The organism is Streptomyces glaucus (assembly GCF_039533365.1).
GTDB lineage: Bacteria > Actinomycetota > Actinomycetes > Streptomycetales > Streptomycetaceae > Streptomyces > Streptomyces glaucus.
Window position 1 is genome coordinate 170843 of record NZ_BAAATK010000004.1, and the last position, 57671, is coordinate 228513.

General features: G+C 70.4%; 44 protein-coding genes and 5 pseudogenes (1 of these 49 cut by a window edge). 23 read left to right on the forward strand and 26 right to left on the reverse strand.

Annotated elements, in window-relative coordinates; genetic code table 11:
* Both ABD363_RS04790 and ABD363_RS04795 read left to right on the forward strand, forming a co-directional pair.
* Positions 1-3027, forward strand: the end of a protein-coding gene (locus ABD363_RS04790; protein ID WP_344600081.1) for an amino acid adenylation domain-containing protein. 5157 nt of this gene lie to the left of the window's left edge; 3027 of the gene's 8184 nt are visible here — the last part of the coding sequence; its start codon lies beyond the left edge, outside the window; the stop codon is at positions 3025-3027.
* On the forward strand, positions 3017-10291 hold the full coding sequence (locus ABD363_RS04795) for an amino acid adenylation domain-containing protein (protein ID WP_344600082.1): 7275 nt from the start codon (positions 3017-3019) through the stop codon (positions 10289-10291). The genes ABD363_RS04790 and ABD363_RS04795 overlap by 11 nt, the downstream gene beginning before the upstream one ends.
* A 49-nt stretch (positions 10292-10340) precedes the next feature.
* Here ABD363_RS04795 and ABD363_RS04800 read toward each other — a convergent pair whose 3' ends face one another.
* The 3 genes from ABD363_RS04800 to ABD363_RS04815 all read right to left on the reverse strand — a co-directional run bounded on the left by ABD363_RS04800 (position 10341) and on the right by ABD363_RS04815 (position 13101).
* Positions 10341-11084, reverse strand: coding sequence for a thioesterase II family protein (locus ABD363_RS04800; protein WP_344600083.1), 744 nt, complete (start codon positions 11082-11084; stop codon positions 10341-10343).
* 123 nt (positions 11085-11207) lie between these two features.
* Entirely contained in the window at positions 11208-11756 is a 549-nt protein-coding gene (locus tag ABD363_RS04805) for a hypothetical protein (protein ID WP_344600084.1), read from the reverse strand.
* A 433-nt stretch (positions 11757-12189) separates the two neighbouring features.
* On the reverse strand, positions 12190-13101 hold the full coding sequence (locus ABD363_RS04815) for an SDR family oxidoreductase (RefSeq protein WP_344600085.1): 912 nt from the start codon (positions 13099-13101) through the stop codon (positions 12190-12192).
* Between the two features lie 122 nt (positions 13102-13223).
* Between ABD363_RS04815 and ABD363_RS04820 the strand changes: the two genes are divergently transcribed.
* The 3 genes from ABD363_RS04820 (at position 13224) to ABD363_RS04830 (ending at position 15212) form a co-directional block, all read left to right on the forward strand.
* Entirely contained in the window at positions 13224-13814 is a 591-nt protein-coding gene (locus tag ABD363_RS04820; RefSeq protein ID WP_344600086.1) for a TetR family transcriptional regulator, read from the forward strand.
* Between the two features lie 265 nt (positions 13815-14079).
* The gene (locus ABD363_RS04825; protein WP_344600087.1) at positions 14080-14691 is read left to right on the forward strand and encodes a transposase; all 612 of its coding nucleotides are present in this window, start codon (positions 14080-14082) and stop codon (positions 14689-14691) included.
* A gap of 44 nt (positions 14692-14735) precedes the next feature.
* Positions 14736-15212, forward strand: coding sequence for a DUF6924 domain-containing protein (locus ABD363_RS04830; protein WP_344600088.1), 477 nt, complete (start codon positions 14736-14738; stop codon positions 15210-15212).
* A gap of 662 nt (positions 15213-15874) precedes the next feature.
* Here the strand turns inward: ABD363_RS04830 and ABD363_RS04835 are convergent.
* Positions 15875-16258: a winged helix-turn-helix transcriptional regulator gene (locus ABD363_RS04835; RefSeq protein WP_344600089.1), complete on the reverse strand. Its 384-nt coding sequence runs from the start codon at positions 16256-16258 to the stop codon at positions 15875-15877.
* 101 nt (positions 16259-16359) lie between these two features.
* On the opposite strand from ABD363_RS04835, the gene ABD363_RS04840 reads away from it, so the two are divergent.
* Both ABD363_RS04840 and ABD363_RS04845 read left to right on the forward strand, forming a co-directional pair.
* On the forward strand, positions 16360-16761 hold the full coding sequence (locus tag ABD363_RS04840; RefSeq protein ID WP_344600090.1) for a RidA family protein: 402 nt from the start codon (positions 16360-16362) through the stop codon (positions 16759-16761).
* A gap of 31 nt (positions 16762-16792) precedes the next feature.
* Positions 16793-17188, forward strand: a pseudogene (locus tag ABD363_RS04845) (transposase); the annotation flags it as partial.
* Between the two features lie 44 nt (positions 17189-17232).
* On the opposite strand, the gene fxlM reads toward ABD363_RS04845, so the two are convergent.
* A complete protein-coding gene (gene fxlM, locus ABD363_RS04850; RefSeq protein WP_344600154.1) occupies positions 17233-19602 on the reverse strand; it encodes a methyltransferase, FxLD system in 2370 nt (789 codons plus the stop codon).
* A 386-nt stretch (positions 19603-19988) separates the two neighbouring features.
* Between fxlM and ABD363_RS04855 the strand changes: the two genes are divergently transcribed.
* The gene (locus ABD363_RS04855; RefSeq protein ID WP_344600091.1) at positions 19989-20246 is read left to right on the forward strand and encodes a hypothetical protein; all 258 of its coding nucleotides are present in this window, start codon (positions 19989-19991) and stop codon (positions 20244-20246) included.
* Here the strand turns inward: ABD363_RS04855 and ABD363_RS04860 are convergent.
* Entirely contained in the window at positions 20219-20839 is a 621-nt protein-coding gene (locus ABD363_RS04860) for an NUDIX hydrolase (protein ID WP_344600092.1), read from the reverse strand. The genes ABD363_RS04855 and ABD363_RS04860 overlap by 28 nt on opposite strands.
* A 435-nt stretch (positions 20840-21274) precedes the next feature.
* The gene (locus ABD363_RS04865) at positions 21275-22423 is read right to left on the reverse strand and encodes a serine hydrolase domain-containing protein (RefSeq protein ID WP_344600093.1); all 1149 of its coding nucleotides are present in this window, start codon (positions 22421-22423) and stop codon (positions 21275-21277) included.
* Between the two features lie 970 nt (positions 22424-23393).
* Between ABD363_RS04865 and ABD363_RS04870 the strand changes: the two genes are divergently transcribed.
* The 3 genes and pseudogenes from ABD363_RS04870 (at position 23394) to ABD363_RS04880 (ending at position 28437) form a co-directional block, all read left to right on the forward strand.
* Positions 23394-26276 (forward strand): tetratricopeptide repeat protein, encoded by a 2883-nt coding sequence (locus ABD363_RS04870; RefSeq protein ID WP_344600094.1) that lies wholly within the window; start codon positions 23394-23396, stop codon positions 26274-26276.
* A gap of 855 nt (positions 26277-27131) precedes the next feature.
* Positions 27132-27391, forward strand: a pseudogene (locus ABD363_RS04875) (ATP-binding protein); the annotation flags it as partial.
* A gap of 56 nt (positions 27392-27447) precedes the next feature.
* Positions 27448-28437: a phosphotransferase family protein gene (locus tag ABD363_RS04880; protein WP_344600095.1), complete on the forward strand. Its 990-nt coding sequence runs from the start codon at positions 27448-27450 to the stop codon at positions 28435-28437.
* Positions 28438-28545: 108 nt separating this feature from the next.
* Here the strand turns inward: ABD363_RS04880 and ABD363_RS04885 are convergent, their stop codons facing one another.
* Positions 28546-29652 (reverse strand): transposase domain-containing protein, encoded by a 1107-nt coding sequence (locus ABD363_RS04885; protein ID WP_344600096.1) that lies wholly within the window; start codon positions 29650-29652, stop codon positions 28546-28548.
* A gap of 111 nt (positions 29653-29763) precedes the next feature.
* On the reverse strand, positions 29764-30804 hold the full coding sequence (locus ABD363_RS04890; protein WP_344600097.1) for a pentapeptide repeat-containing protein: 1041 nt from the start codon (positions 30802-30804) through the stop codon (positions 29764-29766).
* A 130-nt stretch (positions 30805-30934) separates the two neighbouring features.
* Here ABD363_RS04890 and ABD363_RS04895 point away from each other — a divergent pair, with 130 nt between their 5' ends.
* From ABD363_RS04895 to ABD363_RS04905, 3 genes and pseudogenes are all read left to right on the forward strand, one after another.
* Positions 30935-31282 (forward strand): hypothetical protein, encoded by a 348-nt coding sequence (locus tag ABD363_RS04895; protein ID WP_344600098.1) that lies wholly within the window; start codon positions 30935-30937, stop codon positions 31280-31282.
* A 452-nt stretch (positions 31283-31734) separates the two neighbouring features.
* A pseudogene (locus ABD363_RS32545) lies at positions 31735-31939 on the forward strand (IS5 family transposase); the annotation flags it as partial.
* 18 nt (positions 31940-31957) lie between these two features.
* Positions 31958-32311 (forward strand): transposase, encoded by a 354-nt coding sequence (locus ABD363_RS04905; RefSeq protein WP_425577939.1) that lies wholly within the window; start codon positions 31958-31960, stop codon positions 32309-32311.
* Between the two features lie 52 nt (positions 32312-32363).
* Here the strand turns inward: ABD363_RS04905 and ABD363_RS04910 are convergent, their stop codons facing one another.
* Both ABD363_RS04910 and ABD363_RS04915 read right to left on the reverse strand, forming a co-directional pair.
* A complete protein-coding gene (locus ABD363_RS04910) occupies positions 32364-33476 on the reverse strand; it encodes an ABC transporter substrate-binding protein (RefSeq protein WP_344600099.1) in 1113 nt (370 codons plus the stop codon).
* A gap of 236 nt (positions 33477-33712) precedes the next feature.
* Positions 33713-34708: an IS630 family transposase gene (locus tag ABD363_RS04915; protein ID WP_344600100.1), complete on the reverse strand. Its 996-nt coding sequence runs from the start codon at positions 34706-34708 to the stop codon at positions 33713-33715.
* Positions 34709-34913: 205 nt separating this feature from the next.
* Here ABD363_RS04915 and ABD363_RS04920 point away from each other — a divergent pair, with 205 nt between their 5' ends.
* On the forward strand, positions 34914-35570 hold the full coding sequence (locus tag ABD363_RS04920; RefSeq protein ID WP_344600101.1) for a class I SAM-dependent methyltransferase: 657 nt from the start codon (positions 34914-34916) through the stop codon (positions 35568-35570).
* A 262-nt stretch (positions 35571-35832) separates the two neighbouring features.
* A complete protein-coding gene (locus ABD363_RS04925; protein WP_344600102.1) occupies positions 35833-36645 on the forward strand; it encodes an IS5 family transposase in 813 nt (270 codons plus the stop codon).
* On the opposite strand, the gene ABD363_RS04930 is transcribed toward ABD363_RS04925, so the two are convergent.
* The 3 genes and pseudogenes from ABD363_RS04930 to ABD363_RS32750 all read right to left on the reverse strand — a co-directional run.
* The gene (locus ABD363_RS04930; protein ID WP_344600103.1) at positions 36587-37099 is read right to left on the reverse strand and encodes a hypothetical protein; all 513 of its coding nucleotides are present in this window, start codon (positions 37097-37099) and stop codon (positions 36587-36589) included. The two genes, ABD363_RS04925 and ABD363_RS04930, sit on opposite strands and share 59 nt — an antisense overlap.
* Before the next feature lie 304 nt (positions 37100-37403).
* On the reverse strand, positions 37404-38024 hold the full coding sequence (locus tag ABD363_RS04935) for a DUF8189 domain-containing protein (protein ID WP_344600104.1): 621 nt from the start codon (positions 38022-38024) through the stop codon (positions 37404-37406).
* A gap of 178 nt (positions 38025-38202) precedes the next feature.
* Positions 38203-38484: pseudogene (locus ABD363_RS32750) on the reverse strand (DUF8189 domain-containing protein); the annotation flags it as partial.
* Here ABD363_RS32750 and ABD363_RS04940 point away from each other — a divergent pair.
* Positions 38426-38557: a hypothetical protein gene (locus tag ABD363_RS04940; protein ID WP_344600105.1), complete on the forward strand. Its 132-nt coding sequence runs from the start codon at positions 38426-38428 to the stop codon at positions 38555-38557. The pseudogene ABD363_RS32750 and the gene ABD363_RS04940 sit on opposite strands and share 59 nt — an antisense overlap.
* 390 nt (positions 38558-38947) lie before the next feature.
* Positions 38948-39091 carry a hypothetical protein gene (locus ABD363_RS04945; RefSeq protein WP_344600106.1) on the forward strand — a complete coding sequence of 48 codons (144 nt, stop codon included), beginning with the start codon at positions 38948-38950 and terminating at the stop codon, positions 39089-39091.
* A 32-nt stretch (positions 39092-39123) separates the two neighbouring features.
* On the opposite strand, the gene ABD363_RS04950 is transcribed toward ABD363_RS04945, so the two are convergent.
* The 4 genes from ABD363_RS04950 to ABD363_RS04965 all read right to left on the reverse strand — a co-directional run bounded on the left by ABD363_RS04950 (position 39124) and on the right by ABD363_RS04965 (position 42699).
* Positions 39124-39942, reverse strand: coding sequence for a hypothetical protein (locus tag ABD363_RS04950; RefSeq protein ID WP_344600107.1), 819 nt, complete (start codon positions 39940-39942; stop codon positions 39124-39126).
* 76 nt (positions 39943-40018) lie between these two features.
* A complete protein-coding gene (locus ABD363_RS04955) occupies positions 40019-40183 on the reverse strand; it encodes a hypothetical protein (RefSeq protein ID WP_344600108.1) in 165 nt (54 codons plus the stop codon).
* A gap of 503 nt (positions 40184-40686) precedes the next feature.
* Positions 40687-41706, reverse strand: coding sequence for an AraC family transcriptional regulator (locus tag ABD363_RS04960; RefSeq protein WP_344600109.1), 1020 nt, complete (start codon positions 41704-41706; stop codon positions 40687-40689).
* A gap of 549 nt (positions 41707-42255) precedes the next feature.
* Positions 42256-42699 carry a helicase associated domain-containing protein gene (locus tag ABD363_RS04965; protein ID WP_344600155.1) on the reverse strand — a complete coding sequence of 148 codons (444 nt, stop codon included), beginning with the start codon at positions 42697-42699 and terminating at the stop codon, positions 42256-42258.
* Between ABD363_RS04965 and ABD363_RS04970 the strand changes: the two genes are divergently transcribed.
* The 3 genes from ABD363_RS04970 to ABD363_RS04980 all read left to right on the forward strand — a co-directional run bounded on the left by ABD363_RS04970 (position 42595) and on the right by ABD363_RS04980 (position 45166).
* On the forward strand, positions 42595-43032 hold the full coding sequence (locus ABD363_RS04970; protein WP_344600161.1) for a hypothetical protein: 438 nt from the start codon (positions 42595-42597) through the stop codon (positions 43030-43032). The genes ABD363_RS04965 and ABD363_RS04970 overlap by 105 nt on opposite strands.
* A 290-nt stretch (positions 43033-43322) precedes the next feature.
* Positions 43323-44732: a hypothetical protein gene (locus ABD363_RS04975; RefSeq protein ID WP_344600110.1), complete on the forward strand. Its 1410-nt coding sequence runs from the start codon at positions 43323-43325 to the stop codon at positions 44730-44732.
* A 296-nt stretch (positions 44733-45028) separates the two neighbouring features.
* Entirely contained in the window at positions 45029-45166 is a 138-nt protein-coding gene (locus ABD363_RS04980; RefSeq protein WP_344600111.1) for a hypothetical protein, read from the forward strand.
* Positions 45167-45852: 686 nt separating this feature from the next.
* On the opposite strand, the gene ABD363_RS04985 is transcribed toward ABD363_RS04980, so the two are convergent.
* From ABD363_RS04985 to ABD363_RS05000, 4 genes are all read right to left on the reverse strand, one after another.
* Complete coding sequence (locus ABD363_RS04985; RefSeq protein ID WP_344600112.1) at positions 45853-46293, reverse strand: MarR family transcriptional regulator; 441 nt, start codon at positions 46291-46293, stop codon at positions 45853-45855.
* Complete coding sequence (locus ABD363_RS04990) at positions 46290-46784, reverse strand: MarR family winged helix-turn-helix transcriptional regulator (RefSeq protein ID WP_344600113.1); 495 nt, start codon at positions 46782-46784, stop codon at positions 46290-46292. Before ABD363_RS04990 ends, ABD363_RS04985 begins: the two co-directional genes overlap by 4 nt.
* Before the next feature lie 599 nt (positions 46785-47383).
* Positions 47384-49003: an RICIN domain-containing protein gene (locus tag ABD363_RS04995; RefSeq protein ID WP_344600114.1), complete on the reverse strand. Its 1620-nt coding sequence runs from the start codon at positions 49001-49003 to the stop codon at positions 47384-47386.
* Positions 49004-50194: 1191 nt separating this feature from the next.
* A complete protein-coding gene (locus ABD363_RS05000; RefSeq protein ID WP_344600115.1) occupies positions 50195-50689 on the reverse strand; it encodes a cupin domain-containing protein in 495 nt (164 codons plus the stop codon).
* Positions 50690-50910: 221 nt separating this feature from the next.
* Between ABD363_RS05000 and ABD363_RS05005 the strand changes: the two genes are divergently transcribed.
* Positions 50911-51840: a LysR family transcriptional regulator gene (locus tag ABD363_RS05005; RefSeq protein ID WP_344600116.1), complete on the forward strand. Its 930-nt coding sequence runs from the start codon at positions 50911-50913 to the stop codon at positions 51838-51840.
* A 552-nt stretch (positions 51841-52392) separates the two neighbouring features.
* Here ABD363_RS05005 and ABD363_RS05010 read toward each other — a convergent pair.
* From ABD363_RS05010 to ABD363_RS05020, 3 genes and pseudogenes are all read right to left on the reverse strand, one after another.
* The gene (locus ABD363_RS05010; protein ID WP_344600117.1) at positions 52393-53292 is read right to left on the reverse strand and encodes a PhzF family phenazine biosynthesis isomerase; all 900 of its coding nucleotides are present in this window, start codon (positions 53290-53292) and stop codon (positions 52393-52395) included.
* Positions 53289-54833 (reverse strand): leucyl aminopeptidase, encoded by a 1545-nt coding sequence (locus ABD363_RS05015; RefSeq protein WP_344600156.1) that lies wholly within the window; start codon positions 54831-54833, stop codon positions 53289-53291. The genes ABD363_RS05010 and ABD363_RS05015 overlap by 4 nt, the downstream gene beginning before the upstream one ends.
* Before the next feature lie 387 nt (positions 54834-55220).
* A pseudogene (locus ABD363_RS05020) lies at positions 55221-55502 on the reverse strand (EamA family transporter); the annotation flags it as partial.
* A gap of 749 nt (positions 55503-56251) precedes the next feature.
* On the opposite strand from ABD363_RS05020, the gene ABD363_RS32550 reads away from it, so the two are divergent.
* Positions 56252-57217 (forward strand): transposase, encoded by a 966-nt coding sequence (locus tag ABD363_RS32550; protein WP_425577940.1) that lies wholly within the window; start codon positions 56252-56254, stop codon positions 57215-57217.
* Between the two features lie 18 nt (positions 57218-57235).
* Here the strand turns inward: ABD363_RS32550 and ABD363_RS05030 are convergent, their stop codons facing one another.
* Positions 57236-57502, reverse strand: coding sequence for a hypothetical protein (locus ABD363_RS05030; RefSeq protein WP_344600118.1), 267 nt, complete (start codon positions 57500-57502; stop codon positions 57236-57238).
* Between the last annotated feature and the right edge of the window lie 169 nt (positions 57503-57671).

A 57671-nucleotide genomic window follows, 5' to 3' on the forward strand; every position in this document is an offset into this window, starting at 1 on the left:
GTCTTCCAGACGGTCCGCGACGACCTGCCCGTCCCCTACGAGGTACGTGACCTGTCGGCCCGTCCGGCCGAGGCCGCCCGTGCCGAGGCGGCCAGGCTGGTCCGCGAGATCGCCGCCGCGCCGTTCGCCCTGACGGACGCCGCGCCGCTGAGGGTCGTGCTCCTCAGGACCGGCGCCCAGGAGTCACAGCTGCTGGTGGTGGTCCACCACATCGCGGGCGACGGCTGGACGCTGCGCCTGATGATGCAGGAACTCTCCGGCCTGTACACGCGGCAGGCGTCCGGCACCGGCGAGCCACTGCCCACCCCCGCGGTGCAGTACATCGACTACGCGGCCGCCGTGCGCGGTCCCGAGTACCGGGCCGCCGTCGACAGCGACCTGACGTACTGGGTGGACCGCCTCACCGACGCGCAGCCCCTCGAACTCCCCACCGACGAACTGGACGAGGCGGCACGCGGCGTGGCCGGCGGGGTGACGACGCTGCGGGTCGCCGGCGACACCGGCCGCCGGGTGCGGGAACTGGCGTCGCGCACCGCGACCACCCCCTTCGAGATCACCATGGCCGCCCTCGGCCTGCTGCTGTCCCGGCTGAGCGACCAGCAGGACGTGGTCGTCGGCTTCCCGGTGGTCGGCCGGCCGGGCATCGAGCTGGAGAAGACGGTCGGGCTCTTCCTCAACACACTGGTGCTGCGCACCGACCTGACCGGCGCCCCGGCCTTCACCGGACTCCTGGAGCAGGTCAGCACCAGGGTGCGGGAGGCGTACGAACACCAGGCCGCGCCCTTCGAACTGCTCGTCGAGCGCCTCAACCCGGTGCGTGACCTCGAGCGCACCCCGGTGTTCAACGTGCTGCTGAACTATCTGGGCGACCTGCGCGAGGACCTGGCCCTCGACGGCGTCAGCGCCGAAGTGGACGACCACGCCTTCGATCCGCTGGCCAAGTTCCCGCTCACCTTCTACGTCCGCGACGAACCGGACGGCGGCATGCTCATCGAGGTGGTGTACCGCACCGACCTGTTCTCGGCCGCGCGCGCCGAGACGATGGCGGCCCAGCTGGCCCAGCTGCTCGCCCTGGTCACGACGGACCCCGGGCAGCCGATCACCTCGTACGCCCTGACGGCCGGCGCCGCCGGAAGCCGCCGGGCGGCGCTCGCCGCACCGCTGGACGCGCCCGAGCAGCGGCCGGTGACCGAGCTGATCACCGCCGTCGCGGGACGGCACCCCGACCGGGTCGCCGTCCAGCAGGGTGACAGCACCCTCACCTACGGCGAACTGGTCGCCCGGAGCGAGGCCGTCGCCCGCCGGCTGGTGGCGCGCGGTCGCGGGGCCGGTGACGTCGTGGCGGTGACCGGCCCGCGCGGCATCGGTTTCGTCGTCGGGTTGCTGGGCGTGCTGCGCAGCGGCGCGACCGCGTTCCCGCTGGACCCGGCGCTGCCCGAGGGACGCAGGCGACACCTCCTCGAGATCGGCAGGCCCGGCCTCTTCGTCAGGATCACGGACGGTGCGCCGGACGCCGAGGCCCCGGTGACCCCGTCCGGGGACCCCGTCCAGGAGACCGTCGAGGTCGACGCCCGGGGCCTGGGCCCGCAGGACGCGGCCGACCCGGTCGCGGCGGACCTGCCCGAGGTGTCCGCGGCCGACCCGGCCTATCTCTTCTTCACCTCCGGCACCACCGGTCTGCCCAAGGGCGTGCTCGGCCGGCACGGCTCGCTCGGTCACTTCCTCACCTGGCAGGCCGCCGAGTTCGCCATCGGCGAGGCCGACCGGTGCTCGCAGCTGACCAGCGTCTCCTTCGACGTGATGCTCCGCGACACGTTCCTCGCCCTGGTCGTCGGCGCCACCGTGGTGGTGCCCGAGGCGTCGGACGAACTGGGCGGCAAGGCCGTCTTCCGCTGGCTGGAACGTGAACGGGTTACCGTCCTGCACGCGGCCCCGACCGTCCTGCAGACCTGGCTCCTGGACGCCCCCGAGGAGGTGCGCCTCGATGCCCTGCGGCTGACCTTCTGCGCGGGCGAGCCCCTCAAGGCGGCCCTGGTGGAGAACATCCGCGCGCGCTGCCCGCGCACCGAGGTGGTGAACCTCTACGGACCGACCGAGACGACACTGGCGAAGTTCTTCCACCGTGTCCCGGACGGGCCGCTGCCCCCGGTCCTCCCGGTGGGCACCCCCCTGCCACAGACGCAGGGCCTCGTCCTGCGGGGCAGCGGTGCGGACACCGTGCTGTGCGGCGTGGGCGAACCGGGCGAGATCGTCATCCGCACGCCGTTCCGCACCTTCGGCTACCTCGACGACCAGCGGTCCACCGACGCGAGCTTCGTCCGCAACCCGCTGCGCGAGGACCCGGACGACCTGCTGTACCGCACCGGCGACATCGGGCGGCTGCGCCCCGACGGTCTGCTGGAGATCCTCGGCCGCGCCGATCACCAGGTGAAGATCAACGGAGTGCGCATCCAGCCGGCCGAGGTGGAGAACGCCCTGACCGGTCACCCGGCCGTGGCCACCGGCATCGTCATCGCCCACAAGGACGAGAACGGCGAGGCCCACCTGGTGGCCTACGTCGTCCCCGAGGGCCCGGGCCGGGACGGCCGGGCGCTGGCCGAGACGCTGCGCGCCCATCTGACGGGCCTGCTGCCGCGGGCCATGGTGCCCGGCGAGTACATCACCCTGGAGCGCATCCCCACCAACGCCAACGGCAAGCCCGACCGAGCGGCGCTGCCCGCGCCGCGCTTCGCCCGGGAGGAACCGCCGAGGGCCGCGACACCCCCGCGCTCCGAGGCCGAACGCCGCATCCGCGACGTCTGGACGACCGTCCTCGAGCGTGCCGTGCCGGGAGTCGAGGACGACTTCTTCGAACTCGGCGGCACCTCACTGAAACTGCTGCGCCTGTACGCGCTGCTGGAGGAGCGGTTCCCCGGCACCTTCCGGGTCGCCCAGCTGTTCGCCCACCCCACGATCGCCAGGCAAGCGGCGCTGGTCGCGCCCACCACCTCCGAGTCGGAAGACGAGGTCACCGAGCATGAGTTCTGAGATCACCGCGAGCGGCACCCCTGGCGGCCCCGCCTCGGCGGCCGGGACCGGCGGCACCGGCCGGGACATCGCGATCATCGGCATGGCGGCCCGGCTGCCCGAGGCGGACGACGTCCGGCAGTTCCTGCGCAACCTGCGCGAGGGCCGCGACAGTGTCCGCGAGCTCACCGCGGACCGCATCGGCCGGACCTCGCTTCCCGCGGACGAGCAGTACCAACTCTGCGGCTTCCTCGACGACATCGACTCCTTCGACCACGCCTTCTTCGGCATCTCGAAGGGCGAGGCGCAGAACATGGCGCCGGAGCACCGGCTGCTGCTCCAGACCGCCTATCAGGCGGTCGAGAACGCCGGCTACGCCCCCGCGTCGCTCGACGGCGTACGCGGTTCCGTGTACGTGGCGGACACGAAGATCGAGTACGACCGGTTGGCCCGCGATCCCGAAGCCACCATGGTGATGGGCACCCACGTGTCCGCCATGGCCGGGCGGCTCTCCCGCTTCTTCGGTCTGCGCGGCACCTCCGCCATGGTCGACTCGGCCTGCTCCTCCGGCCTGCTCGCCGTGCACCAGGCGGCGCACGACCTGATCCTCGGGGAGAGCGAGCTGGCCATGGCGTGCGGAGTCAGCCTCAACGTCCTGGCCGACCACAGGACCGGCGCTCTGGACATCGGCATCCGCTCGGCGGACGGCAAGGCCCGCGCGTTCTCCGCCGACGCCTCCGGCACCGGCTCGGGCGAGGCCGTGGCCGCCGTCCTGCTCAAGCCGCTCCACGCGGCACTGCGCGACGGCGACACCGTGCACGCCGTCATCAAGGGCACCGCCGCCAACAGCGGCGCCTCCCGCTCCAGCACCCTGACCGCTCCGGACAGCGCCGCCCAGGCCGAGGTCATCGAACTGGCCTGGCGGAAGGCAGGCATCGACCCGACGACCGTCTCCTACGTCGAAGCCCACGGCACCGGCACCCGACTCGGCGACCCGATCGAGATCGAAGGACTCGATCTGGCCTTCGGGCGGGTGACCGAGCGGAAGAACTTCGTCGCCGTGTCCACCGTGAAGTCCAACATCGGCCACACCTGGAGCGTCTCCGGCCTGGTCGGCCTGATCAAGGCGGTCCTCGCCCTGCGTACCCGGCAGCTTTTCCCGAGCCTGCACGCCGCCGAACTCAACCCGCTGATCGACTTCGCGAACTCCGCCGTGTCCGTCACACGGGAACTCACGCCCTGGGAACCGGCCGCCGGTTTACGCCGGGCGGGCGTCAGCGCGTTCGGCGTGATGGGCACCAACGTGCACGCCGTCCTGGAGGAAGCGCCTCCTGCCGCGGCCGGCCGCGCGCGGAACCCCGCGGCTCGGTACTTCGTCCCGCTGTCGGCGAAGAGCCCCACGGCGCTCCGGGCCAACGCCGACGCACTGCGGCACTGGATCGAGGACCGTTCGGACCTGGACCCGGCGGACGTCGCCCACACCCTGACCGCGGGCCGCGACCACCACCCGCACCGCCTCGCCCTCACCGCGAGCACCCTGACCGAACTCACCGAGGCACTCGCCGCCGCGGCGGAACGGGCGGCCTCCGCCGAGCCCGCCGGGCCGGTCACGACGGCACTGCTGGTATCCGGCGTGAGCCAGGCCGCTCCCGGCCTGGTCGTCGAACTGCGTGCCGCACACCCGCACTTCGACGAGCGGTACCGGCAGGCCATGGACGCCGGGTCCGCGTGCGGCGTGCGGGACGAGCAGTTCGCGTTCCAGTTCGCTTTCCTGAGCCTGTTGGGCCACATCGGTCTCGGCTTCGAGCACGTCGTCGCCCAGAACGCCGGGAAGCACGCCTGGGACGCCGCCAACGGCCGCGTCGACCTGGCGGAAGCGCTGCGGCGCGCCGCGAGCGAGGACCAGACCGTGCCCGCGGACCTCGACCAGCGCGTCGACCGGCTCCTCGGCAAGCTCACCGGCACGCAGCACGTGCTGTTCATCGAGGCCGGACCGCTGTCCACCATCTCCCGGGCGCTGACCGAGCGGGCCGGCGACGGCTATGACGTGCTGGCCGTGGACGAGTCCGGACTCGCCGGCTTCCTCGGCGCCCTCTACACGGCGGGCGTCCGGTGCCGCTGGGACGCCTGCGCCGGTCCGGGCCGCCGTGTCGAGCTGCCGTCGTACCGGTTCGACCGCATCCGCTGCTGGCTCCCCGACGACAAGATCCGCACCCGCGTCACCGAGACGGCGTCCGGCGCCGCGCAGGCCGACGGGACGACACCGCTGGAGGCGGTGACCGCGGTCTGGCGGGATGTGCTCGGGCTGGAGTCGCTGAAGCCGGACGCGTCGTTCTTCGACCTGGGTGGTGATTCGATCAGCGCCATGCAGGTCATGGGCCGGCTGAGCGGGCTGTTCGGTGTCGAGCTGGACGAGTACGCGATCTTCGACCACGAGAACCCACAGCAGCTCGCGGACTACGTCCGGGCCGCCCTGCCGGCGTCCGGCGCCGCGCAGGCCGACGGGACGACACCGCTGGAGGCGGTGACCGCGGTCTGGCGGGATGTGCTCGGGCTGGAGTCGCTGAAGCCGGACGCGTCGTTCTTCGACCTGGGTGGTGATTCGATCAGCGCCATGCAGGTCATGGGCCGGCTGAGCGGGCTGTTCGGTGTCGAGCTGGACGAGTACGCGATCTTCGATCACGAGAACCCCCAGCAGCTCGCGGACTACGTCCAGAAGGCCGTTCCCGCCGCGACCGTCGCCCCGGCCGGGGAGACGGCCCCCTCGACGGAGCCGTACCCCGCTTCCCCCGCCCAGCTGAACATCTGGCTCGCCTCCCAGTTCGAGGGAGGTTCCGCCGCCTTCAACCTGACCCGCAGCTTCCGCCTCGACGGACACGTGGACACGGACGCCCTGCGGCGCGCCCTGGACGCACTGGCCCAGCGGCACGACGCGCTGCGCACCACCTTCGCCTTCACCGACGGCGGGCTCACCCAGGCCACCACCGCCGCCGAGGGCTTCATCGCGCCACTCGTCCTGGAGCGGTTCGGCGGCCCCCGTCCGGACGACGCCCGCATCGCGGAAGCCGTGCGCCCCTTCGCGTCGACCCCCTTCGACCTGGCCACCGGCCCCCTCGTCCGCGCGCAACTGGCCACCTTCGGCGGCGACGAGCACGTCCTGACGCTGAGCACGCACCACATCGTGGCCGACGGCTGGTCACTGGAGCTGCTGGTCCGCGACCTGTCCGCGTTCTACGCCGCCTTCGCGAACGGCGCACCGCTCGACCTGCCCCCGGTCGAGGCCGACTACCGCCACCACCACATCCAGGAGAAGCAGCGCGCCGACGAGCGCCGGGCAACGGCGTCGGCCTACTGGCGGGAGCAGTACGCGGACGTGCCCGCGGCGATCGACCTGCCCGTCCGCTCCGGAGTCGGGGGAGAGGCGTTCAGCGGCGCCTACCGTGACTACGCGTTGCCCGCCCGGCTGTGGGAGAGGCTGAAGCAGTTCGCCAGGGCCGAGGGCGGCACGGTGTTCACCTCGGTCGTCAGCGCCTTCGCGGCGCTGCTCGCCCGCTACACCGACGAGGGCGACCTGGTCCTCGGCACCTCGCTGAGCGGTCGCGGCAGGCAGAGCACCGAACAACTCGTCGGCATGCTGGTCCGCACCCTGCCGCTGCGGCTCCAGGTGGACGACGAGGCCGGCTTCCGGGACATGGTCGCCCAGACCCGCGCCCGGTTCACGGAAGGCGCCCGGCACGGCGACCACCCCTACGAGGAGCTCGTCCAGGACCTCCAGCGGCGCGGGCTCACCCACGCCTCGCACCTGTTCGACGTACTCATCGAGTTCGAGCAGTTCGCCGGCGACGGCGAGCAGGCCCTCCACGCGATGGCCAGTGACCGCCTGCGCGTCACCCCCCTGGACGTCACCCTCCGGACCAGCGTGTTCCCGCTGAACATCATGCTCGCCGAGCAGGCCGGCACCCTGGAGGCGGCCATCCGCTTCGACACCCGCCTGTTCGACACGCGCACCGTCGACCAGCTGTGGGACTCCTTCACCGGCCTGCTCACGGCCGTCCTGGAGCGCCCGGACGCGCCACTGCGGCGACTTCCGCTGCTGACGCGGGAGGAGGAGCAGCGGGTACGCACCATCGGTGCGCACACGTTCGACTTCGACGCCTCGCTGAAGATCCATGCGGCGGTCGAACGGTTCGCGCGCACGCACCCGGACCGCGTCTGCCTCGTGGCCGGCTCCGAACAGCGGACCTACGCCGAGCTCAACGCCCGTGCCAACCGGCTCGCCCGCTACTTCCGGGACGAACTGCACGTGCGGACCGAGGAAGTCGTGGCCCTGGTGATGGACCGCTCCCTCCTCACCGTCGAGTCGATCCTCGCGCTGTGGAAGTGCGGGGCCGCCTACATGCCGGTCGACCCGGGCTACCCGCCGTCGTACGTGACGTCGATGCTGGAGTCCTCCCAGGTACGCGTCGTCGCCCTCGACCCGAACCGGATATCGGCCGAACTGCGCGGTCACATCGGCGACGGGCGCACCGTGGTGGAGCTGACCGGCACCACCGGCGCCGGACTCGACAGCGACGACCCGGGCATCACCACCGACGACTCGGCGATGTCCTACGTCATCTACACGTCGGGCTCGACCGGTGTGCCCAAGGGCGTGATGGTCGAGCACCTGGGCATGCTCAACCACCTGCACTCCAAGATCGACGACCTGGCGCTGAACGAGCACAGCGTCGTGGCGCAGAACGCGTCGAACAGTTTCGACATCTCGGTGTGGCAGATGTTCGCGGCGCTCCACGTCGGCGGAAAGACGGTGATCTACGACGCCGCGCTGCAACTCGATCCGGTGCGTTTCGGTGAACGCGTCGACGCCGACGGCATCACCGTCCTGGAGGTCGTCCCCTCCTACCTCGACACCATGCTCGACACCTGGGCGCGGGCCGGCCGCCACTTCGACCTGTCCGCCCTGACCCATCTGATGGTGACCGGCGAGGCCGTCCTGCCCCGCTCGGTCAACCGCTGGCTGACCCACTACCCGCACGTCCCGGTCGTCAACGCCTACGGTCCCACCGAGGCGTCCGACGACGTCACGCACCACGTGATGGCCGAGCCCGTCACCACGGACACCGTGCCCCTGGGCAAGCCCGTCCACAACACGCTGATCTACGTCCTGGACGAGCATCTGCGGGTCTGCCCGCAGGGGATGAAGGGCGAGATCTACGTTTCCGGCATCGGCGTCAGCCGCGGCTACCTCAACGCGCCCGAGCAGACCGCCCGTGTGTTCCTGCGGGACCCGTTCCAGCCGGAACGGCGCATGTACCGCACCGGTGACGCGGGCCGTTGGACCGCTGCGGGCACCCTGGAGTACCTGGGCCGCACGGACAGCCAGGTGAAGGTGAGGGGCTTCCGCATCGACCTCGGCGAGATCGAGCGCCGCGTGGACGCCTGCCCAGGAGTGAAGGCCGCCGCGGTCGTCGTGCGCGCAGGCGCCAAGGACCGGCTGTGCGCCTACGTGGTCCTGGAGCCGGGCACCACGGTCGCCGAATGCCGCACCCGGCTGCACCGCGAACTGCCCCACCACATGGTGCCGGGAGACTTCGTCGAGATCGACGGCATGCCGCTGACCTCCAACGGCAAGGTCGACCGCAAGTCCCTCGCGCGCCGCGAGCTGCCGAGCGGGCACACCAGCGGGGCGGTCGCGCCGCGCACCGAGGCGGAGCGGGTGCTCGCCGACATCTGGCGCGAGGTGCTCGACACCGAGGAGGTCGGCGTCACCGAGCCGTTCTTCGAGATCGGCGGCAACTCGCTGCGGGCCATCCAGGTGCTGTCCCGGATCCGCAGCCGCCTGGGCGTGGCCCTCGACCTGGAGGTCCTGTTCGCGCAGCCGACCATCGCCGCGCTGGCCGCCGCCCTGCAGCACGCGGAGGGCGACGACGAGGCGATCGTCAGCCTCGGCGGCCCGGGCAGCTACCCCGTCGCGCACACCCAGACCCTGCTGCTGCGCGCCGAGGAGACCTACAGCCGGCCCGACGCGTTCCACCGCAACGACCTGTACCGGCTGACCGGCGACGTGGACCCGGCCGCCCTGGAGCGCGGCTTCGCCCGGCTCGTCGAACGGCACGAGGCACTGCGCACCACGTTCGCCCGGCGGGACGGCCGGTGGACGCAGATCGTCCACGAACCGGGCGCGCTGCCGCTGCCGTTCGCTCTCCACGACCTCACCGGCCGGCCGGCCGCCGAGGCCCGCCGGTTCGCCGAGGACCGGATCCGCGTGGCCTTCTCCGTTGCCGACGAGCCGCTGATCCGCGCCGACCTGCTGCGTACGGACGAGAACTGGCTGCTGGTGACGTCCATGCACCAACTGGTCTCCGACGGCCGGACCGTGGACGTACTGACCGAGGACTGGCTGACGCTGTACGACGCCCTGGTCGACGATCGCGACACGCAACTCGAACCGCTCCCGGTCCAGTACAAGGACACGGCCCAGTGGCGCAACGCCCGTATGACGGGGGAGCGGGAGGAGGAGCACCGCCGGTTCTGGACGGCCGAACTGGCGGGCGCCGGTTCCGTCCTGGACCTGACCACGGACCGGCCGCGACCGGCGCGCACCTCCTTCCCGGGGGGCCGGGTGCGCCGCACGGTGCCCCAGCTGGCCTCGCGCCTCGCGGACCTGGCGAGCGCCCACGCGGTGACCGAGTTCGTCGTCGCCAAGACAGCGGTCAGCCTGCTGCTGGCAGCCGAGACCGGCCGCACCGACATCACTGTCGGCACCTACACGCGCGGCCGCAACCGCCTCGAGTTCGAGAACCAGATCGGCTTCTACATCAACACCGTGCCTCTGCGCACCCGGCTGGAGCCCGACGACACCGCCGGCTCGGTCCTGCGCACCGCCCAGCGGGACGTGCTGCGCGCCTTCCAGCACGAGGAGTACCCGTACGAGTGGACGATGCGGGACCTGGGCTGGGAGCGCGGCCCGGACCGCAGCCCCGTCTTCGACGTGATGGTGGCCATGGACCTGGCGGAGGCAGCCGAAGCGTCCGGCCCGGGCCGGCACCGGCTGGAGTTCGAGCGGCTGGAGCTGCCCCGCCGCGCCAAGGAGGCCGACCTTCAGTTCGTGTTCGACCGCACCGCCGACGGCGGCATGGAAATCGCGGTGACCTACGACTCCGAACTGTTCGACGCCGCCCGGGTCGAGCACCTGGCCGAGCGGCTGGAGCAGGTCGTCGAAGCCCTCGCAGCCGACCGGCCGCTGGTCGACATCCTGACGCGAACTCCCGCCTCGGCTGAGTAGCCACCGAAGAGCCCGGTGCCGCCGCGTCCGTGACGCGGCGGCACCGGGCTCATATCCGTGAGGTGATCGTCTTCAGCACCTGGGGGAGCTGCTCGTCGACGAAGAAGTGGCCACCGGGCAGGACCCGCAGTTCGAATTCGGCCTGTGTCTCCTCTTCCCACCGGGCGACGGTGTCGACGGCCACCTGCGGATCCCGGTCACCGGCCAGCGCGACGACGGGGCAGGACAGCCGGGGGCCCGGTGCGTACGCGTAGTTCTCGAGCATCCGGTAGTCCGCACGCAGCGCCGGCAGGGCGAGGCGCAGCAGCGCCGGGTGTTCCAGGGCCGCCGCCGTGTCGCCGGACAGCAGTTTCAGCTCCCGCACCAGCACGTCGTCGTCCGCGTCCCGAAGCGACGGCATGCCCGGCGGGGGCCAGGGCAGCGACGGCGCCTGACGTCCCGACACGAAGAGCGCGACGGGCCCCCGGCCCTCCTTCTCCAGCCGGCGCGCCGTCTCGAACGCCGGCACCGCCCCCATGCTGTGCCCGAAGAGCCCGAGCGGCAGACCGTCGCCGTACGCGGCCGACACCTCCCGCAGCACGGCGTCCACGATGATCTCCACCCGCTCGGCACACGCCTCCCGGTACCGGTCCTGCCGGCCCGGGTACTGCACGGCCAGCGCCTGTACGCCGGCCTCCGCCAAGCCCGCCGACAGCAGGTGGTACGCGCTCGCCGAACCTCCCGCATGCGGAAAGCACACCAGCCGCGCCCGTGCCTGCCGCGACGGATGGAAACACCGTGCCCACTTGCTCACCGACTACCTCCCATCACCCCTCACCCTCACGTTAGCCCCCTCGGCGAGGACTACTGGGTCGCGCCCTGCGCGAAGCCGGCGCCCGGCACAGAACGGGACGGAAAACCCGCGGCCACCACGCAGTCACGGCAGCGCGCCGGTTGTCACAGAAAACCCTCCCGTCTCCTTGTCGAGGGCGTCGAGGGCGTCGAGGGCGTCGAGGACGAGCTTGGACCGCTTGCTGGTGGTGGCCGGCCGGCCGGCGATCGTCCGGGAGAACACGTCCCCGAGGAAGGCGACGTAGACGATGCCGGACCAGGTGGAGACACCGGTGAAGCCGGCGACCCGCCGCTCGTTCGGACGGGACGCGGTGAAGTCGCGTTCCAGCAGGTCAGAGGTGCGCTCATGGCCGTCGTCGCGGCTGGTGGTACGGATCTTCCTCCCGCGTCGGGCACCTTCGAGGCCGAGGTCGCGCATCAGTGGGGCGGCCGTGCGGCGGGCCGCGGGGATGCCCTCGCGGTGCGGCTGCCGCCGGACCTCTCGCACGGCGTCCACGCCGATGTTGTCGACCTGGGCCTTGCGGACCCACGTCCGCGCCGTCTCGGCGGAACCGATGCCCAGCTTCGCGGCGACCGCCTTCAGGGCGGCCCACTCGGTCGGGTAGTCGGGGCGGACCTCCGTGACTGTGCGCACCGCACGCTCACGAAGCTCGGCAGGACGAGGGGAAGGGCGGGTCATGACTCGATCCTCTCTCAGGAATCGAGCCTCCATCGGACCCGGAGCGTTTCACCCTGTCGCCGGCAGCAGGCCGAGGGTGTCGGTGACGATGCTCCGCCTGCGGCCCACGATCCTCTTCGCCGCGCCCGTGCCCTGTCCGGCGGCCGATGTTCAGGGCGTGCCGGCGCCGCTCGGCCCGCCAGGCGCTCACCACCGGCTCGGTCAACGCCCGGCGGGCATCGGACAGATCACTGGGACACGCGCGACGTTCGGCCATGACCTGGGCACACCACCGCCCGGGGGTGTGCGCCCAGGCGGGCGGCGCGACCGCAGGAGCACGCCCTGCCGGCGTCTCGGGAGGAGACGGACCGGCCTGTGGAGGGCGTTTGCGGTGTCGCTCATGAGAGGGTCAGGCGGCCGGCTTGGTCAGGTAATCGCCGTGCTCCAGGTCTTCGAGCAGGGTCGGGTGGGTGGGCGACCAGCCGAGCAGCTCCTGGGTGTGAGTGCTCGAGACAGGCCCGTCGAAGCCGTAGGCGGTGGCCATGAACGGGCTCACGAAGTGCGTGGCGGCCTCGGCGGGGGTCAGCGAGACCGTGGGCAGATCCAGGCCCCGGGCGATGGTCTCCGCGATGCTCTTCAGGGTGACGCCGCTTTCGGCCACTCCGTGCAGCACGCTGCCTGCGGGTGCCTTCTCCAGTGCGAGGCGGAACAGGACCGCCGCGTCGAGCCGGTGCACGGCAGGCCACCGGTTGGTGCCGTCGCCGACGTAGGCCGACACGCCGGTCTTTCGCGCGGTGGCGATGAGCATGGGGATGAAACCGCGGTCTTCGGGACCGTGGACGGTGGGAGCGAGGCGGACCACGCTCGCGCGCACTCCTCTGGCGGCGAAGCCCAGGCACGCTCGCTCACCGGCGATGCGGAAGGCGGCGATCCCGGCCGTGTCGGGCTCGTCCTTCTCGGTGGTCTCCCGGCCGGCGGGCATGACCAGGGTGCCGGAGGTGATGACGAGCGGCTTGCCCGAGTGTTCCAACGGCCGGCCGAGCGCCTCGATCGCGGTCCGGTCGCGCCTCATCATGTCGTCGGGGTCGGAGAAGTCGCCACCGTAGGCCATGTGCACGACCCCGTCGGCGGCTTCGGCGCCGCTGCGCAGGCTGTCGAGGTCGTCCAGGGATCCGCGGTGCGGTGTGGCCCCCAGTGACTCCAGTCGGGCGGCGGCGGCATCCGAGCGTGCCAGACCGGTGACGGTGTGGCCGGCCGCGATGAGCTCGGCGACGACGGCGGGGCCGGTCTGGCCGGAACCGCCGGTGACAAATACATGCATGGGACACCCTCCCGTTTGGCGCCAGTCACTGGCGCTATGTAGCGTCAGTCACTGACGTTAAGTAGTGTCAGTGACTGACGTCAAGTGGCGTCAGTCACTGGCACATGCGGTATCCTCGGAGGGTGCCACGGAGCGGAGCAGAAGCGCGCCGCCGCCTTCAGCAGGCGGCCCTGGAGCTGTACCGGGAACGCGGGTTCGACCAGACCACCACGGCTGAGATCGCCGCCCGCGCCGGCGTCAACGAGCGCACGTTCTTCCGGCACTTCCCGGACAAGCGCGAGGTGCTCTTCGACGGCGAAGCCGACCTGCGCGCCACGCTGACGCAGGCGGTGGCCGAAGCACCCGACGGTCTGCAGCCTCTCGAGGTGCTGCTCCGCGCCTTCCGGAAGGCCGGACGGATCCTTGAGGAGAACCGCCCGTTCTCCGAACCGCGACTGGCGATCATCGCGGTGACACCAGCACTCCGCGAACGCGATTTGGCCAAGGCCGCGTCGCTCACTGAAGCCGTAGCGGAGGCGCTACGGCAGCGCGGTGTCGCCGACCGGCTGGCCGGCCTGGCTGCTCACACCGGCTGGGCCGCCTTTCACCACGCGGCCCAAGCCTGGATCGACGACCCCTCACAGAGCTTGGACGCGCATCTCCTTCAAGCCTTCGACGATCTGCGGACCCTCTCCGTGACCGCCCCACCGGCACAGGCACAGCCCGAGAGCTGACATCGCCCTGCCCGCGATCACCGGTCATCGCGATCGAGCTCGGCGGCCGTCCTGCCGCCCGGCTGTGCCGCCGGGTGCGGCCGGCTGCGGGCCGGACGCGGCTGCTCGGGCTGCTGGCGACGCCGGCGGTGCCGGACCGTGCCCCGCGGGTGCCGGGGGCGGACGAGTTCGCCTTCCGCAAGGGCTGCGCCCACGGCACCGTGCTGGTCGACGTCGAGGCCGGCCGGGTCGTGTCCGCCGCTTCCGCGACACCGGCCTCGACCAGTTGCTCGCCTCCGCCCGCGAACGTCGGCCCAACGGCGTGCTGGAGCCGTTCGAGACATACCCGAGCGCCCGCTTCACCGAGGCGCAGGGACAGGTCGGCGGCACCCGGCTGTTCCTGGAGATCCAGGCCCGCGGCTGCCGCGGCAGCCGCCAGGTCGTCCGCAAACACCTCGCCGCCTTGCGCGCGGGCACCGCCGAACCGGTGCGGGCCGACATCCCCGGCCCTCGCAGGATCACCTCCTGGACCATGCGGGCCCGCGAGCTCCCCACCGACGGCCAGAACGAGCGCCTTCTTCAGGTCCGGCTCGCCTGCCCGGACATCACCCGGGCCTGCGACCTCGCCCGAGCCTTCGCCGACCTGGTCCGCCACCAGCGCGGACACCTCTTGCTGGAGTGGATCCGGCAGGCCGGACAGAACGCACCGAAGCCCATGAAGGGCTTCGCCGGCTTCCTCCGCCAGGACCTCGACGCCGTCACCGCCGGACCCACCCTCCCCTGGAGCTTCGGCGTCGTCGAAGGACACATGAACCGAGTGAAAACACTCAAGAGGACAATGCAGGGCCGAGCCCCGTTCGAACTGCTACGGGCCCGCATCCTCGAAAACGGTCCGTGAGACAGTCGGGCACGGCTCACCGATCGTCACCGGGAGAAGGATCCATGAGAGCGTTGCCCGCCGTCACCGGCCGTGATGCGTTCGACGTCCTGGTCGTCAGGACCTACTACCACGACGACCAGGCGTGGCAGGAGGTGACGGCGGCGCTGATGGAGCCCTGGGGGGACAGGCCGTACGAGGCGCACGTGCACTTCGTCGACGATCCGGCCTGGGCAGGAGCGACCGTTGACGAGGTGTTGAATGCGGTCCGCGCCGACGAGAACCTGGCCGTTGTCTTCCTCGCTGACCGGACAACCATGCAGGCCGGGAGTCACGCGTTGCTGGCGGTCACCACGCTGACGCGGGAGGAGTGCGTGGACGACGAGGACTACGAGCAGCTGACCGAGTTCGGCCGTGAGTTCCGCACCGTCCCCGCAGGGGTCCACGACATCCACGCGAACCTGAGCATCGGCAACCTGGGCTTCGAGGAGTACGCCGCGTGGGCTCACGATGATCCCGAGGGGATCTACCGGTCGTTCTGAACAGGGCTCACGGAACTGCGGACAGAGCCGGCCTCCGGTGCTCCCGACGGACCGCGCACGGCCGGCAGCACGCCCGCCAACAGCGACAGCACGAACGCCACGGCCAGCCCCGCAACGCCTTGGTCCCTGATCAGCGCCGTACCCGCCGGCGGTCTGGTGGCCGGCGTCGTCGCCGGCACCTCCGTCACTGACGTATTCACCGCCGCCTCCGGACAGGGCGCCACCGCCGACCAGGTCGCCCTCGCCGGCACGAGGACGAAGAGCGGGGACACGTGCCGGCCCGTCGACTGCACGGCCGGTGCGGCCCGGGGACCCGGCGGAACCGGGCCGGTGCTTCCCGCGGAGGTCCCCTGAAGGAAGTGGCCGGCGCCGCAACCGGCCTCGTGCCGACCCCGTGTCTTCCTGCTCAGGCCTGGCTTCGTCCACTTCAAACAGCAGCGTTCGCCTGCCGGTTCGGGCAGCAGCCGGTGTTCTTGAGGATCGTGGACGTCCACGGGAGACAGCAGCAGTGCACGGGACGGCCCGCCGCCCGTGAGATGTCTGTCTCCGAACCTGCGGCACAGGATGACCCGGTGGCCTGATCAGGCGAAGCGCGGGCCACGTTGGCGACCGCCAACGTGAGATGGATCAGGGTGGCGCGCGAGGGTGCCGCTGTGTGTCCGTCAGGCGTCGAAACGGTCGCGCGCACTCTCGATGTGACCGAGGTGCTGGTGGGTCCAGCCGCATATGACGTCGACCGCGGTGCGCAGGGCCCGGCCCGGCTCGGTGAGGGTGTACTCGACTCGCGGTGGCACGGTGGGGTGCACCTTCCGGTCGACCAGGCCATTGCGCTCCAGCATGCGCAGGTTCTGGGTGAGCATCTTGTGGCTGACGCCCTCGACCTCGTCGCGCAGCTCGCTGAAGCGCAGGGTGCGCTCGCCGAGCGCCTCGATGATCAGGAGCGCCCACTTGTTGGCGATGTCCGAGAAGATCTCCCGTGCCAGGGAGTCCGCGCGCCGCAGGTCAGCGTCCTCGGGCAGGCCCTTGAGCAGTTGTTTGGTCACCATCAGGTTCCCCAGTCACCGAAAAGTGCGTTCTTCCAGGTCAGCCGTCACTCTCCTACAGTTTCCGAGTAACCACAAGAGAGCGAACCAGAAGGGCGAGCACCATGGCCACCATTGATGTCTTCCACTACGACGTGCCGGCCGAGAGCGACTTCGGCTACTCGCAGGCGATCAAGTGCGGCGAGCTGATCCACGTCTCCGGACAGCTCTCATTCGACGAGGCGGGCGAGTTCCTCTACGCGGGCGACTTCGCCGCCCAGCTCAAGCAGACCTACGCCAACATGGACAAGGTCCTGGACCACTACGGCGCCACCCGGAACCAGATCGTCTCGCAGACCCTGTACGTGGTGAACCTGCGGCAGAACGCCGCGGCGACGGCGGAGGGCAACCTGGCGTACTTCGGCGACCACCGCCCGGCCAGCACGGTCCTGGGCGTCACTGAACTGACCCTGCCCGGCCAGGTCATCGAGATCAGCTTCGTCATCGACACGAAGCTGCCCGCTTGAGGCCTCCTCCTCACACGTCCCACAGCCCTCCATGGTCCTGTCGCTGTCCGCGCGTGGTCTGACGCACGGTGACATCTCCGCCCGCCTGGCCGGGGTCTACGGCGCGAGCGTGTCCGAGCAGACCCCGCCGACCACCACCGACAAGGTCATGGACAAGATGGCCGAGCGGCAGAACCGGCCGCTGGACCCGGTCCATCCGGTGATCTTCATCGACTGCGTGCACGTGAAGGTGCGCGACGGGCAGGTGGCGAACCGGCCGATCCACGTCGCCCTGGCGGTCACGGTGGACGGCACGCGCGAGATTCCCGGTCCGTGGGCCGGCGGCGGCGAAGGCGCCAAGTACCGGCTCCAGGCCCTGACCGGGATCGGGAACCGGGGCGTCGAGGACATGCGCATGCTCGTCTGCGACGGACTCGAGGGCCTGCCCGGCTCCGTCCCGGCGCTCGCCGAACGGCCCGTTCAGCCAGACGATCATGCCTCTTCCGTGGTCGCGGCGACCGTGTCGGTGCACCGGGCAGAGGCCGGGAGGCGTCCGTTGCGGCCCGGCCACCGGAACACCAGCCGGGAGTGCTCCTTGTCCAGGACGTCCCCGGCGGGCAGCAGATGGTCGGGTGTACCGGCCGGGTGGACGGTCAGGACGGGATCGGCGTGCTGGTCGTTGTCGTCGGCGCGGACATGGCGGTCCCAGGCCCGGACCGTGGCCGCGAGCTGCTCGGCGAGCTGCGGGCCCTGCTCGCCGAAGGCGTGCACGACCCATTCCCACTCTTTGTCCTCCGGGCGCTCGCCGTGCCGGGTCGGGACGTGGATCAGGTAGGCGAGCGAGGCGTCCCCGAGGACAGCTGGTGCGTCGCGGTCCTTCGAGAGGGCGGCGATGCCCGTGTCCTGGTGGGCGTGCAGGCGGCAGAAGGCCGGCAGGGTGGTGGCCGCGTACAGCTGCAGGGAGCCGAAGGAGGCGCCCGCCCCCATGGTGATGCCGGTGGCGACCTCGTGCCGCCGGCCGCGCAGTGCCTCCTCCAGCCCCTTCGTGCCGGCGGCGGCGCCGTCGTCGAAGCGCAGTGTCAGCCCGCCGTCGAGAAGGGGGACGACCGGGACGGCGCGGGCCTGCTGCCCCTGGTCGCGGACGAAGCCGCAGTAGGTGAAGCGGCGCGCGTGCAGCACCTCGCCGCGCCGCTCCAACGCGATCGCCCGGGTGTAGCCGCCCATCTCCAGCGGCAGGACCAGGCGCCCCCCTTCGGCCAGCTGCTCGCGCCAGGCCGGGGCGATGTCCCAGCAGTCGTAGGTGATCACGCTGCCGTCGAAGCCGCCGCGGGGCACGAGATGGGCGGGCGCGCCGAGGGCGGCGTCGGCTTCGACGGCGGTGACACGTCCGCTGCCGGCCTCCCTGGTGAAGGCGCGGGTGCGGCGCACGACCCACGGGTCGATGTCGACGGTCACCACCCGCCCTTCGGGCCCGGCGACGTGAGCGATCAGCTCGGCGTTGTAGCCACCGGATCCTGCCTCGAACACGATCGCGCTCGGCCGAAGACGCAGGCTCTCGATCATGTCGGCTTGGAGCCAGGCCGCGGACACCGAACTGATCGCCGTCCCGGCCTCGTCGCGGCGGGTGACGACGGCCCGGTCGCCGCCGTCGTACACGGCCGCCGGGTTCGCTTCCGGGGCGAAACGGTGGCGGGGCACGGTCCGCAGCGCGTCACGGACGGGCTCGGACGAGGCCCAGCCGCCGTCGATGACCGTCCGGGCCATCGCCTCGCGCAGCCGGACGGCCTCGGCAGGCTCACCCGGCACGGCCGGCCGGTCGGCGGCGATCGGGTAGGAGACCACGGGCGGCAGGTCCGGGATGACGCCGGGCCACAGGGCATCCAACGCGGACGCGGCGGGGACGAACACGTCTCCGACACAGGCGAGAACGTGCAGGTCGAAGAACTCCCAGCGGGCGAACAGCTCCGGTTCCCGGTTGGTCAGGGTTCCCGTCCACGCGGTGATGCGGACGACGGCCGTGAGCCGCGGAATGCCATGACTGTCGTCGACCAGCACCGTCACCACATGGGCGCCCGCCGGGTCGGCGACCAGGCCCGTCTCTTCGGCGAGTTCGCGGACCGCCGCGGCGGCGAAGCCTTCCGGGCCGCAGGTCTTGCCGCCGGGAAGCTCGAGCATGCCACGGCGGGAGCGGCCGAGCAGGACCCGGCCGGCGTCGTCGGTGACGACAGCGAGGGCGCCGGTCAGCGCATGGGCGGTGGTCGGCCTCTTCTCGACGGCCCGGGTGCCGGCATGGCAGGGGCCGCGCAGGACCAGGAAGGCCGGACCGTCCGCGTCCAGCCGCTCCATCGTCTCCCAACCGGCACCGATGAGCGCGATCTCGTCCTCGTCCAAGGCGATGCCGCGCCGCTCCTCGGGCGTGTTCTTCGCCACCGGGGTGATGACGACGAGAGCGCCGCCGTCCCGCAGCCGCTCACCCAGCCCGTGAAGGACGCGGCCACGGTCCCTCAGGAAGGGGTACATCAGGCGCATGACGACCAGGTCGTACCCCTCTTCGTGCAACAGGGCCGGGTCGTCGCGCTCGATGTCCAGCTGCAGCCACCGCACGCCCTCGACGCCGGCGTGCTCTGCGCGGGCCCGGGCGAGCGCACTGCCGGCGAAGTCGACGGCGTCCACGGTGTAGCCGAGGGAGGCGAGGCAGGCGGCCAGCTCACCGGTGCCGCATCCCACGTCGAGCGCCCGGCCGCCGCTGTCCGGGGCAGGGGTGTGTTCGGCGAGGAGCTCCCGCTCGCGCTCACCGACCTGCCGGAACCCCTTGCCGTCGCTGAAGTGCTGCTCCCACTGGTCGCGGGCGGTGTACGTCAACGTGCTGCTCCTCGTGCGTAGGTAGCGGTACTGGTCAGGGTGCTGTGCGGCGCGGAGCCGGGCCAGGGCGCGACGGCCGCGCTCCACCAGCTCGGGGTCGCCGCGGGCGGCGCGCAGGTGGGGGTCGGTGGGCACGCCCGCGGAGGTGAGGCGGTCGACCAAGACGGCGCCCAGGCTGCTCGTGTCGGCGGCCTGGAGATCGAAGGGCATGAAGGCCGTCCTTCGCGGGGTCGGGTGTGGGCATGGCGGAAAGGCGCCGGACGGGGGAGCACCACAGCAGAACGGCCGGGACGAGGTGGAGCGCGGTTCCGGCGCGCAGCGCCGCGTGCACCGAGAAGGCGGCGGCGACACCGCCGGCGGTCAGGGCAGCGGCCGGCCGCAAGCCGGTGACCAGCCAGACGGAGGTCTGCTGCGCGCGGGACCGCAGCTCGGGCGGGCAGAGCTGCTGGCGGATCGAACGCTGTGTCGTGCCCGCCGCCGCAGCCGACGTCCAGGACGCGGACCGGCCGGCCCGGGAGTTCGGCGACGGGCCGGCGTTCGATCAGGTCGTGACGGAGCCGGCCCCGCGCGCCGTCGGAGTGGTCGGTGTACGCCGCGCCCACGGCGTCGAAGCCGGTCATCGCTCCCACCCCAGTTCGGTGTAGGCGCATCGTCCGGCCCGGACGGCTTCGATCGCGGCGCGGGTGTAGGGGACGATCGGCTCGGGCAGGTCCTCGGCGCTCCACCACTGCCAGGCGACGCACTTGTCGGGCTCCCGCAGCTGAGGCGCGCCCTCCCAGCGGCGAGCTCGGAAGAAGAGCTGGATGCGGGGCGGGTCCGCGGGCCGCTCCCGCATGTGCACGGTGTGGACCAGGTCGACGTCGGCCGGGTCGATCACCAGCCCGGCCTCCTCGTACGCTTCCCGCACGAGGCATGCGGTCGCGGCTTCCGCCTCGCAATGGCCGGCGAGCACGTGCCAGGAGCCGCCGGCGTACGCCGAGTCGAGGTGCCGCAGGCCCAGCAGCACTAGACCGTCGTGCTCCAGGTGGAGATGGGCGCCGACCACGTTCAGTACGGTCCCGGAGGGCGCCTTTGCCGAGGCGGTCCCATCGGTTGTCACCGTGCGGACGTGGGAGTCGTCGTAGGGGGGTCGGCCGCTGTGCAGCTCCCGCTTGGCGTCCGAGATGCCGGTCGTGGCCGTCGCGGCGTCCTTCGGTGGGTTCGCGGTCTCGTCGCTGCTTGGTTCGGCCTGCGTCAATGTGTTTCCTCCCGGAGGCGCGGTGGCGTCGGCATGTCCAACGACGTCGCCGCCATTTCGAGCACGTGTTCTTTCGGACGGCTTTCGCGCACCGGAATTCCGCGGTTGTTCGAAACTGTGCGGTGCACCGATCCTTGCCGCGCAAGAGCGGGCGGGTGGAGATGAGTTGGCCGAAACGCCGATGCTCGGTCGTTGCGGCTGTACGCGGTCAGCAGGAGGTCCGCACGCCTCGCCATGGGTTGCCCGAAGCGGCTGTCAGGAGATCCGGGCGTCTCCTGAGCGAGTGCGGGTTCCCTGGAGTCAGGTCGGCGCGGCATCGCCATCCGCTTCGACAGGACACCCGGGAGCCACCTCGTCGGCCTCGAACTCCGCGCCTCGATGATCTGGCTCGAGGACCTCCTGCGAACAGCCGGTTGATCACGGCATCGCACAGGCTCAACTGCCGCAGAACTCGGCCTCGATCACCGCCCGGCTGTCGCCCGACCAGTCGTTGTTGAAGTTGAGGGCGAGCATGTGACGGCCGTCCTCCGTTGTGACTGCCGCCGAGGACGAGCCGCGGATGCTGCCGCTGTGGCCCCAGACGGTGAGCCCGCAGTCGAGTTCGAGTTTCATGATGCCCAATCCATAACCCATGTGAGGAGGCATGCCTTCCTCGACCGTGGTCTTCATTGCGGCAAGCTGCTGTGCCGGGAGCAGTTCGCCTGTCAGCAGGGCCGAGTAGAAGCGGTTCAGATCGCCGGAGTCGGAGATCATTTCGCCTGCGGCATGGGCCACGGAGGGATTGATCTCGGTGACGTCGTACGTGGGGCCGGTGTCGGTATCGGCCAGTTTTCCGTAGGCGCGGCTGCTGGGGTGCGGCATTTTCGTGGAAGTGCCGGGGACGGTGGTGGCGTGCAGGTTCAAGGGCTCGATGATGCGGTGGCGGATCTCGTCGCCGTACGGGTTGCCGGTGGCCTTCTCGACGACCAGGCCCGCCAGGACGTAGTTGGTGTTGGAGTAGTTCCAGGACGTGCCGGGCGCGAAGTCGGGCTCATGCCGCATGGCGACCTGTATGAGCCGGTAGGGGCTCAGGGTGTCGTAGCGGTGCTCGAAGAACCCGTCCTTCAGGGCGTACGTGCGCCGGAAGGTCTCGTCGGCTCTGTAGTCGTAGATGCCGCTCGTGTGGTTGAGGAGTTGCCACAGGGTGATGCTGCGGCCGTCGTGGCCGTGGCCGAGGACCAGGCCCGGCAGCCACTGCTCCACCGTGTCGTCGAGGGATAGCTGCCCCTCGGCCTCCAGCTGGAGCACGACGGTCGCGACGAATGTCTTGGTGATGCTGCCCACGCGGTAACGGTCGTGGACCGAACGCGGCTTTTCCGTTCGGATGTCCCCCACTCCCGACACCGCTTTCCAGGTGCCCTGCCGGTCCTTCGCCTGAGCCACCACACCGGGCACGCCGTCTCCCACCGCCGCGTCCATCGCCTTCTGGGTGGGCCGGTGACCGGCTCTTGCGGAAGATGAGGCGGGAGCCGCCGCCGCGGGAAAGGTCAGGGCCGCCGTCACCACCACAGCGATCGCCGCTATCAGTTTCATGCGTACGGGCATGTTTTTCCTTCCGGTCAAGGAGCGGAGGCACGGATGAGAGCTCGGGCCGTCCGGGCGGACACTGCACCGCAAAGTTGAGGTGGATCGGTCGAATCCCCGTAGGCAGGTCGGCAAGGACTCGACTGTGATGCGCTGGTTCGGCATCGGTGGAGGCGGTCCATGGCGGAGGCAGGTGGTCGTGCTGTGGCTGGTGGGCTGGTGTCGCCGACCGCCTCAGCAAACCAGACAGCGTCCTTGGGCGGATCCCGCAGACGGGGGTGCTCCTCTCCCCCGAGCGGGGGAGAGGAGCACAGCACAAAGGCTCTTCAGCCCTTGATCCGGCAGGCATGCGGCAGGACGACGGTTTCGGATTCCGAGTAGCGGGCGCGGTCGTGCAGGGCGAGCGTGGCCGCGGCAGTGTCGTAGTCGTGGGGGCGGACGGCGGCGAGTTGCTGGAGGGGGCGCCGGTGAGCAGCGCGCCCGCCGACGGACCACTGGCGGGCGCGGCCGCCGTGCCGCTCTCGGCCACGGCGGCCGCCGTCGCACGCGGCCCAGGAGCGTACTGCCGACCGGATCCGTCGCGGGCTGGGGGCTCGCAGCGCTGCCGATGGGCTGTCACGGTCGGTGAAGTACGACGTGTTTCCTCCGTCGTCCGGGACAGGCCGGGCCTGCTCTGCCGGGATGCTCCCAGGACAGGCACCGGGATGAGCGTCCGTCCGGCCGTCACGCGTCGCCGGAGCTGTTCTGCAGCAGCCATGACACGACGGCTCGTACGGCACCCGAGACCGCCGCACCGAGCAGAGCGAGCGCTGCCTCGAGCGTGTACCTGCGGTTCATGGTCGTTCCCTTTCCGATGCGGGCGTGGGCCCGGAGCTGACCGGTGACGACCACGACTCTCCGGGCACCGGGTGGTGTTGCTCCAGGAGCTACGCGTTGTGGATCCTGTGGGACACGGCGCCGGCAGGGCCGGGGGAGTGGGGAGCGGGGACGAGTGGAGCGTCAGGTGCGGGGGGACGAGGAGTCCGGCGCGGCGGTGTCGGGTGAACTGCTTCCGCACGACGACACGACGGATCGCGTCGGCGCGAGCATCGGCCTGCGCCCCCTCGCGGCGGATCTCGGCCCCGAGCGCCGCGCCCTGGCGATCGAGCTGCGCCGGTCTTTCACCGTCCTCGGGCTGTCTGTGCGTGCCTACGCCGCCTCACGGCATCACAGCGCCAGCAGCGTCAGCCGCTATCTGAGTGGTGAGACCGTCGCACCGGACCACTTCGTCGCCACGCTGATGGACGACGTCGGCCGGAAACTGGGCCGCCCGATATCGGTTCAGGCCCGCGCCCGGACGACCGACCTGCAACGGGCGGCGCTACGAGCGACGGACAGCCGTTCCTGGAAGGTGCAGGACCTCGAGGACCGGCTCGCCGCTGCCCTGCAGGACGCTCAGATCGCCAGGACCCAGGCCGACACGGTGACCACGCTGCTGCACCTGGAGCGGGAACGGGCCGCAGGGCTGGAAGCGGAGCGGCAGGAGCTCGCCGTGGCCGTGGCCGCCCATCAGGCGGAGGGCACCGAGGTGGAGGTGTTGCGGGCGGAGCAACACCGGGTGCGCGCCGAGCGTGACGCACTGCTCCGCCGGGTCGCCGACCTGGAGGCCGCCCTCGAGGCGGCCGAGCAGTGTGTCGCGCGCACCGAGCGACGCTGCGCGCAGCTGGAACGTGAACTCCTTGCCGCCGACGCGGAGGCCGCCGCCGGAGAAGACCGCGAGCGGGAACGGCAGGAGGCCGAATTCGCCCGGATGCGTGACGAGGTCGCCCGGCTGCGCGCCGCCGCCGTACGGGACCGGGAAGCGGCGCCTGCGGCGCCGTACGCGACCGGACGCGGTCCGGAGACGGCTCCTGCCGTCACCATCGTCAACGGCGACCCCGAGCTGACGGACGATCTCACCGGGGACGATGTCCAGGCACACGTGCAAGCGCTCCTCGACCGGTCCGGACAGGGCGCTTCCCGCGCGACCCCCCGCGTGTGGGGCGGCGTGCCGAACCGGAACGCCGCCTTCACCGGGCGCGATGCGCTCCTCGACAACACGCGTCTGCTGCTTCGGGACGCGCGCGTGGTCACGCTGTACGGCATGCCGGGCATCGGCAAGACGCAGCTGGCCACTGAGTACGCCCATCGTTTCACCGACGAGTACGACATCGTGTGGTGGATCCCTGCCGGGCCGGGCGGCGCCGTGGGGCAGGGGTTCGCCGGACTCGCCCGGGCCCTCGGCCTCCGCGCCGGCGTGCGGTTCACCGCGCAGGTGAACGCCGCCCGGGACGCGCTGCGCAGCGGCGTGCCTCACCGGCGCTGGCTGCTGGTGCTGGACGGTGCGGACGAACCGGACGAGGTGGCGGGCATGGTGCCGGAGGGCCCCGGCCACGTGCTGATCACCTCACGCAACCCGAAGTGGAGCGAGCACGGCAGCACCCTGCTGGAGGTGTGCTGGTACAGACGTGACGAGTCCGTCTCCTTCCTTCATCACCGTGCCCCGCAGCTGCCCGAAGGAATCGCCGCCCTGCTCGACGAACCGCGCCGGTGGAACAGGGCCGTCCATGCGCTGCGCCGGTGCTCCGCGGTCCGTACGGAGCCCGACGACACGACCGGTCGGACGATGTCGCTGCACCCCGTGGTGCAGCGCATCGTGCGCAACGGGATCCCGGAGGAGGAGCGGAACCTGCTCGCCGGCGTGGCACGACGCGCGCTCGCTGCGGCGGACCCCGGCGAGCCCGCGGACATCGCGACGTGGCCGCGGTACGCGGATGTCCTGCCCCATCTGCGCTACGCGGACGCTCACCGCGGTGACGGCTCCGACGAGCGGCGGCTTGTCCGCAACTGCCTCGTCCACCTGAGACTGTCGGGGCAGTGGGCGGCCGGCGTCGAGTTCGGCGAACAGGCCCTGCAGGCCCTGCGCGACCGGGTCGGCGGCGATGACGATCCGGCCGTCTGGAACCTCATCCACCAGTACACGCCCTTGCTGTGCGCCGTCGGCGACTACCGCAGAGCCGAGGAGCTCGACCGCGCCGTTGCGGAGAGTGCCGCCCGCGTCGCGGGACTCCAGGATCCGCGGTACGTCCAGGCGACGGCCCGCGTGAGCGCCGATCTCCTCGGCAGCGGGGCCTACAGGGACGCCGTCCCCGAGCTGACGACCGCAGCAGAGACTTTTGCCAGGCTCTTCGGCGAAGCCGATCTCCGGACGGCGGACGCCCGGCTCCGCCTCGCTGTGGCATTCCGCGTGCTCGGCGACTACGGACGGGCCCTCCGACTGGACGGGGAGTGCGTGGACGTGTACCGGCGGCAGGTGGGTCGGCACGACATGAGCTGCCTGGTGGCGGAGACGCACTACGCCGTCGACCTGCGGCTGCTGGGCCAGTACCCCGAGGCGACGTCCGTCCAGCGCCCAGTCGTGGATGCCGCCCGCCACCTCCTGGGCCCGGACCACCCCGTGACGCTGCGCGCCGAGCACTCCCTCGGCCTGTGCCTGCTGGAGCAGGGGGACCGGACCGCAGCGGGGGGCCTGGTGGCCGGCGCGCTGAGACGGGCCCGGGACACCGTGGGCGAGCAGAGCCCACTGGCGCTGGTGTTCGCGTCGAGCCTGAGCTGCTTCCAGCGGGTGCACGGCGACCTCGACCGGGCCGCCGAACTGAGCGCCCGGGTCGTTGCGAACTGTGAGGCGCAGTTCGACGCCGCGCTGCGCTCGTCTTCGCCAGGGGCACCGAGGAACCAGCTCGAGAGGGAGACGCTCGCCGATCTCGCGGCCCTGTGGGGAGCCGACGACGAGCGAACCCTCGCCGCTCGCCGACGGGCGCGGCCGTACTGGAACTTCGAGCCGCAGGTCGTCTGAGGGCACGCCGGTCCCGTTCACCCCTACGGCAAGGGCCCGGCCCCCGCAAGGGCCCTTGGTTCCCGCCGGGCGGGCGGACACAGGTGGCACGCCTACGCCCTCGACGCGGCCGCGTCCGCCCGCCCCCAGACCGTCGCCATCCCTGCCCGACCCCGGCCCCCGTGCTCTGGAACAGCACCGTTCCGAGGCGCGGGGCCGCGCCCGTGCCGCCGCCGCGCCGCCCCGTGCCGTGCCCGGCCGCCTGGCGGGGGTGGCGGTTGTTGCCGCCGGCCCGGTCAGAGCGTCGGCACACCGGACCTGACGGCACCCCCTGCCGGCCCGCCGCGGGCGCTGTCCACTCGTCGGACGGAACAACCCTGCCGGCCCGTTCTCGGCCCGCCCCGGCGCACGCCCGGGGCGGGCCGTCTCGCGTTGCCCCTGCCGCCTCCGCGGCCCCGCCTCAAGGGGGATTGCGGGGCTTGGCCGCCTCACGGTCAGGGTGTGGGGCGTCGAGGACGCGGCTCCCACCCCGGCCCGTCGGCCGGGCGGTGGCCGAGCCCTCCAGACCGGCGCAGAACCCCGGGCCGGATCCCGCCACGGCGTGCACACACCTCGCGAAACACAGCCGACGCGACGACAAACGAAGAAGTCGACGACCCCGCGGCCCCGGCGCACAGGTCAAAGATCAAGCTGGCAGCGCTACCGCTACACCCGCAGCGAACGGTTCCCCACCTTGCACGTGTTCCTGGCGGGCAAGCCCGAGCACCTGCTCGACAACCGCTTGAAGGCGCTCGCCCGAGACTGCGCGGCATCACGGTCAACGTGCTTGCGGTCATGCCCTGCAGCGCGGCGAGCCGGCGTGCTTATCCGAAAGGGGAGGAACTCGGCTACAGGGAACTCGACCGGTACGGCGCCGAGCTGCTGTTCCAGGTGCTGACCGAGCGGGAGGAGAACAGCGTCGCCATCGCCTCGAACGAGTCATTCGGCGGCTGGACCAAGACCTTCACCGATCCCCGCCTCTGCGCGGTTCCCGTCGACCGCCTCACCTTCAACGGCACCATCATTGAAACCGGCACCGACTCCTACCGCCTCGCCGGTACCGAGCACGAGCCGAAGAACCTGCCAAGGCCGGCTGATCCACCGGAAGCCGACCCGGCCCGACGGTGCATCTGGCCGGGGATAGGGTCGGCGGATGCGCCAGTTCACGGATAGTGAAGCCTTGTCAGGGATCGTGCGTGAGGCACTGGGGGCGGAGGCCCGCGTTGTCGGAGTGGATCGGTTGCGCGGCGGGAGCAAGAAGGGGGTCTACCGGGTTCACACGAGCGGATCACGTGCAGCGAGTGTGATCGTCTACAGCTGGGCCGAAGCCGAGAACTTCTGGCCGGCTGCGGAAGCCATCGATGCGGCCCACCCGTTCGCTCCCGCCTCCGGGCTGGCCCCCTTCCTGGCGGCTCGGCGGAGACTGGACGGCCTTGGAGTCCGGGTTCCAGGGGTGCTTCTCGCTGATGACAGCCGACGCCGCTATCCGGCGGACGTGGCAGTTGTCGAGGACGTTGCCGGCGGCACTCTGGAAGCGCTCCTGGAGACGGATCCCGTACGCGCGGCACATGTCTTGAGCGAGCTGGCCGCAATGCTCGACGTGATGCACCAGCAGCACAGTCAGGACTACGGCAGGGTGGACGTGCTCGAACGGGGCGGCAAAGCCAGTGGCGATTCATGCGAGCAACTGGTGCTCGAGCGTGCCGTCGAGGATCTCGCTGAGGCGGCCGGACGCGACCCCGGCATCGGATCAGCCGCGGCTTCTTTGCACGATCGCCTGCAGGAGCTGGCCACGCGAGTGGTTCCGCGCACGCAGCACGGACTGATCCACGGCGAGCTCGGGCCCGACCATGTCCTGGTCGATGCCTCCGGCCACCCCGTCCTCATCGACATCGAAGGCCTGATGTTCTTCGATGTCGAGTGGGAGCACGTGTTCTTGCAGCTTCGTTTCGGTGACCAGTACCCAGCCTTGTCCCGCCCCGGACTCGATCCGGCACGGCTCGACCTCTACATGCTCGCGATGCGCCTCTCACTGGTGGCCGGCCCCCTTCGCCTGCTCGACGGCGATTTCCCGCACCGCACGGTGATGCGGGAAATCGCCGAGCACAACGCGAAGGAAGCGCTGGCTCTGTTGGTCCGGTAGCACCGCGTCCGCCACATACGCATCGCTCCTTCCGCATCTCCCTCGACGGCCAGCCGCCCTGACGGGCGGCTGGCCGTCCCACGTTCCCTCACTCACTCGGCAGTGCCGTCATTTCTCTTCGACACTCGCGAGCCAACTGATCGACAACTGACTCCAGAACCGGTCGACAATCGCTGTTCCTTGAAATGAATGAAGCCAGCCAGCCAGCCAACCAACCAACCAGGCCGTGCCGGTCGTCTTCACCATCTGGAACAGCTCCAAAAGCACGGCGCGGACGCGGCGGTATGGCGGCGCCTGGGGCGCACGGACGAACAGACCTCGACCGACGAGCTCGACAACCCCGACGGCGAGAACCTCTACCGCGACCAGGCCGCCCGCGCCGACGCGCAGGAGAAGCGGTGCCGTGCCGCTGAGCGGGAAGCGCGGCGGCCGGTGTGCAAGCGGTGCGGGCGCAAGTGCACCGGCCAGCGCTGCGATGAGACCACCGTGCGGGGTGGCGTCTGGACGGCCGTCGCCCGGTCCGTGTGCGGCAGTTGCCACGTCGACGACGTCGCCCGCAAGAAAGCCGCCGCCGAAGCCGCCCGCCTCCAGGCCGCCACGCCACCGGATGCGGAACAGGCGTGGCGCGTAGGACGTCTCGCCTTCGGTGGTGGAGCCGAACACCGCGTCCAGAACGGTGCGGGTGCCGCAGGCGACCAGAACCAGCAGGCGGAGCGAGGGGTAGCCGGCTCCGCCGTTGTTGCAGTGGTGCTTGACGAACTCCGTGCGGTTGGCCCGACTGTCGGGGACGGCCATCAGCGTGCCGTCGATCGCGCAGACGAGCAGCCCTCGCCAGCGGGTACCCGGAGTGCGTATGCCGGCTGCCGGTCCACGCAGCAGGTCGAACAACCGGCGCAACGGCGCGTCCCCGACCCGCTTGCGGGCCTGTGCGAGCGCACCGGCCGTCGGGGCCGCCGTCGCTGCCCCGCCGAGACCGGCCGTGAGCCGCTTCCAAACCTGAGGCCAGCCCATGTCGGGGAACAGCGCACCGGCCAGCAGCAGGTAGACCACCACACGCGAGGGTAGATCCGGTACCCGCTGCTGCGTTCCGTTTGTCTCGGCCAGCACCTCGTCGACCATCTCGAACGGAATTATTCGCGTCAATTCGCCTAAATGGCCGGGCGCGTACGGCCCGGGCGCAACTACCTCGTGCGGGATGACAGGCTTGGCAGCCAACGGAGCTCCTGCTGAACAGTGATCTTGGTCGACACGGTTCTAGCAGGAGCTCCGTCTCCGCTTCAGGTGACTTGACGCGTCGACCCAACACCCAAATACGTGGCATTGGCACTAGGGGTCGATCGCGGCAATGGGCGGTTCGGCCGTCAGGATCCTATTCCAGTAATTCACGAGATCGCGTTTCGTGTAGTGGTTCCACTCGTATGAGATCCTGGAAGGAACCTCGCCGGGAAGGGTGGAAAATGCGCCGCACGGATGTCGATGTTCTTTTCCAGGGTCGACACCGTAGCGACGCGCCATGCATTCGCGTTCGAAAAACGTTTTCCTGTCGGCTGCGTCACACAGAACGGGGATTGTCTTCGATGGTGATGCGGTGAGTCGGTGAAACCGAGGGTGATCCGAATAATTGAAGGAAAAGTATCCTCCGCTGCAGCGGAGCTCGGAGCCCTCGCCCGTCATGGCCGAGAGCTGGGTGACGGAGGTGCCCGCGAGCACTGCACTGCCTTCATCCAGGCCGATTTGCGCGCCATCCAGGCGGCTGAAGTTGATGGAGAAATCGCCCGTAGCGACATTGATGTTCGCTGCCAATAGAAGCACGTTGTTGAATTCGGTTCCATTCAGCGAGGTTCTGGTGAAATCGGATGCAATGGCAATCGATGACTCGACCTTGGCTCCATCGAGCGTGGCATCGGAAAAGTCGGCGCCCGTGAGATCTGAGTCTGTAATCGTTGCGCCTGTGAGGTCTGCGCCTGAAAAATCAGCGCACGTATTCGTTTTCCTGGCGAACCAAGTTACGCCCGGGGCTCCATCTGCTTCCCGATACCCGATGCCATTACCTGAAGCTCCGGATTGCCGGGCATCAGTTGTAATGTCACACCCGAAATCGAGTCCTGACAGGTCGGCGTTGCGTAAGTTCATGTTCCTGAACGACTTGACTCCGTTCGGGCTATCGCGCACCGTCTCGCGAATGTACTGGACGTTTGCCAGCACCTCATTCCGATCGGATCTCCGGTCTTCGATGAAGAGTTGCAGGCCGACGAATACTCCTGACACGAGGACTGAGAAGATGAGGCCGATGAAAAGTTCAGGCATCAACTGCTCACGGTTGCGTCGCCACCAGCCGGAAGGCTGAGGCTCGTCGGATGCGCTCACGTAGCGGGCTCCTGCTTGTTCGAAAGGGGTAGATTCTCCCTCATGAATGCCGACCAAGACTAGCCACTCGAAATCTGGAAGTCACTAGGGAATTGTCTGATTTTCAGAAAATGCAAGGAGTTGGTGGACAATGGCCGCGCCACTTTCCTGCGCCGATCTCATGGCCGAAGCCCAAGCCGAGTACGCGGCGCTGCCACTGAAGACCCGCGCGGGCAACACCGCGCACCTGCGGAACCTGCTCATGCTGCCGAGCGAGGCCCTGAAGTCCGCCCGCGTCCTGCTGGAGGCGTTCGAGAAGAACCAGGCCGCCCTGTTGGAGCTGGAGCCCAAGCTCCGGGAACTGCTGCTCCTGGTCGCCGACGATTCGAAGGCCATGGGCGCGGAGATGAAGACGTGGCCGCTGGGCATGTTCCTGCGGGTTGTGAACCTGTGGCAGGAGGCGACGCGGGTCCCGAAAGCGCCGGACTGGGACAGCTGATTTACGAAGGCCACGGCGGGCCGCTGCGCGCTGATCTTCAGCGCTTCTACGGTGAGCTCCTGCCCACCCGACGGGTCCGCACCCGACCCCGCGTTGTCAAACGCGCGATCTCCAAGTACAACGCCCGAGGAACAGTCGACCGGACCAGCTACAAGGCCACGATCACCGTCGACATCCTGACCACCCGAACCACTTGACAACGGACAGCAAGCACTAACTACACGGCATTGGTACTAGTACTCCAGCAGCGTTTCGCTATCTGGCCTGGTCAGAGGCATTGTTGGGAGTGTAGTTGGCTGCTGGCACCTCAGGGGCGGTCTTGCCGGACCGCCCCTCCAACGAATGACATCGAGAACTGTCTGCGCGGTGACGAGGGCAGCCTTCCCGCGTGACCGACGACCTTGCCGACACGACCTGGGACCGTGAACTCGACGACCTCTTCCTGCGCATCGGCCACCGTGGCCCGGGCCCACCAGCACGCCGCGGGCGCGCGGAAAAGGGAGATCTCCAAAGGAGCCGCGCGGTGGCGTCGCCGTGGAGCCGGACGACCACGGGCTCGGCCGCTCGCGTGGCGGGCTGACCACCAAGCTGCACCTGGCGGTCGAGCAGCGGCAGAAGCCGATGTCGATTGTGATCACGGCGGGGCAGCGGGGCGACTCGCCGTAGTTCGAGGCAGTGCTGGAAGGCATCCGGGTGCCCCGGCTCGGTCCGGGACGACCGCGTACCCGGCTTCGCCAGGTCCGTGCCGACAAGGCGTACGCCTCTGTCAAGAACCGCGCCTACCTGCGCCGACGCGGGATCCGCTGCACCATCCCAGACAAGGCCGACCAGGCGGCCAACCGCAAGAAACGCGGCTCGCGCGGCGGTCGGCCGCCCAAGTTCGACAAGGCCGACTACAAGGAGAGGCACGCGGTGGAGTGCGGCATCAACCGCTTCAAAAGACACCGCGCCGTCGCCACGAGGTACGACAAGCTCGCCGTCCACTACGAGGCGACCGCCCTCGTCGCCGCCATCAACGAGTGGTTGTGACCAGCACGTTCGAAGTTCGGACAGATCTGAGCAGTCGGACTTCCGTGCTCTCTCAGCCAGCGTGGAGCAACCGAAAGCGATCGGGTTCCGCCGGGTCCCGATCAACGACTTGGATTGGTGCCCAAGCCCATTGCCAAACGACGGTGCCCGGCGTGCGGGAGAACCGGATCGGCCTGCGGGTGCCCTTAACCGCCACGCGCGGCCATGACTCGGCGATGGCCGCCCGGTCCGTGCCGTGGGAACGCAGCATCTTGGTGAGGACGGCGACGGTGTCCCAGCCCTCGAAGGCGACGAAGGAGGGCGCTTCGCCCAGCCGCTCGCGGAGCTCCTTCCCGACGCGTTCGCCGAGCGGACCGAGGCGCTCAGGCAGGTAGCGCAGGAACGGGATCCCAGCGCCGTCCTCACCCAGCGCTGCGGCCCATTCCGCGAACTCCGGTTGCCCGGCCGGAGCGTCGATCAGGATCTCCGCGAGCCGCTGATCGCCCCGGACGGCCCTGACGATCGGCACCGCCGACTCCGGATGGCCGACCAGCAGCAGGAGCGCCGTCGCGCCGTGGTCGACGAGCGCGTCGCACAGGGCCTCGGGGGTGCGCGCGTTCGCGTCGAGTTCGACGACGGTGCCGCCGCGGGGAGCGAGGTGGTCCCGCAGGACGCGGGTCCCGGACGCCCAGTAGACGCTCGGCTGGGTCGCCACGGCGATCCGACGCCGGCCCGCGCCGAGAAGGAAGTCCGCGTAGATCCGCCAGCTGTGGGACTGGGCCGGGGCCAGGCGCGCGACCCACTCCGTCGGCTCCTCGATGAGCGCGTCGAGCACCGCGGATGAGCAGAGGAACGGCACGCCGAGGGCGTCGGCCCGGGCGGCGGCGGCGCGGGCGACCACGCTGTGGTACTCGCCCGCCACGGCGGCCACGCCCAGGCCGGCCAGTTCGTCCATGGCCGCCGCGGCCCGCTCCGGATCGGCCGCGGTGTCCCGGACCACCAGTTCCAGTGGTCTGCCGTCGATCCCGCCGGCGTCGTTGACCTCCCGAACGGCCAGGTCGAGTCCTGCGAGCAGGTGCCGACCCGCCTCGACCCAGCCGGGCCACGTCAGCGGGACGAGAGCACCCAGACGGACGGATGACCCGTCTGTGTGCTCCGCCTCGGACGGCGATGGTGGCGTGCTCATCGGATGGCGTCTCCCCTGGGACGATGCGGTCGCGGTCCGCCCGGATCGCGCGCCAGCCGGGGTCGGCGGTTCGCGTTCGTCACGTCTCGCCGCGGTGGGCGCGCCCCAATGATCATGCCGGTCATTGGATCCACCACCATCGCCAATAGGCAACCGATTATTTGTTCGCTGAGCTGCCAGGCGAAGGCCTGCACCTCAGAAGGTCACTTCCGAAACACGTCCTACTGAGGTTTTCGTTAGTTCGGTGGGTGTGGTGGGCGGATGGTCAGGCCGGTATGGGCGAGGAATGACCATGGCAGTCGGAGGTTGGCGTTGATGCGGTGGATGCCTTGCTCGGTGGCGTCGGCGACATCGGCGAGGTGGTCGCCGGCGAGGTCGGCGAGTTCACGCTTCTTGAGCGAGGACCACAGCAGTTCCACCGGGTTCAGCTCGGGAGCGTAGGCGGGTAATCGTTCCAGGGTGGGCCAGTCCTGTTCGGCGACCCGGGCCCGCATCGCCCGGCTCCGGTGGGCGGACAGGCCGTCCCAGACCAGGACCACTCGCTCGCCGCGGTAGAACACCTTCATCTGCTCCAGGACCTCGATGAGTCCGGCGGTGTCGTAGCTGCCGGGCTCGAGGTGGAAGCACAGGCGGGCCCCGCGATCGGGATCGGCGAAGTGGTGGCCCAAGGCCCCGGCCATTGACGCGCGCTTCCAGTTCAGGCGGTGCCGCAGGAGCGGAGTCCGTCCTCGGGGCGAGTGGGTGCGGCGGATCCGAGGGAGCAGGCAGACGCCTGATTCGTCGAGGAAGACGATCCGGGCACGTGTGTTCACGGCCCCCTTTTTGATGCGCGGCCATGCGTGCGCGATCCAGCGGGCGGTCTCCGACTCGTCCCGCTCGACCGCCCGCCGCCCGGGCCGTTGCAGGCTCCATCCGAGCCGGCCGGTCAGCAGCCGCCACACCGACGCCCTCGACGACACCACCCCCGTCGTCCGGGTGACGACCGCGCCGACTCGTTCCAGGGTCCACAGGTCGGCCTCGAAACCATGAGCCCGGGCACCTTGCTCCAACGCGGCCCAGACCCTCCCGACCTGGGCGTCGTCCAGCTCGGGCGGGCGTCCGGTGGCTGCCCGTCGCCGTGGAGTTGCTGGGCCGCTCGCACTGGTGGCGTCGGGTGGTTGCTCGATTCGTTTGGGCGTCTTGCTGGACGAGGCGTTCATCGCGTCGGACCAGGCGGCGGACTGCAGACTCACTGGGGCGAGTGGTATCCCGCCTGCGTGGCTTTGTTCACCGGTCGCGACAGCAGTTGTTCATCTCGTCGGGAGGCGGACCGGACCGGCCGAAGTCGATGTCCATGAGAACGGCAGGCGCCTGTCGGGCCGCTGTTCCAAGGTTCAGGCGGCGCTTCCTCGATGCCGGGGGTCGCCGGCGAGGAGACGGTTCTGATGGACTCACCACATGACGACATTGCCGCGCCGCTTTCGGCATGCCCTCGACCGGTTCAACGCCGCGCACCCCTGGGACCACAACGCCCACTACCACCGGTGGATCATGCGGCAGCTCCCCGGAAGCTTCCGCACCGCCCTGGACGTCGGCTCCGGCACCGGTGACCTGGCCAGGCTGCTGGCCACGCGTGCCGCGGCAGTGGACGCAATCGACTCCGATCCGGCGATCGTCGCCCGGGCACGGGAACTGACCCCTTTGGATGCTCCGGTGACCTTCACCATCGCGGACGCGCTCACCGGGGTCCCCGCTGCTTCCTACGACGTCATCACCTGCGTCGCCGCCCTTCACCACCTTCCGTTCACCGACGCCCTCGCCCACTTCCGCCGGCACCTGGCGCCCGGAGGGACTTTGGTGGTCGTCGGTCTCTGGCGTGCGCAAACCCCTGGCGACCATCTGCTCGGTGCCGCCGCCACTTTGTTGAACGCCGCCATGGGCTGGATCAAGAACAAGGGCCGCACGGCATCCCTGTCGGCCTCGATGACGGCGCCGGTCCGTCCAGCGACCATGAGCTTCCCCGAGATCGTCCGCGAAGCCCGACGCACACTGCCCGGGGCACGACTGCGCCGTCGGCTGTTCTGGCGCTACACGCTGGTGTGGCACCAGGACTGAGAGGCTGTGGTCCTATCGATCTTGAGTGCGGTGTGATCGAAAGTGGCTGTCGGGCCGGGTGATTCTGCCGTGGCGGCGCATGAACACAGGGCCTCTGGCGCAGTTCGGAGTTGCTGAGACAACGAACACGCCAGAAGGCCCTGATGTCTCTGTTGTACGCGGTCGAGACCGGTGGCTCAACTCGGCGACCCCGTCGTGTGATTGCCTCGCGCACCGGTTCGGGAACACGGCCGACCAGCCCGACCATGCCCGCGCCTATGATATGGACCTGACGGATGATCAGTGGCAGAAGATCCGGCCGCTGCTGCCGGTACCCGGCTGGCTGGAGGGCCAGGGCGGGCGGCCGGAGGGCTACTGCCACCGCGTGATGCTCGATGCCGTGTTCTACGTGGTCGACGGCGGCATCAAGTGGCGGGCGATGCCCGCGGACTTCCCGCCCTGGGACCGGGTCCACGCCTTCTTCCGCCGCTGGCGGGACACCGGCCTGATCGCCGAGTTCCACGACCGGCTGCGCGGGAAGGTCCGCGAGGCGGCGGGCCGCGAGCCGGAACCGAGTGCCGCGGTGATCGACTCACAGTCCGTCAAGGCCGACGCGGTGGTCGGTGCCGGCAGCCGGGGCTACGACGGCGGCAAGAAAATCAATGGGCGACGCCAGCACCTGATCTGCGACACACTCGGCCTGCTGCTGATGATCCACGTGACCGCCGGGGACGTCACCGATCGGCAGGCGGCCACCGACATGCTGCCCGCCCTGCGGACACCGTTCCCCACGGTCACGAAATTGTGGGCCGATGGCGGCTATACCGGAGTTCTGATCGCCTGGGCCCTGGCCGCTCTGCACCTGGTCGTCACCGTGGTCAAGCGGACCGACGACGTCTCGGGCTTCCGCGTCCTGCCGCGCCGCTGGTGCGTGGAACGATCTTTCGCCTGGCTGCTGCGCTCCCGCCGCCTGGCCCGCGACTACGAGCGGCGGCCCGGCACCAGCAAGGCCATGATCCGCTGGTCGATGACGATGCTCATGATCCGCCGCTTCGCAGGTCCTGAGCAAGCGCGAACCGCCCCGACGGCTCCTTGACCAGCCAGCCCCGCCGCACCAGCCGGTTCGCCTTGGACCGCACTTCCTCCAGTTTCACCGCCACCAACTCCACCCCCAGCCCCGCGGCCAACTCCTTGCAGCTCAATGCCGCAGGGGCGGCAGCCAGATGCGCCATGATGCGCTGATACTCCGGCGACAGCACCGACACCGTGAGCCCTTCGCTCCACGCAGGCACCACCGACCCCGGCACCGTACCCGGCGACGGCGACGGCGACGGCTCAGGATTCCCGGGAGTTGACTCGTCCGCCTTCCCCGCACCGTCCGGGCCGGCGAGCACCTCGACAACGGTCTCCCGTGAGACGACGAACCGCTCCCAGTCCAACTCGGCATCCCGCAACGCGGCCAGAACCCGGTCCGCCTCCACCCGCAGGACCTCCACCCGCTGAGCAGCTGCCCGTTCCCGCTTCTCCAACAACCCGATCACCGACGGCATCCCGAACCTCCACGACCGCACCGACACGACGAGTGCTGCCTGCTACACAAGTCACGAAACTATGCCTGACCAGCAGAAACTTCATGATCAAGTACGGAAAGACAACAGCCTCTTACGCCACCGCATCCTGCTCGGGTAACGGCACTCTCCGGCACCACCGAATGTGAGACAGGACCCGGTCAATGGTGGATCTTCAGACAGGAAGTGACACCTGGTGACAGGCGGGAGAGATGCGCACCGGGGCCGGAGCGGATGTGCTGCGGGCCCCGGTTGTCGGCGGGCGGTGGGTGACGGTTGCGGGGGGTCAGTACGTCTTCACCGCGCCGGCCGGGGCGAAGCCTTTCCAGCCGGAGAAGGAACCGCCCGGGCTGGTTTCGTAGTTGCGCGAGAGGCCGCCATTGGTCTGCGTGACGAAGATGTCGAACCGGCCGTCGGAGTGGGACGTCGCTTCCACCGACGCGGCGACTCCGGAGCCCGCCAGTACCTCCCAGCCGCTGAAGGAGCCGCCAGGGCTGGTTTCGTAGTTGCGTGCGACGCCGCCATTGGACTGGAGGACGACCACGTCCAGACGGCCGTCGTCGTGCGTGCCCACCGAGATGTTGCTGCCGCTGACGGGGGTGACACCTGCCCGCGGGGCCGCGGTCATGACGGTGCCGGCGGAGGCGAAGCCCTTCCAGCCGCTCCACGAACCGTTGACGCTCGTCTCGTAATTGCGGGAGACACCGCCGCTGGACTGGACAATGAAGACATTCAGCCGTCCATCCTTCTGATTGGCCACGGCGATGTTGCTGCCGGAACCGGCCGACAGCGCGGTGCCAGCGGCGTCGGCGTCGGCGAAGCCTGTCCAGTCGCCCCACCCGCGGGAGGCCTCGGTCTCGGCGATATGGGCGACGCCGCCGTTGGTCTGGACCGCAAAGACATCCATTCTGCCGTCGGCGTGTGTGCCGACCGTGAAGGAGGAGGCGGCATTCGCCGGCGCGAAGGACGTCCAGTCGCTCCAAGAGCCCCCCCACGCTGGTCTCATACTTGCGTGCAATGCCGCCGTTGGTCTGGAGCATGAACACGCTCAGACGGCCGTCCGAGTGGCGAGCCACCTTGATCTGGGTGGCCGAGTTCGCCGGCGCGAAGGCCTCCCAGTCGCTCCAGGCACCGTAGGGGCTGGTCTGGTACCTACGGGCGACGCCTCCGTTGGTCTGGAGGGCGAAGACCTCCACCCGGCCGTTGGGGTGGACCCCGGTGACGACGCTCTTGGCGGTGTTTTCCCCGGCGAAGCCCGACGCCCAGCCGCTCCAGCCACCGGACGGGGTCGTTTCCATGTTGCGCGCGATGGCACCGTTGGACTGGGTGATGAAGGCGTCCAGCTGCCCGTCGCGGGTGTGGGCGATGGACAGGGTGCCCTGCCCGTCGTTGAAGCCGGTGGCGGTCGGCTGCGCCGGGTCGTCGACGACGTTGTCGTAGCGGATGGCCTGGTAGTAACTGGTGGGCCAGCCCGCCAGCGAGCTGCCGTTGATGTTCGCGGTGTACTTGTTGGTCAGCACGGAGGGATTGTTCTCCGCGAAGTACGTGAACGTGCCCGCCGCCTTGTCCTGCCAGCCGCCGAACAGGACGACGTGCGCGTCCTCGTAGTTGAGCGCGTCACCGGCCAGGAGTTGGGAGTTGCTGATGTCGGTGGAGATGCCGGGCAGCGTCCAGGTCGTGTACGACTGGTCGGCGTGCCAGGCCATCGAGACGTAACCCGAGCAGTCCTCGCGGTACTTGGTGCCCTGCGGGTCGGGGTAGTAGCCGGCCTGGTTGTAGGGGACGTTTTCGTCCACCCAGTACTGGGCCCGGGAGAGGATCTCACTGCGGGTGATCTTCCCGCCGATGGGCGAGGCGGCCTGGGCTGGGGCCGCCGTGACGGCGGACAGCATGGTGACTGCGAGCCCGGCGGTCATCAGGGTGGTGGTGCAGCGCAGAATGGCGGAACGGCTGACGGACACGGATGTCTCCTGACGTGGATGCGAAAGGGGTGAGATGGGGCGCGGTCATCGGCTCAGTGTCGCCAGGACGTCGGCGTCACCTGCCGGGTCGTAGGTGCGAGGGGTGACTGTGTCCCACTCGTCGAAATGCAGCAGGACGAGTACGGCGCCACGCTGGACGGCGTAGATGTGATTGGCCTGTGCCCCGGGCGCCGACAGTCCCTCCACAGCTGTCCAGGTGCGCGACCACGCGGCGCCGTCGGTGACGGTGGCGGTCCGTCCGACCTCGACGTCGGCGGACAGACCGTATCGCTTCTGCAAATTCCGGCTGGTGGCTTCGCAGGTGTCCATATCGGCGAGGACTTGGCGGAAGGCGGATCGGGCCGATGCTTCGTCCTGGAAGGCGAGGGAGTCCTGGACAGCGGGCGTCTTGTGCGCGCTGATGAACCCCTGCTGTTGCCAGGCCGTGGCCCCGTGGACCTTCACGCACTCGTTGAGCTGGAAGTCCTGGCTCAGCTTCCGGGTGCTGGGCGGTGCCAGCTCCTTCCACTTCTGCTCTGCGCTGTCGGGAAGCTGAGTGGAATCGACGCGACTCGCCGCCAGCGTCGTGTCCTCGGCGTGTTCAGGTGCCTGGGAAGGACCCTGGGTGGGCGTTAGCGTTGAGGCGGGATTTGCGGGTGTGACACTGGTGTGTGACGTCGGCCTCGCGGACTGTTGCGCGGCCGGGGCGGTCACCTGCCTGTTGGCTGCGGTTGAGGCGGGCGGTGCCGGAGTTTGTGAGGCGTCGGCGTACTGGGTCACCGCATAGGCGGCGGTCATGGTGAGCACCGTGACGCCGGTCAATACGGCGAGTCGGACGGTGCGTTGCGAGGTGGTACGTGACATGGCAGACCTCCTGGGCGGGGCGGGCATGCTGGGCCGGGGCGTGGACGCGAGCAGGCGGGTGCAGGCAGACGGGCGGTCAGTGCAGCAAGTCCGCCACGCCGTAACCGAGGGCGGGCAGTGGGGAGCGTGCACGGCGCAGGAGCGCCCGCACCCGGCTCATGGCCTCCCGGTCGGGGGCGGCACGCAGGAACAGGAAGACGTCCACGTCCTGGTCGGCGGGCTCGGCGGGGAAATGTTTCAAATCGCCGGCGGGAACGGTGTGAGCCGACAGCAGGCCGGGCAAGGGGCTGGCACTCGTCGGGAGTCGGGCGCGACGGATCCGAGGCCAGGGAGGCGTGGAGGACACGCACGGCCGCTCAGTCCCAGCCGATGCTCGTGGCCGTGGTCACCGAGGGATGCATGTCCCAACTGATGCAAGTCCTGGCAGACCCGGCCCGGTCCGAAGTCGGCCAAGCTCGGGCCAGCCAGGCCGTCACCGACTTCACCAACCGCGATCTGGCGCTCCCTGGGGCCCTCGCCCAGCGTGATATACCGCCTGACGGGCCGCTGCGACTCGGCCATCACCGACCTCGCCGCACTCAACCTCGAACCCGCCTACCTGGGCCCTCACCAATGCGGAAAGGCCGTGAAAAGCCTCGTTATACCCGCTCATGAGCAAGAGGCCCGCACCTGACCCACGCATGCGGTACACAAGGTTGTGCTCTCGTAGCTGCGTCCTGCATGGCTTCGGTGTTGGCATTGCGTCTACACCACGGCACCGCATGTTTCCGGTACATGCCCGTGACCGAACGCGGACAGGGCCTGGTGACGGAACTCGCTGGGAGGAGATCCATAGGCAGCGAGGAAGGCGCGAGTGAAGTCGGACGCGCGGGGCAAGCCCCAGCGTGCAGCGATGGCATAAATCGGTGTACCGCGCAGCGCCGGGTCGGCCAAGTCGCGGCGAGCGGCCTCGAGCCGCTGTCCACGGATCCATGCGGCGACCGTCTCGCCCTGCGACCGCCGGAAAACGCGGTGGAGGTAGCTCAGGGAGATGTGATGGGCGGCGGCGATCACTGGAGGAGTCAGCTCCGGGTCGTGGAGGTTCTGCCTGATGAACGTCAGGATGTGTTCCTCCAGGACGTTCCGCTGAGTCTCCGGTGTTAGGGCAGTATTCGCGTCCAGGAGTTGGGCGAACCAGGCTGACAGCAGGTCGAGTACGACTGTGCCCAGGCGCGGTGCGTCGGTCGACTGGAGAGAGTCGGCCTGGCGCTCAAGTCCGGTGATGAATTGTGTGAGCAGCGCTCCGACACCCTCACGGCCGGGCAACCTGCGCCCCAGCAGCTCACGGATGCGGTGCGGAGGCAGGGGCAGGAGCACCTTGGGGAGGTCGACACCGATTCCTGTGATCACCCGGCCATGATGGTCGGCTGCCAGCCGCAGGTCGTACGGCCGTGAGCTGTCGACCAGATGCAGATCACCGGGGCGGAACGTTTCGGCCCGCCCGTCACAGACCAAGGTCATGTCACCCTGGAGCAGCAGCGACAGGTGAAAGCGCTCTGGGGCCGACCGGCGTATCATCTGCGCGTCGCGCCAGTAGCGTGTTGGCGCACACGACAGGGGCAATACCGTCACGGGACCCAGCTCCATCAGCCGGCACTCCGCCCAGAAGTCGGTTGCGTGATCACTGGAGCTCTCACTGGAACGGCTGCGGTCGAGCAACTCCCGCCAGGCGTCGAACCGTACTCCGGCCGGAACGTTCTCACTGCGGAATGTGGTACCGATCATCACTCTCAACTTCGAACTCCACCGAGGCCTCGTACCGACCCTTGTCCACGCCGGTGATCGCCTCGGTTCTTCTGGGTGCATTGTCCGCCCAGGCGCGGTGGGCGCTGCCGAGTGGGCGGTGGCGTGGATGGAACAGCCGTCTTCGCGCTACCTCGCCGTACCCGCATCGGCCCCTACCAGGCAACGGCCACGGCCAGTTGCGCTCCCACTCTCTCCCACTCCCACGCCGGGACCTTGCCGCACAGCACCATCTCCACCGCTATCGGGGAGTACAACACGGCCACCCCGGAGAACTCGTAGCAGAAGGCAGGAGTATCCCAGCACCTCACCCGAGGTCCCGCCCATGCCGCAGGTCTTCGACCGCATCGGACAGGTGCGAACAGGTCGTCATCGGGCACCCGGACCGGCATGCCGCGCTCAACAGGGTCCAACTGAGCGAGCGCGGGCCCATGCTGCGCTTCAACGCGGTCTCCGGCATCGGGAAGAATCCAGCCGGCACGGATGAGCCATGGGCGACATCCTGCACGTATACACCACTCACCGCCGCGTCTACACGCTATGCCCACCGCATGCCGAGGACGTGTTGGCACATCCACTGTTGCGCGGTGGTGAGGCTGTCCCGGCCGAGGCGGACCGAGCGTACCCATCGGCCGAGGTCCTCGCTCTGGTGCACGACCGCGCCCGGTGACGTGGACAGCTCGCCGCCGGCCGCCAGGTGTAGCCGTACCAGGTGGAAGCAGCGTTGCCATTCCACGGGTCAGGTCGGGCACCAAGCGGAGTCGATGTCCTCCAGCTGTTCGCGCCGCTCCTGCGGCAGCGCCCCGGCCGCCGACTGAACCGGCAGGCCTTCGGCCCGCCGCTGCTCGATCTCCGCGGCCCGGCGGCGGCTTGCTGGTTCATCAGCCAGATCCCGACCCGGTATCCCTGGTGGGTGGCGTCCAGCGGCACGAGCAGATGGCCGTGTTCGGCGGCCCACCCGCGCGCGGCAGCCAGGCCCTCCTCCCACGCGACGTCGTGGTGGGACCACATCACGCCCAGCATGTCCACCTGCTGGACGCGGTCCTCGTCCATGTCGCCGCGGGCGTGGAAGCGGCGGGCGTCGGCGATCCGCTGCCCGAGCGGGAACCCGACGAGCGCGGCCGTCCAGCCCTCGGTTCCGGCCGCCCGGTCGCCGTGGCCGGGCACGCGGTACGTGAACGGCAGCTTCGGACCGCCGTGCTCACGGGCGTGGACGACGACGGCCTCCACGCTGCGCCGCCGGTGCTCGTGCCCGGGGCTGATCACGCGCGGGTTGATGAACGCGGCCAGGGCGGCGGGGTCGCGTGACGTGGAGGACTTCAGCAGGGCCCGTGCCGACACCGACAGGCCACGGTCCTTCGGTCCTACCAGTGAAGCTGCCTGAACTGCGCCCCAGGGCCGCCCCCATCGTCGTAGGGTGTCTCGCGATCCGGGCGGCGATGGGTGGCCGGTGGCTTCGGCTCATGACGGCCTCTCCTCCTCATGGAGAGTCCGTACAACCGTTGATCCCGCTCAGCGGTCTCCTTTTCGCCAAAGCCGCATGTCAGGGAGGCGACTCCGGACAATGCGGGTGATCGACCAGCAGCAGGAGACTCCGCGTGCACCACCACTTCCGTACCGTCTTGGCCACCGCCGCGGCAGCGGCACTGGCCGGCGGGCTTCTCGCCGCCACGGCGGGCAGCGCCGCCGCGCTCGTCCCGGGAGCGCACGGGGACTTCAACGGCGACGGCTACCGCGACATCGCCGTCGCCGCCCCCGGCGCCCACGTGGGCGGACGCTCGGGTGCCGGCCAAGTCGTCATCGTCTACGGCGGTGTGGGCGACCCGTCCTCTGCCAGGAGCGTCGTCATCAGCCAGGACAGCACCGGTGTCCCCGGCACCGCCGAGAGCGGGGACGGCTTCGGCGGTGCCATCGCGGTCGAGGACTTCAACGGCGACGGCTACGGTGACCTCGCCGTCGGCGCCCCCGGCGAGGACGTCGGCACCGACACCGACGGCGGGACCGTCGCCATCCTGTGGGGTTCCGAGGCCGGCTTCACCAGCGGTACGACGATCAGCGACCCGGCACCCTCGTCGCACGACAAGTTCGGGCGCGTGCTGACCGCGCTCGCCGACAGCGACGAGAAGCCGGACCTGGCCATCGGCTCGACCGCCCCCACCATCGACGTCTACCGGGGAGGGTTCAGCAAGTCGGGTGCGACGGGCGGCAGCTACCGCTTCGTCCCGCCGTCCTGGGTCACGACGGCTCCGGTATCGCTGACCGCCGGCAATATCGGTGGCGGCGACGTGATCGCCGACCTCGTCGTCACCGGGCCCACCACGTACTACGTCCTCGGCGCCGCCCTTGGCCTGAACGGCACCAGCGCCACCAGGCTGCCGTCCGGCGGCTCCGCCGCCATCGGCGACTTCGACCACGACGGGCGCCAGGATGTCGCCATCGGTTCCCCCGACCAGGACGGGGGCGTCGTCCGCGTCTACAACGGCGCCGAGAACGCACCCTCGGCCACCCCCTCGTACACCATCACACAGGACATGCCCGGCATCCCCGGCACCAGCGAGGCGGGGGACCGCTTCGGCGCCTCGCTCTCGGTCAGTCGCGCCGGCTACGGTTACCAGAACCTCGCCATCGGCGCCCCTGGTGAGAGCCTGGGCGGCGCCACCGGAACCGGTGCCGTCACCTTCCTCTACGGCGGGCCCGAAGGGCTCATCGGCGCGAGGCCCATGGCCGGGACGGACCCTCAGTTCTTCGCACAGAGCAGCACGGGTGTCGCGGGCAGCGACGAGACCGGCGACCACTTCGGCGGTGCCGTCCACATCGCCGACACCAACAACGACCGCAACGAGGACCTCGTCGTCGGCGTCCCCGGCGAGAACTCCGGTGATGGTGCCGTCGCCTACCTCCGCTCGGACGGGGGCATCGCTCCCAGCGGCACCCCCGGCATCACCCCCGCGGGCACCGGCGTCTCCACCACCGGAGCCCCCGGCCTCGGGCGCCTGCTGGCGGGCTGATCACCCTTCGTCCGCTGTCTGCCGGACCAGGCCTCCGCGCCGCCGCGGGGCGGCAGGCAGGCGGCGAGCACGCCATCGCCTGACCAGCCGCGTCCGGGGCGACACGCACGTCCGGCGGCAGCCGGTGTCCGGGCCGGACCACGCGGGGCACGGGCGGCGCGGGCACGGGCGGCCGGCATCCCGGCGACCGATGCCGGCGGGTCCTCCACCTGCACCGCCCCGGTGCGTGCAGGCACCGGCCCCGTCCGCACGATGGTCGCCGTTTTTCTCCATCACCACAGCAAGGAGCACGGCCCGTGGCAGAATCCACCGCTCAGCAGGACCCCGGGCAGACAGCGGTCCATCGAGCGGCACTCCCGCTGAAGGTGACCGGCTTCTACTTCCTCGCCCTCGTCGACCGGCTCCGACACGGCGGCCCGCATCAGAGCATCTGACCGCCCGAGCACGGCCGCCCGCCCGGGACCACCCGCACCCCGGGCCAGCGCCCGCCGGCCACTTCGCAGCGCCCCCGCGGGACTCGACGCCGGCCGTCCGCCCGAACACGCCGGTCCGGCCAGGCTCTTCGGAACACCGGCCGTGACCTCGGCGCTGGTCCCGGTTTGCCGGAGCTCTTGCCTCAGGGGCGAGGCCGCTTTCGGCCGTTGACCCCGGCGGCGGTGTCGGGCGGTCGCAGGGGCGGGGATCACGGCCATGCCACCGCTCATGATCGCCGAGGCTGCCGCGGACGCCGCCGTCCTGCGCAGGGAGACGGAACTCGGGTTCACGAAGGTCGCCGGCTCGAGCATGGGGTCGAGGGCGGCCATCACCAACCGGCGGTGCTTTCCGTCCAGGGGTGGTACTCCCGGCAGGCCGGGCATGAACCGGGCGGGAGCTCCCGCCCGGCGTACGACGGGCCGGCTGCGGGGCACCGCCGCAGCGTTGCGGCGCCGGGACACGCAGCCACGGCCGGACTCCCCGGGCGGGACCGGACCGGCCCGAGTCGTCGGCACACCTCGCCGCACGGCTGACGTTCTTTGGGACGGCGACGGCAGCGCCGACCCGTCCCCCGGTCGGACACCGCCGGGTCGTCCCTCGGAGATGAATGCGTCGGCATCTACTTCGGCATTACATTGACAGGCCGTCAGGTCAATGCTTCAAGCTCCGCGTTCGCGCGTTCGGTGACCAGGGCGAGGACGCGGCCGGCTGCGGCGAGGTCTTCGGCGGGTATCCCGCCCCAGATGCGGGCGGAGATGGGGGCGGTCTCCGCGCCGGCGGCGGCGATCAGCTCGCGTCCTGCGTCCGTGGGGTGAAGGCGCGCGCCGTCCTCGACGAGCAACTGCTTGGCCAGCAGTTCGTCGACGGTGGCGCGGATGTCGGCCGGATCGGTCTTGAGGGAGCTCTGGACCTGGGCGACGAGATCGTCCGGCGTCTGCGGGGCGTCAGCGGTGAGGGCGGCGCGCAGGGCGATCTGCTGCTGAAACGTGATGCCGTGCCGGGCCAGGACGTGCTCGAGGACGCCGCGGGCGGCGTAGTGGGCCAGGCCGAGGGCGCGGGCGTCGGCTGCGGGTGCGGTGTTGGTCATGGTGTTGTCCCCTGAGTGTTCTTGCGGTTCGGTAGGGATGGAGCGAGAGGCGCGTCGAGCAGGGTCGTCAGCTCGTCGGTGAACGCGCGCGCCCGTGGGGCGTCGAGGCCGCCGAGCGGCTCCAGCAACTGCTGAAGCAGTTCCTGGACCACCGTGATGGCCTGCCGCGTGACGGCCTGACCCTGCTCGGTGAGGGCAAGCTGTACGGCGCGGGGGTCGCGGGGGTCGCGGGTGCGTTCGATCAGGCCGGCCGACTCCAGGGCGCGCGCCAGCTTCGAGACGTACAGCGCCTCCAGGCCGGTGTGGTCGGCGAGCCGGCGCTGACTGGGGCGCTCGCCGGCGCGCTGCATGCCGTGCAGCGACGCGACGAGCGAATACTGCGCGTGGGTGAGGCCCAGCGGAGCCACTGCGCGATCGACCGCGACGCGCCACTTGTTGGCGAGCCGCCACACCAGGAAACCAGGCGTGGGGCCCGGTGAACTCTTACTCACGGCCAATAGATTACATGGCTATTATGTACATGGCTACTATTTTCCGGCGGATGCGGCGGCGCACCCAGGGCAGCACCGTGACGGACTGCCGGGAGAACGCCTCCGGCGGGACCGCTGAACCGCCGGTCCTCGCGCTGGACGCAGCCTGGGCATTTCGCCGCGGCCGTACGGGAACAGGCCCTGGACACGCTGGAGGCGGGTCCGCCCGGGGTTCGGGGAGGTGCTTGGCGCCGCCCGGCGGATCGGGGCGCACGCCCCGCACTGCCGGGTGATCTTCATCGTCTACGGGATGAAGCGCCTCGGCCGGGACGCCGCCGAGCTGGCCGCGCTGGCAGACCACCTGGCCGCGCACGGCCTGGACCTGGAGATGCCCGCAGGCCCTCTGGCCGGCCGGGGTCCACGACCCGACCGGGCACGGGCGCCCGCTGTTCGTGTTCCTCGCCGCGATGGCGGGGACCGAGCGGGAGAACACATGGAATCCAGCGGGCGGGGCGGGTGCTGCGCGGCAGGGGGCCGCGCAGCTGGCCGGAGGGCTTCTGGCCTCGGTAGGTCACGCCGCTCTCGTCATGCTCTGAACACGATGACGACGTGCCGACACGTCACGGCAGGTAGCCGATCCAGGAATGTGCCGTGTCGGCCGTTTCACAGGTCCACTGGGTGGCCACGGCCCCGTTGGAGGTGCTGCCGCCGTAAATCGTCAGGCACGAGCCGCTGTTGTCGTTGGTCAGGAGCGATCCGCCGCCGGCGGCGCCCGTCACCCGGCTCCATCGCTGGGCCGTGCTGCCGTTGCACTCCCATTGGACGGCGTAGGCTCCGTTGGAGGTGCTGGAGCCGTAGACCGTCAGACAACGATTGCTCTGGAAGTTGCGGATTTCGGAGCCGTTCCAGAACCAGTTCTGGCCGGACGCGCCGTTGCAGTCCCACTGCACCACGTTGGCGCCGTTGTTGAGGCTGCTGCCGTACGGCACCAGGCACTTGCCGCTCTTGACGTTCCTGAAGCGCACGGTGGTAATGGGGCGCGCGGTCGGGTAGAAGTCGTAGACGAGCCGCTGAGGGTAGGCCTGGTCGGCCTGTGCGACCTCGTTCACGCCGCGGATGCGGCCGGTCGAGGCGTCCCAGTCCAGGTTCTGCGCCATGTCGGGCACGGCGGTGAGGACGTGCGTGCTGTCGCCGGGCGCGCCCTTGTGCACGCACGCGGGCTCGCGGTAGCTGACGTCGAAGCTTGAGGGGCAGGCACCGCTGATGAAGAAGGAGCCCTCGGCACGGACCACGCCCTGCATGCGCCACACCGGGGAGACCCATGCCGCCTCCGCAGTGTTGGCGGTCGACGGGAAGGTGCCCGTGCCGAGGTCGAAGGGCCACTGGACGATGCGGCCGCCCGAGCCGTTCACGCCGTAGTACTCGTTGGAGACCAGCGCGCTGTGCTCACGGTCGAAGCTGAGGCCGTTCATACAGGGCCATGTGTCGGCGGCCGGCACGCACTTGCCCGTCGGGCTCCCGACCGTCGTCGTGTACCTGGCGCGGACCGGCAGGACGTAGTCGAAGCCGCTGATCCCCGAGTAGCGCGTCAGGTCGTTGAGGTCGAAGACGTCCAGGGTGCCGCCGTTGGCGACGAACAGCCTGTTCTTGTACCAGACGACCCCGTCTGCGTGGCTCTTGTGCGCGGTGACGCTGGTGCCCCCGCCAAAGTCGACCAGCGCGACGTCGTAGTAGCGCGGTGTGGCCGACGTACGGTCGACGAAACGCAGCCGGGACTGCCGGTTGTCCGAGCCGAGGTGCCAGGAGGTCACCTCCCAGCGCTCGCCGTCCCAGTAGCCGTCACCGGCCGACGTGTGGGGGACGGAGAAGCCCTGGGGAGCCCAATCGCTGGTGCCGCTCTCGTCGCCGTCGGTGGGTTCGCCCCAGCAGTAGCCGTCGGCATCGACACCCGGGTTGAACGGCGTGGGATAGCACAGGCCAGCCTTGCCGGACCCGCCGCCGGTCAGGCCGTGCAGGAGCGCGGGGCCGACGCGGCTGCCGGTCAGGGTGCTGTCGACGGTGTCGCTGTAGTCCGCTCGGCGGCTCAAAGTGAACTCGTCGCTGACGACGGGGACGATGCCGCTGGCCGCGTAGGCCGCACCGGTCCCCTCAACGCACAGCCCGGCGAACAGGAGCAGCCCAGCGACGGCTGCTCTCCACACGCGCGTGGAGAGCAGCCGTTCGTGATCACTTGTGGTCATCCGCCGGAGTCTACAAACCTCCCCCTACGGACCTCACCCCGTCTGAGCGCACGCTGACTGTGCCCGGGCCGTTCCCACGCGCCCCTCCGCACGCCAGTGCGCAGCGCGCGATGAGGTGCGCATGGATGTGTAGCCGGGTGCGGGCGCGTAGGCCCGGTCCGCCCAGGAGGGTGGATTCGATCTCCTGCGCGGGCGCGGTCCTTGCCGCGGTCACTGCCACCGAGCTGCTGTGCTTCGGGCACGCCTGGGTCGCCGTCCACGCCCTTCACGACTCCCGGCCGCCGACCGTCCGTCCGAGCGGCCGGTTCCTGCCCGCGCTGACGCCGAAAGCGTACGCGGGCACCGGTGTCCAAGCTGCCCACCCCGGACAACGACCGCCGGCACCCGACGGTCGAAGATGGCCACACGCAGTCCCGTCAACGGCCGGATCGGGTCGTGACGGACAAGGGCTACTCGGTCCGCTCATTCCGCGCCTACCTGCACAGCCGCGGAACCAGGGCCACCGTCCCGAACGCATCGACCGACCGGCGGGACGGGCACGGCGACGCGAACGGCCATGCGGCTTCGCCAGGCCCGCTACCGCCGTCGCAACGTCGTCGAACGCTGCTCCCGTCGGCTCAAGCAATGGCGCGGCATCGTCACCCGCTGCGGTATGCAGCCCGATTGCCGCTGCTCCCATAGGAACACCTGTCCGCCGTCACCCTGATCGGCCACGCTATTCAGGCCGAGCTCACCGGGCAGATCAGGCCCGCACGGCCCGACCGCCTCGGCATCCCGCTCGACCAGCAAAGCCCGCCCCGCTGGACGGTGCGTGTGGATCACCCGGTGCAACGGCGACGTCGACGGCACCGAAGCCCGTCACCGGCAGTATCGACTCGGCGCCTCGGCTCAGCGACATTCCCTCTGAGGCCTCCGGGCGCGGCCCCTCGGGAGGCTGGCCGGGGCCCGGCAAGCAGTCGCCGTCCGTTCGACACCCGTCAATCTCGGTGAGGATCCGGTCGACCACCTCGCCGTGGCCGCGCGGTGCGCGGCGTCGCAGCGTTCACAAGCGGCTGGTCGGTGCAGGCGACCGCGGTGCCCGCCGGGGGTGCTCTGCGGCGCCGGCCGGGACCCACGGGGCACGTGCGTGGTGTGGTCGTGGTCCTCGGGACGCGCGTGGCCGTGTGGCGGGCGGCGGCCCTCCGCTCTCCGTCAGCGGGCCCGGACGGACCGCCACAGCGTGTCGTCCACGAAGTGGACGTCGTAACGTTCCTGCTCGGGCAGCAGATCCTCGAACGTTTCCTCGCCGCGGGCGATGCGTCCCAGCCGGCGGAAGTAGCCGAACCGTTCGACACCCGGCGCCGCCACCACCAGTAGGTCCGTCGTCGCGCCCGGGGCGGCGCCGAACGCGTGCGGCAGTCCCGGCGGGACCATCACGAGACCGCCCCCGTCCACCGTCACCAACCGCTCGCCGAGGAGGAAGGACGCCGTTCCGTCCAGTACGTGGAACATCTCGTAGGACCGCGCGTGGTAGTGCGGCCTGGCTCCGTCCGCACCCGTGTCCAGGCAGAGCCGGTTGACGCCGAGCGCGCCGTCCGTGGCGCTGCCGTCGGCCAGGAGACGGAAGGCGCTGCCGCCGGCCAGTCCGACGACCTCGGCCTCGTCTGCGGGTACGACCAGGGCGTTCCCCAAGCTGCGTGTGGACATCCGCGTTCCCTTTCCGTCGCTGCTTTTCGCTGCTTGTGCCGCGTTTCATCATTCGAGCACGGGAACACCGGGCGAACCAGCGGCGGTTAGCGCAGACAGCGATCACCGATCGTGATGAATGGCGGGACGGGGGCCCGCGGGATCCGGGGAAAGGCGTCCGCGGCCCGGCGGGAGTACGGTGTCGCCTGGCACGGGGATGCGGCGCAGGAGGGGAACGGCGGGTGGAGCTACGGCAGTTGCGGTACTTCGTGGTGGTGGCCGAGGAGAGCGGTTTCGGCCGGGCGGCCGAGCGGCTGAACATCGTGCAGTCCGCGGTCAGCCAGCAGATACGCGCCCTGGAGCGGGCCCTGGGGGTCGTGCTGTTCGACCGCTCGTCCCGGCGGGTGCGCCTGTCGTCCGCCGGGGAACGCCTGCTGCCCGAGGCCCGCGCTGTCCTCGCCGCCGCCGACCGCGCCCGCGAGGTGGCCGCCGGGATCCTCGCGGGTACCGAGGGCGTCCTGCGGCTGGGCACCGTCCAGGTCCCCGGGGACCGGCTCTACCGTGCCCTGGCCGGATTCGCGGCCCTCGCGCCGCGTGTGCGGGTGCGGCTCGTGAAGCTCCCGCCGGCGGAACGGCTCGCGGCTGTCCGCACGGGCGCGCTGGACGCCGTGCTCGTACGCGCCCTGCCGCCGGGCCGGGCCGCGGGCCTGGAGGCGATCCCCGTGTGGACCGATCCGCTGTACGCCGCGCTGCCCGCCGCCCACCCCCTGGCAGGCGAGCCGCAGCTGCACCTGGAGCAGCTCGCCGCACTGCCGCTGCGGCTCGCGCCGCATGACCGCAACCCGCCGTTCCACGGCCTGATCACCGGCGCGCTCCGGGCGGCCGGTGCCGAGCCGCCGCCCGCAGCACCGTTCACCAGCCTCCAGGCGACCCTCGCGGAGATCGGCGCCGGCCCGCCGTCGTGGACCGTTTTCTACGAGGTGTCGGGGCTTCCTCCGGCGCCCGGGGTCGTCTTCCGCCCCCTCGCCGGACTGACCGTCACCACCTCGCTCGCCTTCCCCGGCGGCCCGCCCTCCTTGGCCCTGCGGCATCTGCTCCGGGCGTTCGGCGAGGTCACCACCGAGCAGGAGCAGACGAAGGCCGCCTCCGGTGTCCGGCGAGGGCCCGGGTGAGCGGCCTGGTCATGGAGGTGCGGGCTCCTCGTCCCCTTTCCCCGGGACAGCCGCTGCCGGGCATCACCGGGTGTCTCTTCGATGAGCTGGTCGATGCGCCAGATCCCGGCCAGGGGCTTGATCTGCTGGGACTCGGGCACCGCCAGCACGTGACCGACACCGATCTGCCGGAGCGGGCGGCGGAAGCGCCGGTCCTGCCCGTGGGCCTCGTCCCGGTGGCCCGGGCGGCGGGCAGGCCGGACCGCGAGTCCGGGGGCGCCGGGTCGGCGCCGCAGACCCGGCGGTGTGACAGCTGCTCGTCATCAGGGTCCGTCCGTCCCGCCCGGCAGCCGGGTCCGGTCACGTCAGGTGCGCAAGAGAGGGAGCCAGGGGCACCTTCCACCAGATCCTCAGCACCGTCCAGGATCTGCTGGCCTGCTGGACGGCACCCGCACCACCTGACGCCGCTCTCCGCCCGCGATCTCCACCGTCGCCTGGAACACGGGACCCGGGCCGGATTGACCAAGTCCCACCAGTGGGTGAAGCAGGTCGCCTGTCGTGCCGGGTGCCGTCTCAGACAGGCAGCTCCGTCCGGAACACCGTCGCCGCCGTACCGTAGATCGAGACGAGGAGTTCGCCGTCGGCTGCTGTCTCGACGTGGACCTGCACGTCTCCGGGGCGTCCCATGGCTGCTCCCTGCCGCCCGGTGAAGGACAACCGGCCGTCCGGGGCGGGAGTTGCGCTGTATCGGAGCAGGTACGCCCCGAGGGGACCGTGCCCGTTGCCTGTCACGGGGTCCTCGAGGATTCCGATCGCTGGGGCGAACATGCGGGACCAGGTCAGCAGGTGTTCCTCGCCGGTGGTCCGGGTGAAGACGAAGAAGCCGTTGGTGTCGAGGTCGTGGCTGAGGGCCGTCAAAGCGGCCGGATCCGGATGCAGCGCATCCACTGCGGCGCGGTCACGCAGTTCGACCAGTACTTTGGCGTGTCCCGTGGAGACGATCTGGACCGGGCCGTGGTCCGACAGAGCCCGGGGAGCAGTGCCCAGGGCCTTCAGCAGCCGGCTGATCCGGCGACCGTCCAGTTCGGGGCCGAAGACGGCTGCCCCCTGGTGCATGCCGATCCGGACTCGGTCGCCGTCACAGTGGAGCTGAACGCGCTGCACCAGTCCGGTGCCGGTCTTCTGCCTCAGTGAGCCGGAGGGAAGGCCGTATTCGACGGCTCGGGCGAAGTGGGTGGCCACGGTGGCGTGTCCGCAGGTGGGGACCTCGGTCGTGGGCGTGAAGAACCGGACTCGTATGTCGTGGTCGGTGCCGTCGGCGGGCAGGACGAAGGCCGTCTCGGAGTTGTTCAGTTCCCGTGCGATGGCCTGCATCTGCTGATCCGTCAGCCCGTCGGCCGTCAGCACCACTCCGGCGGGGTTACCGCTGAAGGGGGTCTCGGTGAACGCGTCGACCTGGTAGAGGACTCTCACCGGTCCTCCGTTTCGCAGGCAGTGGTGACGGCAGGGAAGCGGCGACCGTGGTCGTCGCCGGCTGCGGCGCTCTTCGCGAGCCGGACCAGGGTGCGTACCGCGCAGCCGGTACCGCCGCTGGGGGTGTAGCCGTGGGGCGGTCCCTGGTTGAAGGCCGGTCCGGCGATGTCCAGGTGCGCCCAGGGAACGCCTGCTGGTATGAACTCCCGCAGGAACAGACCGGCCACCAGGCCGCCGCCCATCCGCTCACCGTAATTGCTGATGTCGGCCACCTGTGAGTCCAGACTCGGGCGCAGCTCCGGTGGCAGAGGCATCGGCCACGCCTGCTCGCCGGCTTCTCCGGCGGCGGCCAGCACCCGGTCGCGGAAGGCGTTGTCGTCGGCCATCACTGCGAAGACGTGATCGCCGAGGCCGAATCGCGTGGCTGCGGTCAGGGTGGCCACGTCCACGATCGCGTCCGGCTGCTCCTCACCGGCCCGGACGAGGGCGTCGGCCAGCACCAGGCGTCCCTCCGCATCGGTGTTGAGCACCTCGACGGTCTGGCCGCCGTACATCCGCAGCACGTCACCGGGGCGCAGTGCGGAGCCGGACGGCATGTTCTCGGCCAGCGCGAGCCAGCCGGTGACGTTGACGGGGAGGTCGAGCCGGGCGACGACGAGGACCGCGGCGAACACGGCCGCCGCACCGGCCATGTCGCGCTTCATGATCTCGTTGGCACCGACGGGCTTGAGCGAGATGCCGCCCGAGTCGTAGGTGATGCCTTTGCCGACGAAGGCCAGAGTCGACGTGGCCCCGGGGTGGGTGTGCGCGATCCGCACCAGCCGCGGCGGACGGACCGAACCCTGGCCGACGCCGAGGATGCCGCCGTAACCGCCTGCGGCGAGCGCCCCCTCGTCGAATACCTGGACGACCGGTCCGTGCTCCTGGCCCGCTGCGGCCACGGCGGCGGCGAAGCTGGCGGGATAAAGGTCGTTGGCGGGGGTGTTGACGAGGTCGCGGGCCCGGTTGACTTCCTGTGCCAGTACCTGGGCACGCCGTACGGCACTCTCCGCGGGGGTCCGGACCTCGTGGTCCACGAGGATCGTCGCCTCGCGCACCGGCAGCGTCCGGGCGGTGGTCCGGTAGGCGGTGAAGGCGTAGGCCCCGAGCAGGGCGCCCAGGGCCACCGCCTCGACCGCCTCGCTGGTCCCGGCCGGCAGCGCCAGGGCAACTGTGTCCGCGCCGGCCAGGGTGCGCACGGCCACTCCAGCGGCCTGGCGCAGTGTCTCGACACTGTGACCGTTGCCCTCGTCGGGTCCGAGGCCGACGGCGAGGACCGCACCGGCCCTGATGCCGGCAGGTGCGGGCAGTCTGAGCACCTCGCACCGGGCTCCCGTCGCCCCGAGACCGGTGAGGAGCCGGAGCAGCCCGTCGGCGAATGCTTCGTGTGCCCCCGCCCCAGGTGCCGGCACGGGCCCCTCGGTGCCCTGGGCGACGCCGATCACGACCCAGTCCGCAGGTGCCGATGCGGCGGACATGGTGGTCACCTTCAGCGTTGTCACTGTCGAACGTCCCTTTCCTGAGAGGGGAGATGGTGTGCCGGGCGGGCGTCGACGGTTGTCGCAGGCGCCGGTGCCGCTGCCCGTGCCTGCCGGCGGATCATGCTGACCCCGGCCGGTACGACTGCCGTTCCGAGGGCGATCCGAAGGCCGAACTCCTCGTGGAGCACGACGACGCCCGACGCCATCGAGACCACCGGAAGGAGGTGGCCGACGGCGGCCGCCGACCAGGCAGCGGCTCATGGACGTGAAGCCGGCCGCGTAACCGGCCGCCGCGACGGGGATTGCCGGAGTTCCCCACCCGCCCGGCTGCGCCGCCCGCCACGGCGCGAAGATCAGCACCACTCCGGCACATCCGAGGGGGAGTCCACTCAGCCGGTACGGCGGCAGAGCACGCTCGGACCCGACGACCGCGCCGATCAGCAGCGACCACAGGGGGGTCGTCGCGTTCGGTACGCCGGCGACACCCGAGCCGATGCCTTGCCGGCCGACGCTGAACAGGGCGGACGGCAACGCGTTGCGGAAGAAGGCCGCCACGACGGCACGTCCCCAGATCGGCAGGCCGCGAGGCAGCCCACGGTCGGAACCCGGACAGGCAGCCGGCAACGTGACCGATCCGAGCACACACCGGCTGAAGGTCGCCTGCACCGGCGTCAGCGCGTCCAGGGCCACCTCGATCCAGAGCAAGGCCGATTCCGCGGAAAAGCGAGCACGCCGATCCGCGCCCCCGACCGGCCCCTGTCCATGACACCGCCCACCTTCGTCTCCTTCATTCGCCCGAATGAACGGTGCCGCACCTTTCCTTGAAGGACAAGAAAAAATTTCTGCACAACCATTAAGCTGTGCTACACGCTGGATGTGAGACGCATGCGGGTGCTACGCGCAGGGCGCACCGGCCGACCCCGCGCTACTTCGCGTCGGCCGGCCCGACTCTGTCGGCGCCTGCCCTGGCCCGAGTCCGCCGCGAGCACCCCGGGGTCGCAATCGACCCTATGGCTTTGTTTATGAGCTATGAAAGCACCTGTAGCTCAGCGTCAAGAGCGCGCTCTTCCACGGGAGAGTGATGTCGCTGAGTTTCGGTTCCGGTCCAACTTCTGTGGCGTGCCTGCTGCCTGTGACCGTTGACCTTGCTGGCACATCTCCCAAGACCGTCTGGAAACGGCCGGTGACGGCGGCGTTCGGGCTGATGATTCCGGGCTGTGCGCGAGGTACTGCTCCGACTGGAAGAGCTGCTCTTCCTCTCGGCTTCGGAAATCTCTTCCTGCCGGCTTCGGAGATCAGGGTGGTGCCGGTGCAGGACGACGGCGGACGTGATCCGGATCGGTGTCAGATCCCGGACGGCCAAGGCTCGCTGCCCGGGATGCGGAAGCTGATCGGGGCGGGTGCATGGCTTCTGCCTGCGGTATTCCGCCGATTTTCCCGTGGCAGGACGGCGGGTGGTGCTGCGGTTGCGGATCCGGCGGTTCATGTGTGAGGACGCCTCATGTGGGCGTCGTACGCTCGTCGAGCAGATCACGGGCCTGACCCGCCGACACCGCCAGCGGACCGAACGAATGCGGTCGGCGCTGGCCGAGGCCGGCCTCGCGGTGGCCGGTCGAGCCGGTGCCCGGCTGGCCGACGTCTTCGGGGCGAGGGCCAGCCGGAACACGGTCCTGCGACCGGTCGACGCGCTCCCGGAGCCTCAGCCGCGAACCCCGTGGGTGGTCGGCGTCGACGAGTACGCGATGCGCGAGGGACGTGTCCACGGGGCGGTCCTGGTCGACGCCGGGACCCGCCGACCAGTTGACCTGCTGCCGGATCGCGAGGCGGGCACGGCCGCGGCCTGGCCGGCCGAACGCCCGGGGACCGAGGCCGTCTGCCGTGACCGTGCTCCGTTCTTCGCGGAAGGCGCCGGCATGGGGGCACCCACTGCCGTCCAGGTCGCCGGCCGTTTCCACCTCCGGCGCAACCTCGGCGAAGCCGCCGAGCGGTGCATCTTCCGCCATCGCTCGGGCCCGCGCGCAACCACCACCGAGACGGCCCCGGAGAGGACAGAGGGCCAGGCACCGGCGGACGGCGGCTCGCCATGGCCCGCCGGACACCGCTTCGCCGACCGCACCCGCGTCAAGCACGCCACCGTCCACGCGTTCGAGAGGATGATCACCGAGCTCCAAGGCGGCCGGCTCCCGCAGTGGACCGAAGCGGTCCGCGCCGACGACCTGCCGAGTCTCCCCGCCTTCGCCAACGGCCTGGAACGAGACCTTGCCGTGGTCACCGCCGGGCTGACCCTGCCCTGGAGTTCGGGTGTCGTCGAGCGCCACGTCGACCGGATCAAGATGCTGAAGCGGCAGAGGTACGGACGCGCCGGCTTTGCGCTTCTGAGGAGGCGAGGTCTCCTCGCGTCCTGAACCTGAGCCGGTTGGCAGCTACTCCACGAGACCGAAGCCGTCGGGGAACTCTTCCAGGAATTCACGGCGGCCGGGATCTGTCTCGGCCGCCGTCATCGCCTCGATCAGTTGCTGGAACTCTGCACGCTGGGAGTCCGACAGGCGATCCACCACCGCGGCGACACCCTCCAGTGCCTTCACCGCATCGTCCGGATCCATGTGCTCATCGTCCGCGCTCTCGACGAACCAGGCGAGGTCCACGAGGGCCTCCGCCAGGGCGCGGGTCAGCGACGGGTACTGCGACATGGACGATCCCCCCGGAGGTGATGGCTGCAGAACTCTCCGCGCACCCAATCACATGCGGCTGACAACACTCCCTGTCACCTCGCCACAGAAGTTGGACCGAAACCTGAGTTCGAGAGCGCCCGGGTGCTTGCTTCGGGATCATGGTTGCGCTCTGCACGACGAGGGGGCC

Bases quoted from the DNA above. Each gene is read 5' to 3' on its own strand.
- ABD363_RS04935 (WP_344600104.1), bottom strand. From the start codon at position 38,024: ATGGATGTCTTTGCGGTCCAGACCAACGGCGGCGTCGCCCATATCGCC.
- ABD363_RS04835 (WP_344600089.1), bottom strand. From the start codon at position 16,258: ATGGTGACCAAACAACTGCTCAAGGGCCTGCCCGAGGACGCTGACCTG.
- ABD363_RS04880 (WP_344600095.1), top strand. From the start codon at position 27,448: ATGCGCCAGTTCACGGATAGTGAAGCCTTGTCAGGGATCGTGCGTGAG.
- ABD363_RS04930 (WP_344600103.1), bottom strand. From the start codon at position 37,099: ATGCCGTCGGTGATCGGGTTGTTGGAGAAGCGGGAACGGGCAGCTGCT.
- ABD363_RS04840 (WP_344600090.1), top strand. From the start codon at position 16,360: ATGGCCACCATTGATGTCTTCCACTACGACGTGCCGGCCGAGAGCGAC.
- ABD363_RS04925 (WP_344600102.1), top strand. From the start codon at position 35,833: ATGGACCTGACGGATGATCAGTGGCAGAAGATCCGGCCGCTGCTGCCG.
- ABD363_RS04815 (WP_344600085.1), bottom strand. From the start codon at position 13,101: ATGCATGTATTTGTCACCGGCGGTTCCGGCCAGACCGGCCCCGCCGTC.
- ABD363_RS04830 (WP_344600088.1), top strand. From the start codon at position 14,736: ATGAGAGCGTTGCCCGCCGTCACCGGCCGTGATGCGTTCGACGTCCTG.
- ABD363_RS04950 (WP_344600107.1), bottom strand. From the start codon at position 39,942: ATGTCACGTACCACCTCGCAACGCACCGTCCGACTCGCCGTATTGACC.
- ABD363_RS04910 (WP_344600099.1), bottom strand. From the start codon at position 33,476: ATGAGCACGCCACCATCGCCGTCCGAGGCGGAGCACACAGACGGGTCA.
- ABD363_RS04865 (WP_344600093.1), bottom strand. From the start codon at position 22,423: ATGCCCGTACGCATGAAACTGATAGCGGCGATCGCTGTGGTGGTGACG.
- ABD363_RS04985 (WP_344600112.1), bottom strand. From the start codon at position 46,293: ATGACCAACACCGCACCCGCAGCCGACGCCCGCGCCCTCGGCCTGGCC.
- ABD363_RS04960 (WP_344600109.1), bottom strand. From the start codon at position 41,706: ATGATCGGTACCACATTCCGCAGTGAGAACGTTCCGGCCGGAGTACGG.
- ABD363_RS04920 (WP_344600101.1), top strand. From the start codon at position 34,914: ATGACGACATTGCCGCGCCGCTTTCGGCATGCCCTCGACCGGTTCAAC.
- ABD363_RS04995 (WP_344600114.1), bottom strand. From the start codon at position 49,003: ATGACCACAAGTGATCACGAACGGCTGCTCTCCACGCGCGTGTGGAGA.
- ABD363_RS04940 (WP_344600105.1), top strand. From the start codon at position 38,426: ATGGCACCGTTGGACTGGGTGATGAAGGCGTCCAGCTGCCCGTCGCGG.
- ABD363_RS05030 (WP_344600118.1), bottom strand. From the start codon at position 57,502: ATGTCGCAGTACCCGTCGCTGACCCGCGCCCTGGCGGAGGCCCTCGTG.
- ABD363_RS05000 (WP_344600115.1), bottom strand. From the start codon at position 50,689: ATGTCCACACGCAGCTTGGGGAACGCCCTGGTCGTACCCGCAGACGAG.
- ABD363_RS04795 (WP_344600082.1), top strand. From the start codon at position 3,017: ATGAGTTCTGAGATCACCGCGAGCGGCACCCCTGGCGGCCCCGCCTCG.
- ABD363_RS04895 (WP_344600098.1), top strand. From the start codon at position 30,935: ATGGCCGCGCCACTTTCCTGCGCCGATCTCATGGCCGAAGCCCAAGCC.